The following is a 54,553-nucleotide window of genomic DNA, read 5'->3' as shown; positions in this document are numbered from 1 at the left end:
GGAATCACCGAACACGGGCCCGTCACGCACGGTTACCACAAGCAGAAGGACGAGCACCTCAAGCGGCTCCGCCGGATCGAGGGCCAGATCCGCGGGCTGCAGCGGATGGTCGAGGAGGACGTCTACTGCATCGACATACTCACCCAGGTGTCCGCCTCCACGAAGGCCCTCCAGTCCTTCGCCCTGCAACTGCTGGAGGAGCACCTGCGGCACTGCGTCGCCGACGCGGCCCTCAAGGGCGGGTCGGAGATCGACGCGAAGGTGGAGGAGGCCACGAAGGCGATCGGGCGGCTGCTGCGCACCTGAGGCTCACCGGTCCGGCGGGCTGCGGGGGTGCGAGGCTCACCGGTCCGGGCGGCTGCCGGTGTACGTGAGGCTCACCTGCCCGGAGGCTGCCGCCGGGCCCCCGGCGTTCTCCGGCACGTGCCGGCCTCGGGCTCCTCGGCCACCCGCAGCACCTCGTCGATGCTCTCCAGGCTGAGCCGCTCCTCGGCGGCCGAGGCCGCGATGATCAGCTCGCCGCACAGCTCTATCTCGGCGAGGGCCACGTGGTCCTGGACTGCCCTACCGCTGAGCGGAGCCACGCGCGTCACCTCTTCTCTGCCGTCTGCCGCTGCCGACTTCCTAGGGTAGGGAGCGGCCTACGCGCGGCGCATGGCACCAAAGGGCTAGTTCGCCGGTCATTTCTCGGCCCATTCGGGTCCGTCCCGGCTCACTGCTCGGCGATCCGCCCGGTGTAGATGTCCTGCGGCCGCGGCAGCGCCACGGTCACCGGCGTCCCGAAGGCGTACAGCAGCGTGGTGGAGAAGACGGCGACGGTGCGTCCCAGCTGCCCGTTGACGAAGGCGAAGCTCTGCCGGAGCTTGCGGATGCGGCCGTGGTCGTCGAGGTAGACGTCGAACGGGACCGCGCTCGTGGCGAACCCTTTCGCCGCCGCATTCAGCGCCGCCTCGTGGGCCGCCGTGGCGCTCTTCGCCGCCAGGGCGAGATCGGCGGTGCCCCGGTAGTGGCGGACCGGGACCCCCGCGACCTCGGTCCTCTCCACGTACGTGGCCGTGCGCGTGCCGCGCAGCACCTCGGCGGCGGCGAACGGGTCGGTGGCGCCGCCGGTGACCAGGTTGCCGTCGACGAGCGTGGCCGTGTCCACCCGCACCCACTTGTCGGCCGGCACGCCCGCTCCCCGGTTCTTCATGAACAGGGCACCCGGTGCGAGGAGCTCCGTGATCGGCACGTGCTCGGCGGCCCCCGACGGGTCCTGCGGCAGCACCAGCGTCAGCCGCCCGCGCTGCCCGCGGAAGTCGTAGCCGCCCTCGCCGCGGATCGTCACACGGGTCCCGCCGGTGGCCATCTCCATCGACGTACGGGTCTGCGCGCTGCCCGCCTCCAGCAGCACGTCCGGCGCCTGGCGCAGCGTCTGCACCGGATCGGTCGCGGCGCGCGCGTCGTCGGCGGCCACGCCGCCGGAGCATCCGGTGGCGCACGCGGCGGCCAGGACGGCCGCCGCGAGTACCGCGCCGCCCGTTCCTGCCCGCGCGCCCGGCCTCACCCGAGCACGAGCAGGAGGGACACCCAGCCGCCGCCGCACCGCCATCGCCCTGCCTACCCCCAGCTGCTACGTCCGTCACGGGCCCCTGTCGTCCGGTCAACGACGAGTGGGTGGCCCCCGTCACGCACGCACCCGATCCACAGGACCCCGTAACGCCCCGTTCACCTGGCGTGGGTACGTTTGTCAGCGTGGTGCAGCATGAGGGCCTGAGCCCCGTCCAGGAGGACCGCAGGAGCCGGGACGTCGTGGGACACCGTGCGACGACCGTCGAACAAGGCCGTTTCTGCCTGGCCCGCTGCACCTGTGGCTGGCGCGGTCCGGCACGGCGGGCCCGCAGCCTGGCCCGCACGGACGCGCTGGGACACGAGGGCGGCGCCTGACCGCACCGGCGCGCTCAGCCGGGCCGCAGCGCCGCCGGCAGTTCGTCCGCCAGTGCGCGGTCGCGGAACTGGGTCAGCCGGTTCCGGGCCTCGGCCGGGGACAGCCACAGGACGCGGTCCACCTCCTTGTTGGGGGTGAAGCGTCCCGCGACGGCCTCGGCGGCCCAGTAGCGGACCTGTTTGGGTCGGCCGCCCGCCATGTAGGCCACGGTGCTCAGTTCGACGCCGGGCACGGCGACGTAGCCCGTCTCCTCCGCCACCTCGCGCACGGCGCCCGCCAGCGGGTCCTCACCGCGCTTGAGCTTGCCCTTGGGGTGGGACCAGTCGTCGTACTTCGGCCGGTGGACCAGGCACACCTGGAGCGTGCCGTCCAGCGGCGAGCGGCGCCACAGCACGCAGCCGGCCGCCAGGACGGGCGTGTCGTTCAGGCCGAGGTCGGTCACCGCTGCTCACCCGTCCTGTCAGCCGGCGCCGACGGCCTGCTTCAGCCACGACTGCTGGAAGGCGAACCTGGCCGCCTCCACCTCGTGCCGCTGGTCCGCGTGCAGCACGCCGAGCGCGTACGCCGTCGCCGGGGCGATGCGCGGGGTGCGGGCCGCCGAGGCCGCGGCGGCCGCCGCCTCCGAGGCGTCGCGGTGCCGGTCGAGGGCCTGGCCGGCCGCCAGCAGCCGCGCGATCACGGGCGAGTCGGCTCCGTCGAGGACCTCGCGGGCGTACCGGTGCAGGCGCAGCAGCAGGCGGACCTGGTGCCAGGGGGCGTCCTGCGGGTGCGGGGACGGGTCCGGGGACAGGCCGTGGACCAGGGCCTCCGCGTTGTAGGGGCTGCCGGCGGTGACGAGCGGGAGGGCGGCGACGGCGTCCGTCAGGCGCTCCCGGGCGGCGGCGGCCAGGGGAGTCAGGTCCGCGGTGGCGGCGGCCGGGGTGAGGGGGACGTCGCTGGCGAGTACGGCCACCTTGTCCGCGACGGCGTGGAAGCGCGCGGAGCCCAGCGCCTGGAGGGCGGTCGAGTGCGCCCGGGTCCGGGCCAGGGTGAGCTGGCGCTCCAGCAGGGCGCCCGCTTTCGCCGCGCCCACGGTGAGGTTGCCGCGGTCCACGGCGCGGCCGCTCGGGACCTCCTCGGTGGGCTGGGCCGGGAGGACCGCTGTTCCGGAGAGCCGGTGCAGGGCCAGCAGCAGCCGTTCCAGGCAGGCCTGGCAGGCGTGCTCCCGGGCCAGGGTGCCGGACAGCCAGGCCAGTTCCGGGCACAGCTCCGCCGACCAGGCCTCCTCGAGCAGGGGGCGGAAGGTGTGCACGCTGCCGCTGATGCGGCGGGCCGAGCGGCGCAGGGCGCGCGCGGCGTCGACGGACTCCTCCGTGCCGTGCCCCGAGCCGCCGGTCTCGCGGTGCAGGCGCAGCGCGCGGAGGAACTCCGTGGCCTGGGCCCGCAGATAGCACGCGAGAGCATCGGCGGTGGGGGCACCGCCCTGCTCCAGCGCGGTCGGCAACTCGGGGGGACTCCCGGCCGTGGAGTCCGTCGGGTCAAGGTGTTGCTGTGCCACGCCGGCGCCTCCGGGCGTCTATGAGCATCTCCTGGATGTTGCGCAGGGGCTGGCCGTCCGAGTCGGTCGCGTGCCGGGTCCACTCGCCGTCCGCGCCGAGGTGCCATGACGAGGTGGTGTCGGACATGCCGGTCTCCAGCAGCCGGTTGAGGGCCGCCCGGTGGGCCGGGTCGGTGACCCGGACCAGGGCCTCGATACGGCGGTCGAGGTTGCGGTGCATCATGTCGGCGCTGCCGATCCACACCTCGGGCTCGCCGCCGTTGCCGAAGACGAAGACCCGGGAGTGTTCGAGGAAGCGGCCGAGGATCGAGCGCACGCGGATATTCTCCGACAGGCCGGGCACGCCGGGGCGCAGGGCGCAGATGCCGCGCACCCACACGTCGACCGGTACGCCGGCCTGGGAGGCACGGTAGAGCGCGTCGACGACCGCCTCGTCGACCATCGAGTTCACCTTGATGCGGATGGCGGCGGGGCGTCCGGCGCGGTGGTGCTGGATCTCCTTGTTGATCCGGGAGATCAGCCCGTCGCGCAGGGACTTGGGGGCCACCAGCAGTCGGCGGTAGGTCTCGCGGCGGGAGTAGCCGGAGAGGCGGTTGAACAGGTCGGAGAGGTCCGCGCCGACCTGCGGGTCGGCGGTGAGCAGGCCGAGGTCCTCGTAGAGGCGGGCCGTCTTCGGGTGGTAGTTGCCGGTGCCGACGTGGCTGTAGCGCCGCAGGGTGTCGTCGCCCTCCTGGCGCACCACCAGGGACAGCTTGCAGTGGGTCTTCAGGCCGACCAGTCCGTAGACGACGTGGCAGCCGGCCTCCTCCAGCTTGCGCGCCCACTTGATGTTGGCCTGCTCGTCGAAGCGGGCCTTGATCTCGACCAGGACGAGGACCTGCTTGCCCGACTCGGCGGCGTCGATGAGCGCGTCGACTATGGGGGAGTCGCCCGAGGTCGTCCGGTACAGGGTCTGCTTGATCGCGAGCACGTCGGGGTCGGCGGCGGCCTGCTCCAGGAAGGCCTGGACGGAGGTCGAGAAGGAGTCGTAGGGGTGGTGCAGGAGCACGTCCCGGCTGCGCAGTGCCGCGAAGATGTCGGGGGCCGAGGCGGACTCCACCTCCGCCAGTTCCCGGTTGATGCCGGCGACGAACTTGGGGTACTTCAGCTCGGGCCGGTCGAGGCCGTGGATGCGGAAGAGCCCGGTGAGGTCCAGGGGGCCGGGCAGCGGGTACACCTCGGCCTCGCTGATCTTCAGCTCGCGCACCAGCAGGTCGAGCACCTCGCGGTCGATGGACTCCTCGACCTCCAGGCGTACCGGCGGCCCGAAGCGGCGCCGCATGAGCTCCTTCTCCAGGGCCTGGAGCAGGTTCTCGGCGTCGTCCTCCTCGACCTCCAGGTCCTCGTTGCGGGTGAGCCGGAAGGTGTGGTGTTCCAGGATCTCCATGCCTGGGAACAGCTCCTCCAGGTGGGCCGCGATGACGTCCTCGAGGGGGACGTAGCGGCCCGGGGAGCTCTCCAGGAAGCGGGACAGCAGCGGCGGCACCTTGACGCGGGCGAAGTGGCGGTGACCGGTGACGGGGTTGCGTACGACGACGGCCAGGTTCAGGGACAGGCCGGAGATGTACGGGAAGGGGTGCGCGGGGTCGACCGCCAGCGGGGTCAGCACGGGGAAGATGCGGTGCCGGAAGAGCGTGAACAGGCGGGCCTGCTCCTTCTCCGTGAGCTCGCTCCAGCGGACCAGGTGGATGCCCTCCTCCGCGAGTGCGGGGGCGACGTCCTCGTGGTAGCAGGCGGCGTGCCGGGCCATGAGCTCGCGCGAGCGGGCCCAGATCATCTCCAGCACCTCGCGCGGCTGCAGCCCGGAGGCGGACTGGGTGGCGACGCCGGTGGCGATACGGCGTTTCAGGCCGGCGACCCGGACCATGAAGAACTCGTCCAGGTTGCTGGCGAAGATCGCGAGGAAGTTCGCGCGCTCCAGCAGGGGTGTGTTGGGGTCCTCGGCGAGTTCGAGGACGCGCTCGTTGAAGGCGAGCCAGCTGCGCTCCCGGTCAAGGAAACGGCCCTGCGGCAGCTGCTCCCCCTCTGCCGGTGCCTCCACGTACCCGTCGAGGTCGGCGTCGATGTCCGGTTCCAGGTCGGAGACCGTGGCCGCCACGGTGTGCGGGCGGTGCGCGGCGATGGAGCCCACGGAGGGCTGCGGGTTCTGCGCGGTGGCGGGGCCCGCGGGGCCTCCCACGAGGGTGGTGGGAGCCTGCGAGGTCTGCGCTGCCTGGGTGTCTGGCTGGCTCATGAACCTATTCTTCCGCGCGTGCGGCGGGACAGGCGCGTCGAAATGCACGCGCGGGAGCGCGGCGGCGGTCCCCACGCGGGGAGGCTCGGGCTCTGGCGCGGCGGGCTTCACCGCCTGAGCGTCGCAAGACCGTCTGAACCAACGGTTACGGACACATGACGTGCGGGACACTGTGGAGCGGCCCACCGGGAACGATGTAGGCCGGGGGACTCCGGAAACCGGCTCGGGGAAGGCGGGTAACTGCGAGCAGGCGCACGGGTGGTGCGCCAGCGCACGGTTCCTCGGCGACGGTGCACGGGTGTGCGTGGCGCGTCATGGGGGAGGTGGGTGGCCGGCCGGTGGGAAGCGGGTGGCGGGTCACGGGCCGGGAGGACGGATACGGCGGGTGGCCCGTCGGTGGGTGGCTGGGTGGCGGGCGCGCGGGTGGCGGTCGGTCCGCGGGTGGTTCGGGCCCGTGGCCGGCGGTGGCGTCCAGGCGGGACCTGGGCGGACGGCTGGTGGGTGGCGGGCCGCCCACGGGCCGGGAGGACGGGCAGGGTGGGTGGCGGCGCGCGGTCGCTTGGTGGCGGGCGCATGGGCGGGCGGGGCCGCCTCGGCGGTGGGACGACGGGCGTGGTGCGCAGTGGGCCCGCAGGTGGTGGCGGCCCACCGGCCGGTGGATGCGGGCGCGTCAGCGGTCGGCGGTCGGTCCGTGAACGGTGGATGGCAGCGTGTGCCGGGCCGTCCGCAGATCGGGAGGACTCACCCGGCGGGTGTGGGGGCGCGCGGGTGGTGGTCGGCCGGTCCGTGGGCGGCGGCGCGCGGTTGCTCCGCGGCGGGTGCGTGGGCGGCGGGCCGCCCACGGGCGGAGGACGGACATGGTGGGCGGCGGGCCCATGGGTGGCGGGCCGGCCGTGGGGCGGGAGCCGCGGGGCCCGGGGCGGTCAGGTCTCCGTGCGGTACATGAGGTCGGTCTCGTATGTGGTGAAGCCGAGGCGTTCGTAGACGGAGACCGCCGCCTTGTTGTCGGCGTCGACGTACAGCATCGCCGTCGGGAGGCCCTGCGCGGCCAGGTGGCGCAGGCCGATCAGGGTGAGGGCCTTGCCGAGGCCGCCGCCCTGGGCGCCGGGGCGGACGCCGAGGACGTACACCTCGCCGAGGTGTTCCTCCCGGTGCACCTTGGTCCAGTGGAAGCCGACCAGCCGGCCCTCGCGCTCGGCGAGGAAGAACCCCTGCGGGTCGAACCACGGCTGGGCCTCGCGGTCGTCGAGGTCGCGCTGGGTGAGGGAGCCCTGCTCGGGGTGGTGGGCGAACGCCTCCGCGTTCACGGCGAGCCATGCGGCGTCGTCCCGACCGGGCACGAAGGTCCGTACCGTCACGCCCTCCGGCAGCGCCGGCTCGGGCAGGTCGAGGTCCGTCAACGACCGCCGCATCTGCCGCAGTTCGCGGAACAGGGTGAGCCCGAGGACCTGTGCCAGATGCCGCGCGGCGGACTGCCCCCCGTGCGCCCACACCCGCAGCCGCTTGCCGGACGTGGCCAGCAGCGCGGCCCCGAGCGCCCGCCCGTGCCCGTGCCCGCGGTGCTCCGGATGGACGACCAGCTCGGCGGCGGGCGCCTCCACCGGATCGGTGTCCTCCAGCTGCGCGTAGCCGACGAGTTCGCCGTCGACGGCCAGCAGCAGATGGGACACCCCCTGGCGGGCCCCGCCCCGCAACTGGAGCCGGCCCTGCTCGGACACCGCCTGCCGTCCGTCGGCGCGGGCGGCCGCCTCCAGCAGCCCGAGCACGGCTTCGGCCCGGTCCGGGGTGAGCTCGGCGAGGGTCTCCAGGGAGCGGGCGGTCGGTGCGGTGTCGTCGCTGGTCATGGATATGAGGGTACGGGGTTCCCTCGCGGGGCGGCCGGGCCTTCCCGCACCGCGCCTCAGCCGACGCCAGGCATCTCCGGCGGCGGAACCGGTGCCCCCGGCAGCCGTACCGTCGCCACCGTGCCGCCGGCCTCGGCCGGTGTCAGGGTGACCTCGCCGCCCGCCCGTTGGACGGTGCGGGCGACGATGGACAGGCCGAGTCCCGAGCCGGGCAGGGCACGGGCGCTCGGGGAGCGCCAGAAGCGGTCGAAGACGTGGGGGAGTTCGTCGGTGGGGATGCCGGGTCCGTGGTCGCGGACGGTGAGGACGCCCTGGTCCAGGACGACGTCGATCGTGCCGTCCTTGGGGCTGAACTTCACCGCGTTGTCGAGGATGTTGACGATCGCCCGCTCCAGCGCGGACGGCTCCGCCCGTACGTACCAGGGGTCCAGGGCCGCCTTTATGGTCAGCTCCGGGCCGCGCAGCCGGGCGCGGCGCAGCGCCGCCTCCACGGTGTCCTGGAAGGCGATCACCTGGACGCGTTCGCCCCGCTGCCCGTCCGAGCGTGACAGCTCCTGCAAGTCGCCGATCAGCGAGGCCAGTTCGGTCATCTGTGCCTTGACCGAGGCGAGCAGTGCCTTGCGGTCGGCCTCGGGGAGTGGGCGGCCCGTCTCCTCGCTGCGGGTGAGGAGTTCGATGTTCGTACGCAGTGAGGTCAGCGGGGTGCGCAGTTCGTGGCCGGCGTCCGCGATCAGCTGCTGCTGAAGGTCCCGGGAGCTGGCCAGGGCCGAGGTCATGGAGTTGAAGGAGTGGGACAGGCGGGCGATCTCGTCCTCGCTGTCGTCCTCCACGGGGATGCGGATCGTGAGGTCCTCGGTGCGCGCCACGTGCTCCACCGCCTCCGTGAGCTTGTCCACGGGGCGCAGCCCGGCGCGGGCGACGGCGAGGCCGGCGGCTCCGGCGCCGAAGACTCCCACGCCGGAGACGAAGAGGAGCAGTAGGGCCAGGTCGCTGAGGGTGTTCTCGGTGTCCTTCAGGGAGAGCCCGAGCATGAAGGCGATGCCCGGGTACGCCTCGGAGTTGGGGCCGGGTCCCGTGGGGACGGCGACGGTCATCACGCGGATGTTGTTGCCCTGGGTGTCGGTGGTGGTGTGGAAGGTGCGCTCGCGCACATCGGGGTTGGCGGCCACCCCCTTGTCCAGGGCCGTGACCTTGATGACGCCCGGGGACCGGGTGTCCACGCAGAACTTGCCCTGGGCCGTCACCAACTGCACGTAGAGGTACGAGCGCTGCATGTCGCCCGACGAGTCGTCCGTCGTCTGCGTGCAGTTGGCGGCCATCGCCGAAGCCGTGGTGGCGGTCACCCTGCCGTAGCTCGCGAGCCGGCTGTCGACCTCGTCGTACAGCTTCCCCTGGACGATGAACCAGCAGGTGAGGGAGACCGCCGCCACCGCGAACGCCACCGCCGCCGCCACCAGCAGCGCCAGGCGGGAGCGGATCGGCAGCGCACGGAAACGGCGCAGCGCCCTCTTCACTCCGCGCCACCCTGCCGCAGTACGTAACCCACCCCGCGCACCGTGTGCACGAGGCGGGGCTCGCCGTCGGCCTCGGTCTTGCGCCGCAGGTACATGACGTAGACGTCGAGGGAGTTCGAGGAGGGTTCGAAGTCGAAGCCCCAGACCGCCTTGAGGATCTGCTCCCGGGTGAGCACCTGGCGCGGATGGGCCATGAACATCTCCAGCAGGGTGAACTCCGTCCGGGTCAGTTCCACCTGCCGGCTGCCGCGCGTGACCTCGCGGGTGGCGAGGTCCATGCGCAGGTCGGCGAAGGTGAGGGCCTCGTCCTCCTGGGCCGCGCCCGCCACGGCCGCGTAGGTGCTGCGGCGCAGCAGTGCCCGGATGCGGGCGAACAGCTCGTCCAGCTCGAAGGGCTTGACCAGGTAGTCGTCCGCCCCGGCGTCCAGGCCGGTGACCCGGTCGCCGACCGTGTCGCGGGCGGTCAGCATCAGGATGGGGGTGGTGTCGCCGGTGCCCCGGATGCGGCGGGCGGCGGTCAGGCCGTCCATCCGCGGCATCTGGATGTCGAGGACGACCAGGTCCGGCTGGTACGAGGCCGCCTTGCCCAGCGCGTCCGCGCCGTCCACGGCGACCTCGGTCTCGTACCCCTCGAAGGCGAGGCTGCGCTGGAGTGCTTCGCGTACCGCCGGCTCGTCGTCGACGATCAGGATGCGCTGGGGATCACGGTCGCCATCGGCGGGACTCATCGGTCGTCTTTCCTCGGGTCGCTGGGGCCGCGCGGACCGGTCGGTCCTGGGCTGAACGCTCTCAGCCTCGCATGTTTCGGTACGGCGGGGTGCGGCGCGCGGGTGGCGCGCCGCAGCTCAGGCCGCGATCGCGGCGATCCGGCGCAGCGGCACCTTGTGCCGGTGCGGGCGCTCGGCGGAGGTGCGCAGGCCCATCAGCTGGGGGACCACGGCGGCCTCGGGCACGCGGTTCGCCGGGCTGTGCGGTTCCTTCGTGGCGGTGCGGGCCAGGGTGAGGCCGGCGGGGGCGGTCAGGTCGATGGTGGCCGTCGTCTCGTGCACAACGTGCTGGATCATGTCGTACTCCTTGTCGAACGGTGCCGGACGCTGTCCGGGTGCCTGCCGGTGCCGCGCCTCAGCTCTGGGAGCCGGAGCGCAGGGTGGCCAGGTCGGACTTGACGATGTTGATCGGGATGGCGAAGCCGAGGCCGACGCTGCCGGCGCTGGACGAGTCCGACGCCTGCGTGGCCGAGTACATCGCCGAGTTGATGCCGACGACGTTGCCGCTCGCGTCGATCAGTGCGCCGCCGGAGTTGCCGGGGTTGAGGGACGCGTCGGTCTGTATCGCCTGGTAGGTGGTGGTGGAGGAGCCGGTGTCGCCGTTGAACTGGCGGCCGCCGAACTGGAAGGGCCAGCCGCCGCCCTGCCCCTGGTTCTCGTTGGTGGAGACCGACACGTCGCGGTGCAGGGCGGAGACGATACCGCTGGTGACGGTGCCGGTCAGGCCCTCCGGGGAGCCGATCGCGACGACCTGGTCGCCGACCGCCAGTCCGTCCGAGTTGCCGAGGGCCGCCGTCCTGAGGCCGGAGGCGTTGCGCAGCTTGATCAGGGCGAGGTCCTTGGAGCTGTCGGTGCCCACGACCTGCGCGGCGTAGGAGGTGCCGTCGCTGGTGCGCACCTTGATCGAGGAGGCGCCCGCGATGACGTGGTTGTTGGTGACGACCTCGCCGTTGCTGCTGACGATCACGCCGGAGCCGGTGGAGGTGCCGTTGTCGAGGGTGGCGTTGATCTCGACGACGCTCGGGGTGACCGCCTTGGCGATCGCGGCGATGCTGCCGCGCTGGCTGGAGGCCACCACATTGGTGGTGGTGCTGCTGGAGGTGACCGTGTCCGTGCCGGTCAGCTCCTGGAAGGCGAACGCGGTGCCGCCGCCCACCACGGCCGAGGCGATCGCCACCGCGGCGAGCAGGGCGAGCGGTCCCCTGGCGCGCTTGCGCGGCCCGGAGGCGTGCGCGGGTCCCGCCGGGACGGCCGGGAAGACGGCGGTGCCGCCGTCGTCCGCGCCGCCCTGACCGCCGTGGGCGCCCGGCCCGGCCGCGAACGGCTGCGCGGGGACGTACGGCGGCGGGGGCGGCCACTCCGGATTCACCGGGGCGGAGACCCGCCGCTGGTCCGCCGACTGCACGGAGTCGGCAGCCGGGGCCTGCCCGTCACCCTGAGGGTGTTCGTACTCGCCGGTGCGGCGGATGCTCTCGCTCATGACATTGAGAGTGTCCCGGGATCATGAGAGCTTCCTGAGTCCCCGCTGAGAAGCCCGACAGAACCTCGTATGCCCGATATAAGCAAGCCCCTCGGAGGGGTCTCCCGCGGCGAGAGGAGTCAAGGAGTAAGGGGGCTAGACGCAGCCGCAGGACGTGCGGACCACGAGGCGCGACGGGAAGAGCTTCAGCCGCTCCCGGCGCGAGCCGGCGACCCGCAGCCCGTCGTCCAGCACCAGGTCCACGGCCGCCCGGGCCATCGCCGACCGGTCCGAGGCGACCGTCGTCAGCGGCGGGTCCGTCAGCGCCGCCTCCTTGATGTCGTCGAAACCGGCCACGGCCAGCTCGCCGGGGACGTCGATGCGCAGCTCGCGCGCGGCCCGCAGCAGGCCGATCGCCTGGTCGTCGGTGGAGCAGAAGATCGCCGGCGGGCGGTTCGGGCCCGAGAGGATCTCCAGACCGATCCGGTAGGCGTCGTAGCGGTTGTACGGCGCCTCGAACAAGCGTCCCTCCGTCGGGAGGCCGGCCTCCGCCATGGCGCGCCGCCAGCCCTCGACGTGGTCGGACACGGGGTCGCCCACGGCGGGCGTCTCGGCGGTGCCGCCCACACAGGCCACGTAGTCGTAGCCGTGCTCCAGCAGGTGCCGTACGGCGAGCTGGGCGCCGCCGAGGTCGTCGGTGACCACGGCCACGTCGTCGATGGCCTCGGGCCGCTCGTGCAGCAGCACCACCCGGGCGTCCCAGGCATCGATCTCGGCGGCGGCGAGGTCGTTCAGCGCGTGGCTGACCAGGATCAGACCGGAGACGCGCATGCCGAGGAACGCCCGCAGATAGTGGACCTCGCGCTCGGCGACGTAGTCGGAGTTGCCGACGAGGACCATCTTCCCGCGCTCGGCGGCGGCCCACTCCACCGCGTGCGCCATCTCCCCGAAGAAGGGCTGGCGGGCGTCCGGGACGATCAGGCCTATGAGGTCGGTGCGCCGCGAGGCCATGGCCTGGGCGACCCGGTCGGGTCGGTACCCCAGCTCCTTGATCGCGGCGAGGACTCGCTCGCGGGTGGCCGGGGCGACCGGCCGGGGTCCGTTGTTGATCACATAGCTGACTACGGCAGTCGATGTCCCCGCCAGCCGCGCCACGTCATCCCGAGTCACCTTCGCCACGGCGCGGAGTCTACGCGGATGGACCCGCTCCCGGGCAGGGCGTACCGGAGCGTGGACGGGTATGCGACAGGCCCGTGGGGGCGCGCTTCACCTCTCCGCGCGGGCCCGCCTCGCCGCGGTGTCCCGATTCTCCGCCTTTGGTCGGGCGGCCCCGGCCTTCTTCTCGTCCGCGGCGTCCCCGGCACGGTCGGTCTTCTCGGGAGTAACGAATCGGTAACCGACATTGCGGACCGTCCCGATCAGCGATTCGTGCTCGGGGCCGAACTTGGCCCGCAGCCGCCGTACGTGGACGTCGACGGTCCGGGTGCCGCCGAAGTAGTCGTAGCCCCAGACCTCCTGGAGCAGCTGGGCGCGGGTGAACACGCGGCCCGGGTGCTGCGCGAGGTACTTCAGCAGCTCGAACTCCTTGAAGGTGAGGTCCAGCATCCGGCCCTTGAGCCTGGCGCTGTAGGTCGCCTCGTCCACGGACAGGTCGCCGCTGCGGATCTCCATGGGGGAGTCGTCGTTGGCGATCTGCCGACGGCCCATGGCCAGCCGGAGGCGGGCCTCCACCTCGGCGGGACCCGCGGTGTCCAGGAGCACGTCGTCGATGCCCCAGTCGGCGGTGACGGCCGCGAGGCCGCCCTCGGTCACCACGAGGATCAGCGGGCAGCCGAGACCGGTGGAGCGCAGCAGCCGGCACAGGCCGCGCACCTGCGGCAGGTCGCGCCGCCCGTCGACCAGGACGACGTCGGCGCTCGGGGTGTCCACGAGTGCGGGCCCCTCCGCCGGGGCCACCCGCACGTTGTGCAGCAGCAGGCCGAGGGCGGGGAGCACCTCGGCCGATGGTTGGAGGGCGTTGGTCAGCAGCAGCAGGGAACTCATCGCGCGCCTCCCGCAAGCTCTCGGCCGCGCTCGAGCAGGGGGGACCCCCATACCCGGGCTGTCGTATGTGCGTGCACCGTTCGCTCGTCCATGGCGTCTGGTTCCTCCTCGGTCCCTGCCCACTGCGCGATCAACGGGCCGTACACCTGCGGTTTCCCGCGCCGTATACAACGCTTCCGAAAGCACGAAAGGACCCGGGGGCTGCGCTGCCCGAGTCCTCTTCGCAGCAGAATAGCCGATATGAGGTCGGGATCGGCAGGTCGAGTGGTGCGTTCGACGGACGTTCCGGAGGGCGGGACACCACCGGGCACGGGCGCCGGGGGCGTGGTCAGGACGTTCCTGCGTACGGCGGACGGGGTGGCGCTCGACGCCGTGTACGAGCCGGGCGCGGCCGCGCGGGACGGCTCCGGCGGCGGTCACGGCGACGGCCGCGGCGACCTCGTGTTCGTGATCGCACACGGCTTCACCGGCGACCTGGACCGGCCGCACGTGCGCCGGGTGGCGCGGGTCCTGGCCCGCTACGGCGCCGTGGTCACCTTCTCCTTCCGCGGCCACGGGGCCTCCGGCGGGCGCTCGACCGTCGGCGACCGCGAGGTACTGGACCTGGCGGCGGGGGTGGCCTGGGCGCGCGGGTTCGGGCACGCGCGCGTGGCGACCGTCGGCTTCTCCATGGGCGGCTCGGTGGTGCTGCGGCACGCGGCCCTGCACGGCGGTCCGGAGGACGCCGCACCGGGCGAGGGGCACGCGGACACGCGTACGGACGCCGTGGTCTCCGTCAGCGCGCCCGCGCGCTGGTACTACCGGGGCACGGCCCCCATGCGCCGGCTGCACTGGCTGGTCACACGCCCCGAGGGCCGGCTGCTCGGCCGCTACGGGCTGCGCACCCGGATCCACCACCGCGACTGGGACCCCGTCCCGCTGCCGCCGTTCCAGGCGGCCTCGCGCATCGCACCCGTCCCCCTGCTGATCGTGCACGGCGACCGGGACGGCTACTTCCCGCTCGACCACCCCCGGATGCTGGCCGCGGCCGCCGGTGACCACGGGGAACTGTGGCTGGAGCCCGGCATGGGCCACGCCGAGAACGCCGCCGCCGACGAACTCCTGCACCGCATCGCGCGCTGGACCCTCGCACAGGCGGGCTAGCCTGACCCTGTTCATAGACGAGTGATCGAGGGACGGGATGGCAAAGGTCACGGTGCGCTACTGGGCGGCGGCGAAGGCCGCGGCCGGGGTCGCCGAGGAGCCGTACGAGGCGGAGACGCTCGCCGAGGCGCTCGACGCGGTGCGCGGGCGGCACCCCGGTGAGCTGGACCGGGTTCTGCGGCGGTGCTCGTTCCTCATCGACGGTGACCCGGTGGGGACGCGCGCACATGAGACGGTACGGCTGATTGAGGGCGGCACGGTTGAGGTGCTCCCCCCGTTCGCAGGAGGGTGAGCGATGACCGACCAGCCGTATGAGGGGTCTCCCGGGTCTCCCTACGACAACCCCTACAGCGGGTACGACCCGTACGCGGGGCAGTACCCCCAGCAGCCCGCCGCGCAGCAGCCGTACCCGCCGGCCCAGCCGCAGCAGCCCGCCGCGCAGCAGCCGTACCCGCCGGCCCAGCCGCAGCAGCCCGCCGCGCAGCAGCCGTACCCGCCCGCCCAGCCGCAGGCGCCCGCCGACCAGCAGCCGTATCCGCCCGCCCAGCCGCAGGCGTGGCCCGCGCAGCAGCAGGCGTACGGGGACCCGCAGGCCGACCATTACACGCAGCACTGGCAGGGGCAGACCTGGGACACCCAGACGCACGCCCGGCCGCCGGCCGCCGCCGCGGAGACGGCGTACCTGCCTCCGGTGGTGCACCAGGGGCCGGTCGCGGCTCACGGGGTCCAGGGAGGCGGGGGCAACGGCGCGCAGGCGCCTTCCTACGCGCCGCAGCCGCAGCCGCAGCCGCAGCCGCAGGCTCCGGCCTCGGCCGCCGCCACGGAGACGGCCTACCTGCCCCCGGTGGGGCATCACGCGCCGCAGCCGCAGGCCGCCGCTCCGGCCGCCGCGGCGACGGCTGCCGATCCCGAGGGGGACGGGCCCGCCTACGGTCCCGCGACCGTCGCCGGAAACACCCGGGTCACCGACGCGCAGCGGGCCCGCGCCGAGGGACGCTCGCCGATCATCGAGCCCGGGATGCAGCCGGCCGCGCTCACCGCGTTGCTGGGGCTGCTGCTGGCGGGCACGGCGGAGCTCGGCGTCTACGGGCTGCTCGTGCCGCTGGTCGTGCTCCAGGGCGTGACGGCCGCGGGCTGGTTCCGGCTGAACGGCATGTGGCCCGCCCGGCAGGGCATCGCCCTCGGCTTCGCGGGCGCGCTCGCCGCGGACGTGGCGGTGCTCGCCGCGGGCCGCGAGCACGCGCCCGCGGCGATCCTGGGCACGCTCGGGGTGTGGGTGCTGCTCTCCCTCGTCCTCCAGCTGCGCTCCCACGCCGACCCGGACGAGCGGATGTACGGCCTGATGGCGAGCGTCGCCGCGGCGGCGCTGGCGATCGTGGCCACCGGCTACCTCGCCGCCCCGCCGGACGCGGTCGCGGTCGGCGCGGCGGCGGTCGCGGTGGCCGTCCTGGCGCGGGCGCTGCCGCTGCCCGCGGCGGCCTCGGTGGTCGTCGCGCTGCTCGCGGCGGCAGGCGCGGGCATCGCGGTCGGAAGCATGACGGACCTGGGCGCCAAGGGCGCGCTGCTCGGCGCGGGCGCCGCGGTGTGCGCGCTGATCGGGCACCGCGCGGCCAGCTACGACTATCCCTCGCGCTTCGTGCACTTCACGGCCGGTGTCGCCCTGCCACTGTCGGCCGCGGCACCGGTGGTGTGGATGCTGGGACGGGCGCTGGGATGACCGCACCCCGGACCGGGCCCGCTGTCACAGCTGCTCAACAAACCCCTGGCCCGGTCCCCGAGGAGGTTTACGCTCGCGCGTGACGGCCATCCGTTCGTGGAGGACCGCAGAGGGGGCACCGGTTGCGAGCGCTGAGAGTACTCCTGATCGTCGTCGTGGTCCTGGGCGTGCTGTTCGCGGTGGTCGACCGGGTCGCGGTGCACCTCGCGGAGGGCCAGGCCGCCGACCGGCTGAAGGCGACCGAGAACCTGGCGAGCACCCCCGACGTGTCCATCAAGGGCTTCCCCTTCCTGACCCAGCTGGCGAGCGGCGAGCTGGACGACGTCGAGGTCGGCATCAAGGACTACGAGGCGGCCACCGGCAACGGCGACCAGAAGATCCGTATCGACGACATCACGGCGGACATGAAGGGCGTGCGGTTCTCCGGCGACTACAGCTCCGCCACCGCCGCCACCGCCTCCGGCACCGCGACCATCGCCTACGACCAGCTGCTCAAGGCCGCGAAGTCCGAGTCCGCCCAGGTCGCCCCCGGCGTCACCGCCCATGTGGTCGGCCTCTCCGACGGCGGCGACGGCAAGATCAAGGTCGACGTCGAGATCCAGGCCGCGATACTCGGCATCAAGCAGCGCAAGACGCTCTCCCTGCTCAGCTCGGCCACCGTGCGGGGCGACAAGGTGGAGGTGCGTGCCGACGACCTGCCCATGGTCGGTGGTGTGCGGCTCCCCGAGGGCCGGGTCAGGTCGGTCACGGACTTCCAGCAGGCGATCGACCGGCTCCCCGCCGGGGTCGGGCTGGACTCGGTCCGGGCGGCCGCGGACGGCGTCGAGATCACCCTGAAGGGTTCGGACGTCAAGCTGGCCGGGTAGACATGCGGTGAACAAAAGGTTGTCCGACTGGCGAGACATCCTCGTCCGCACCGCAGATGCCTGCGCGACCGAGAACGGACACGAGCGCCCGAAGGTCGTACGGCGACGGTTCGGGCGCTCTTTCATTCCCACATCCCGGACGATCATGTCTCAGTATCCGACATGCCGGTGACACGCCCGCCCGTCCCTCCCTACGATCGACCCCATGCAGCGACAGGCGGATCTCACGAAGCGGCGGGCAGTGGACCTGTGCCGTGTTGCCGCCATGCTCTGTCGCACTTCCTGAACGGGAGCTCTCTCCCGTATCCCCGCCCCGCGACGACCCGGGGCCCACCCGCACGCCGTACGCCGGCACCGAACGCGTACCCGCGCGCCCCCTCGCACTCGCACGCCCCGCCGTACCTGCCCCGGAGGAGATTGAGCATGAGCCGCAGCGACGTCCTGGTCGACGCCGACTGGGTCCAGGAACACCTGGACGACCCGAGCATCGCCATCGTCGAGGTGGACGAGGACACGTCCGCGTACGACAAGAACCACATCAAGAACGCCGTCCGGATCGACTGGACCCAGGACCTCCAGGACCCGGTGCGCCGTGACTTCATCGACCAGGCCGGCTTCGAGAAGCTCCTGTCGGAGAAGGGCATCGCCAACGACCACACGGTGATCCTCTACGGCGGCAACAACAACTGGTTCGCCTCGTACGCCTACTGGTACTTCAAGCTGTACGGCCACGAGAACGTCAAGCTCCTCGACGGCGGCCGCAAGAAGTGGGAGCTGGACGCCCGCGAACTGGTCGACGGCACCGACGTGCCGGAGCGTCCGAAGACCGCGTACCAGGCCAAGCCGCAGGACACCTCCATCCGCGCCTTCCGCGACGAGGTCGTGGAGGCGATCGGCAAGCTGAACATCGTCGACGTCCGCTCCCCCGACGAGTTCTCCGGCAAGCTGCTCGCCCCGGCCCACCTGCCGCAGGAGCAGTCGCAGCGCCCCGGCCACGTGCCGACCTCCCGGAACATCCCGTGGTCGAAGAACGCCAACGACGACGGCACCTTCAAGTCGGACGACGAGCTCAAGGCCCTCTACGAGGACGAGCGTGTCGACCTGTCGAAGGACACCATCGCCCTGTGCCGCATCGGTGAGCGCTCCGCGCTGACCTGGTTCGTGCTGCACGAGCTGCTCGGCGTGCAGAACGTCAAGAACTACGACGGCTCCTGGACCGAGTACGGCTCCCTGGTGGGCGTGCCGATCGAGCTCGGCGCCGGCAAGTAAGCAAGACGGTTCAGACCGTTTCGACCTCATCGAACCTCTGGAGAAGCACATGTGTGGAGCGAAGGCCGGCGGCCCGGACGCCTCGACGATCAAGCCCGGTGAGACGACGATCCAGGGTCAGGTGACCCGCGACGGCGAGCCGGTGACGGGCTACGTCCGTCTGCTGGACTCGACCGGCGAGTTCACCGCGGAGGTCCCCACCTCCGCCACGGGCCAGTTCCGGTTCTACGCGGCCGAGGGCACCTGGACCGTCCGCGCCCTCGTCCCCGGCGCCAGCGCCGACCGCACGGTCGTCGCTCAGCAGGGCGGCCTCGCGGAGGTCGCGATCGCGGTCTGAGCGGTCGAGCGGCCGGGACTGCCGACGCCGTCGGAGCAGGCTGAGCACGGTACGGCCGAAGGGCCGCACCCCACGGGTTGGACACCCGGGGTGCGGCCCTTCCGGCGTTCCCGCCCCGGCACGTCAGGCCCCCGCGGACCTACCCTGGAAGCATGTACGCACGACGTCGGCATGTGTACTTCGCCATGATGGGGATCTGCATCGGACTGTTCGTCCTGGCGTGGGGTGTCGTGCGCATCTGGTCGGTTCCCGCGGCCGTCGGCATGTGCCTGGTCGCCATGGTGATCCCGCCGGTCGCCGCGATGGTCGCCAACCGGCGCGGGCCCGAGGACCGCTGGTGGGACGACCCGTCCGGCGACCCCAAGTCCGACGAGTGGTGGGACGAGCTGGACGGAAAGAAGCGTCGGTAGCTCCTGGGGGCGCCCCTCGGTCCGTTCAGTAGACGAGCGCCTGCGTCCCGTCCCCCAGGGCCTCCTGGACGAAGACCTGCGCGCCCGCGATCCGCACGCCCTCGATGACGTCCTTCTCCGTGATGTTCCGGCGGGCCGCGCACTGGGTGCACAGGGTGAGCCGGCCGGCCGCGAGGATCGACTCGATCAGATCGGGCAGCGCAGCGGCGTGCGGCAGTTCGAACTCGGCGGCCCGGCCCGGCAGCGCGAACCAGGAGGACTCCCCGGTCAGCCACAGTGAGACGTCCACCCCGCTGGCCGCGGCCACCGCCGCCACCGTGAACGCCTGAGAACACCGCTCGGGAGCGTCCGCCCCCGCGGTCACCTTGATCACCAGCTTCTTCGCCATGCCCGAATCGTAATCAAGTCGCCTGCGACGCGGAGCGGACCGCTCGTCCGAGACCGGGGGCGCACCTCGCCAAGAGGGCCGGCTCCGGGACGACTAAGCTGGGGGCCGGCCCTGCGTATGTACCGCACCTGCTCAACCGAGGAGCACCCCGTGGAGATCTTCTTCGAAACCCTGCTGGTCCTGGTCTGCGTCGGCGTTCTCGCCTTCGCCTACCTGACCGTGAAGAAGCTGTACCAGGGCCAGCGCTGACGACGACATCCAGGAACAGTTGCTCATGATCGAGATTCCGTCCGACCTCCACAAGGACCTGGTCCCCCTCGCCTTCCTGCTCGGCGACTGGGCCGGAGCCGGCGTGCACGACTTCCCGGGCGCCGAGAAGTGCAACTTCGGCCAGGAGGTCAGCTTCACCCACGACGGCCGGGACTTCCTCGAGTACCACTCCCGTACCTGGGTGCTGGACAACGACGGCAACAAGGTGAAGCCGCTGGAGACCGAGTCCGGCTTCTGGCGGATCGACGCCGACCGCAAGGTCGAGGTCACGATGACCCGCGACGACGGCGTCATCGAGATCTGGTACGGCGAGCTGGCCCACAAGAAGCCGCAGATCGAGCTGGCCACCGACGCGGTCGCCCGCACCGCCGCCTCCCGCCCCTACACCGGCGGCAAGCGGTTGTACGGCTACGTCAAGAGCGACCTGATGTGGGTCGGCGAGAAGCAGACCCCCGAGGTCGAGCTGCGCCCCTACATGTCCGCCCACCTGAAGAAGGTCGTCACCCCCGAGCAGGTCGAGCGCTGGGCCAAGGCCCTCCCGGACGACCTCCCGGACGACGGCATCGCCTTCTTCAAGTGAGCCCAGCCGGGTCACAGCCCTAGGCCTCTCGTTTGGATCATGCCGGACTCGCGGGCCTTGGCACCGCGCTCCCTGGTCCGGTCTGATCCAAGCGAAAGACCCTAGACTTGGGGTGTGGTGAGCACCGACTGGAAGAGTGATCTGCGACAGCGTGGCTACCGGCTGACCCCGCAGCGGCAACTCGTGCTCGAAGCCGTCGACAGCCTGGAGCACGCGACACCCGACGCCATCCTCGGCGAGGTGCGGAAGACCGCGTCGGGGGTGAACATCTCCACGGTGTACCGGACCCTGGAGCTCCTGGAGGAGCTCGGGCTGGTCAGCCACGCCCATCTGGGGCACGGTGCGCCGACGTACCACCTGGCGGACCGGCACCACCACATCCACCTGGTCTGCCGGGACTGCACCAATGTCATCGAGGCGGACCTGTCGGTGGCGGCCGAGTTCACCGCGAAGCTGCGGGAGCAGTTCGGCTTCGACACGGACATGAAGCACTTCGCGATCTTCGGTCGGTGCGCGGACTGCGCGCGCAAGGCCGCGACGGCTTCGGGTGCCTCGGCCGGCAGGAGTCCAAGTACCGAGTCGTAGGCTTGTGTTCATGAAGAGCCCCCTGCTGTCCCTGCCCGGCGCCGTTCAGGCCGAGGGCGTGGACGAAGGCGTAGCCGCCCACTACGGCGACCTGTTCCGCGAGCAGCGCGCCCTCGCGGACGGTGCCGGATTCGTCGACCTCTCGCACCGCGGTGTCGTCACCGTCTCCGGCGAGGACCGGCTGAGCTGGCTGCACCTGCTGCTCACCCAGCACGTCAGCGAGCTGCCGGCCGGCCAGGCCACCGAGGCGCTGATCCTGTCCGCGCACGGCCACATCGAGCACGCGCTCTACCTGGTCGACGACGGCGAGACGGTCTGGGCCCACGTGGAGCCCGGCACCCAGGAGGCGCTGATCGCCTACCTGGAGTCGATGAAGTTCTTCTACCGGGTCGAGGTCGCCGATCGGACCGCCGACTTCGCCGTCGTGCACCTGCCGGCCGGTTCGATCGCCGACGCGCCCGAAGGGGCCGTCGTGCGGGAGACCGCCTACGGCCGCGACCTCTTCCTGCCCCGCGAGGACCTGGAGTCCTACGCGGGCCAGGCCGGCCCGCCGGCCGGGATCCTCGCCTACGAGGCCCTGCGCGTCGAGCAGCACCGGCCCCGGCTCGGCTTCGAGACCGACCACCGCACCATCCCGCACGAGCTGGGCTGGATCGGCACGGCGGTGCACCTCCAGAAGGGCTGCTACCGCGGTCAGGAGACCGTGGCCCGGGTGCAGAACCTGGGCAAGCCGCCGCGCCGCCTGGTCTTTCTGCACCTCGACGGCAGCGAGGTCCACCTGCCGGCGCACGGCACCGGGATCCACCTCGCCGACGAGGGCCCGGACGGCCGCAAGATCGGCTTCATCACCACGTCCGTACGGCACTACGAGCTCGGACCGGTCGCGCTCGCCCTGGTCAAGCGGAACGTGCCGGTGGACGCACGGCTGATGGCGGGCGAGACGGCGGCGGCGCAGGAAGTGGTCGTGGAGCCGTAGCCCCCGCGAGGCTCACAGCTCCCGGCTCACACCTCCAGCAGGACGGTGAACGGGCCGTCGTTCGTCAGCGACACCCGCATCGACGCGCCGAACCGGCCCGTCGCGACCGTCGCGCCCAGGGAGCGCAGCTGCGCGACCACCTCGTCCACCAGGGGTTCGGCGACCTCGCCGGGCGCGGCCGCGTTCCAGGTGGGGCGGCGGCCCTTGCGGGCGTCGCCGTACAGCGTGAACTGGCTGATGACGAGCAGCGGGGCGCCGGTGTCGCTGCACGACCTCTCGTCGTGCAGCATGCGGATCGACCAGAGCTTGCGGGCCAGCTGTGCCGCCTTCTCCTTGGTGTCCTCGTGGGTGACCCCGACGAGGACGCACAGCCCCTCACCCTCGATGGCCCCCACCGTCTCGCCGTCCACGACGACGCTCGCGTCGTCCACCCTCTGCACCACTGCACGCATGCCGACCATGATGCCTCTCGGCCGTCCGGGTGCCGCGAGGGGTCCATGTCGTGCTTCTTTCAGCTCCGTAACCCTCCATCCGGGGCTGATCGGGGGCACTCGGTCACATACTGGCCACTCAGGGTGGCACGATGCTGTCGTACGCGCCGGTCGAGGGGACGGTTGAGGCGCCATGAGCACATCGAGTACCGAGCGGCAGCCCGTGGCGGCCTCGCCCATCCTCGCGGATGTCACCGAGGCCCACCGGCCGCCCGTGCAGCGCACCGACAGCCCCGGGCCGGCCGCTGTGGACCCCGAGCCCAGCTCGTCGAACACGGGGTACGCCCGGCATCCCGACCTGACCGTGCTGAGCCTGCCGGAGCTGCGCGCCCTGCGCCGGCAGGCGCAGCGGGACGAGGCCGACCTGAGCTACGTGCGGCGGCTGCTTCAGGGGCGGATCGACATCCTGCGCGCGGAGCAGGCCCGGCGCGGGCCGGAGTCCGTCCTGGGCGCCGGGCAGGTGCCCGCGCCCGAGCAGGGGTCCGTCGTCGAGCGCCTCGCGGAGATCCTCAAGGACGCGCCCGCCCGGCAGCGCTCCTCCGCCCGGCATGTGACGCTCGGCACACCGCACGGGGAGGAGTACCGGAAGCTGGCCGCCCAGATGCTCGCCGAGGTCGAACTGTCGGACCTCGGGGCGCGTACGGACCGGGAGTTGGGCGCGGCGATGGGGCGGCTCGTGCGGTACGAGCAGCAGGTGTCCGGGCGGCGGCAGCAGTTGCAGCGCACGGCCGACGGATGCGGCACGGAGATCGCCCGCAGGTACCGTGAAGGGGAAGCGCAAGTCGACGACCTGCTCATCTGACGCGACGGCCGCGGAGACCCCGGGACCGGCGTGGGGAGCGGGTTTCTCCTGTTCTCGCCCCGTTCCGCCTGTTTCCGCTTGTTTTCCGCCTGTCGCCCGGAAGGCCACCGCCGATGTCCGCGTCCACAGCCACCTCCTCCGCCCCGTCCTCCGCCCCGGCGTCCGCGCCCGGCGCGTCGGACGCGGTGCCGCCCGTGCTCGCCGAGGTGGTCCGCTCGGGGTTCGTGGAGGGGCGGCACCGGGGCAGCCTGGTGGTGCTGGCCGCGGACGGTTCGGTGGAGTGCGCGCTGGGGGACGTGAGCGCGCCGGTCTTCCCGCGCTCGTCGAACAAGCCGATGCAGGCGGCGGGGGTCTTGCGCGCCGGGCTCGACCTGGCCGGTGAGCGCCTGGCGCTCGCGGCGGCCAGCCACTCCGGGGAGGTCTTCCACCGCGACCTGGTCCACAAGATGCTCGGCGAGCACGGGCTGAGCCCGGCCCAGTTGCAGTGCCCGCCGGACCTGCCTCTGGACTCGGAGGAGAAGGAGACCTACCTGGCCGCCGGGTCGGTGCGCGACCGGGTGGTGATGAACTGCTCCGGCAAGCACACCGCGATGCTGGCGGCGTGCGCGCTGCGCGACTGGCCGCTGGAGTCGTACCTCGACCCCGAGCACCCGCTCCAGCGGATCGTCCACACCGTTGTGGAGGAGGCGGCGGGCGAGCCGGTGGCGGCGGTCGGCACGGACGGCTGCGGCGCGCCGCTGGCGGCGATCAGCCTGACGGGCCTGGCCCGCGCCTACCGCGCCTTCGTCCTCGCCGCGCCCGGCACCCCCGAGCGCCGTGTCGCGAACGCCATGCGCGCCCATCCCGAGTACGTCGCCGGCACCCGCCGCCCCGACACCTGGCTGATGCGCGAGGTCCCCGGTGCCCTGTCCAAGATGGGCGCGGAGGCCGTCCAGGCCGTCGCCCTCCCGGACGGCCGCGCCCTGGCCTTCAAGATCGACGACGGCGGCACGAGGACCCTCGGCCCGGTGCTGGCCCGCGCCCTGACCCTGATGGGCCTGGACGCCCCGGTGCTCGAACGCATCGGGCACGCCCCGCTGCTGGGCGGCGGCCGACAGGTGGGGGAGATCCGGGCGGCCTTCTGACTCCGGCGGGGCAGCTCCTGCGGGACGGCACGGAGTCGGGACGAGGCCGGGGCGGCGGGGCGAGGAAAACATCGCGACACCCCGCTCCCGGCCCCCCTACTGTCACCCCATGACTGCCGCCAGCCCCGATATCGACGTACGCCCCATCACCGACGCCGAGCTCCCCGACTGGGTCCGCGCCCTGAACACGGGCTTCCTGCGTCCTCCCGTAGTCTCCGACGCCGAGATCGCCGACCGGCGCCCGCACATCGAGCCGTCCCGCACCCTCGGTGCCTTCGACGCGGGCCGGTGCGTGGCGACGTTCCGGTCCTTCCCGCAGGAGCTCACGGCCGTGGGCGGCGCGACCGTTCCCGCCGACGCCATATCCAATGTGACCGTCACCTCCACCCACCGCCGCCGCGGCCTGCTGACCCGGATGATGGCTCAGGACCTGGCGGCCGCGAAGGAGCGCGGTGACGTCGTGGCGACCCTGGTCGCCGCCGAGTACCCGATCTACGGCCGCTACGGCTTCGGGCCGGCCACCTGGACGACCGAGTGGACGATCGACGTGCCCCGGGCCGGCCTCGACCCGCGCCGGGCGGGTCCGGAGGACGGCGGCCGGGTCGACCTCGTGGACGTCGACGACGTACGCAAGCTCGGCCCGGAGCTGCACGAGCGGCTGCGCCGTGCCCAGCCCGGCGCGATCGACCGCTCCGAGCGTTGGTGGCAGGTCACCACCGGCGCGGCGCGTCCGGACGGCCGCCCCTGGACCGAGCCCTTCCACGCCGTCTACCGTGCGGCGGACGGCACGGTCGAGGGGCTGGCGGTGTACCACTGCGACGAGACCTGGTCGGACGCCAAGCAGCCGCTGAACACGGCCACGGTGAAGAACCTGATCGCGGTGACCCCGGCCGCCGAGCGTGCACTCTGGCTCCACCTGTGCTCGATCGACTGGATCACGAAGGTCAGGAGCGGCTGGCGGGCCTCCGACGACCTGCTCCCGCACTTCCTGCCGGACCCGCGCGCCGCCACCGCCACCACGCACGCGGACTGGCTGTGGGTGCGGATCCTCGACGTCGTACGGGCCCTCGAGGCGCGGACGTACGAGGGCACGGGAACGCTGGTGCTGGAGGTTCTGGACCGGGCCGGAATGGCCGGCGGGCGCTGGCGGCTGGAGGCGTCGCCCGCCGGAGGGATCTGCACGCCGACGACCGAGAGCGCCGATCTGACGCTGGACGTGGCTCAGTTGGCGACCCTGTGGCTCGGCGACGAGTCGGCGGTGCGGCTCGCCGCGCTGGGCAGGGTCCGGGAAGAACGAGCGGGCGCCGCCCGAGGGGCGGACGCCCTGCTGCGTACGTCCAGGCGGCCTTGGTGCCCGGACATGTTCTGAGCGCTCCTTCCTGCCGGTGGCGGGTGACAGGTATGACGCATCCGTAGCTTGCTGTTCGGTTGTGGCTGTACGAGACGGTCTTCAGTTGTGGCTGTGCGGCATGTTCGGTTGTGGCTGTGCCGGCTGTGCGGCGGCTGTTCAGTTGTGGCTGTGCCCGTGCGGCGCCGGATTCCGGCTGCCGCTCCCCGTTGGCGTGCCGACCGACCGAGCTCCCGGCTCCCCTCCGGAAGGGAGCACGGTCGTACGTCCTCCAACCGTCACCCTGGTGGCCAACACTTGGAAAGTTTGGCCATGTCGCTCAAGTTGGCTACCAACTCCACTGCTGTTATCTCCGCTTGGAAGCGGCTCATAACCACCTTTCAGCGAACTGCCGGAAGATGGCGGGAAGTTGTACTGTTTGGCCGTGGACCCGGAACACGCCTCCGCCAATGGGCGGAAGAGGTCACAGCGGCCACAGAGGTCACACCGCGAGGTGGCCGACGAACTGCGGCACCGGATCAGGACCGGAGTGCTGCGGCCGGGCCAGCGCATGCCCACCCAGGCCAGGCTGGCCGACGAGTTCGGTGTCGAGCGCGGAGCCGTGCGCCAGGCCCTGCGCATCCTCCAGTCGGAGCACCTGCTCACCAACGTGTCCAAGGGGAGCCCGGCGACCGTCGCAGCCGGCCCGGCGGGTGCCCTGGCCGGCCTCGCCGCCCCGCCGCTGCCCACCACGGCCGCCCTCGCGCCCCGTATCGCGGCCGCCTTCGGCGCCTCCCACGTCGAGATCGACGCCCTGTGCCTGACCGCGATCTCGCTCACCCTGGCGATCGGCGAGCCGCTGCGGCAGATCCATGCCGGGCGACTAAAACCGGCCAAGATCGACTTCCGTGTGCTGCTGCCCAGCCGGGACATCGACCTCGCCTTCCCCGCGCCGGTGGACGCCTCCGACGCCGGCCGGCTGCGCCGCCGCTGGCTGGCCCAGCGCAACGCCCAGGGCCAGGTGCTCAAGCACAACCTGCTGGCCCTGCGTGCCACCCACGGCATCGACGTGCGAGTCAGCTTCCGCGCGCTGCCCTTCACCCCGCCGGTCAAGCTGTACCTGCTCAACGACAGGGAGGCGCTCTTCGCGTACTACACGCTGCGGCGGCGTGAGCAGGAGATCGACCACGAACACCTGGAGCTGTACGACGCGGAGGGCACCCGGTCGATCCTCTTCGCCTTCGAGCAGGGCGCCGACCCGCGCGACACGACCTTCGTCGAGCAGTCCCATGTGTGGTTCAACGCACTGTGGGAGACGATCAGTTCGGAGCTGCTGCTCACGAGCTGACGCCTCCCACTGGGAGTGGCCCGGACGCTGGGGATCCGTGTGTCACAGGGCGGGCCCCGCGAGCAGCACCGCCAGCACCACGGCCCCCACGGAGCTGAGGGTCGGGTTCCTGGCCTTGATGCCGACGGTGAGCAGCAGCAGGCCGATGATGCCCATCGCGCCGTACTTCCACTGCACGAGTTCCTCGAAGCCGACGACGAAGATGGCTGACACAAGAGCGAGAGCAGGCATGGCGATTCCCCCTTCGGACGGTTGCGGGCCGGGACGGGCGTGGGGGGTGTCGGGGAGAGGGCGAAAACTTCCACCAACTCCATCAAGTTGGTCACCAACTCTGCTTTAGTTGTCCCCACTTGGCATCCATCTATAAACAAGTTTCAAACAACTGCCTTTAGATAGAGCAAAGTTGTACCGTTTGGTTGTGACCCAGGAGAGCGTGACCGTGAACGGCAGCAGGAGAAGCTCGCCCCAGGAGATCGCCGAGGCCCTGCGGGAACGGATCCGCACCGGCGAGCTCCGGCCGGGCGACCGCCTGCCCACCCAGGCCGAACTCGCCGAGGAGTTCGGGGTGGAGCGCGGCGCCGTGCGCCAGGCCCTGCGAGTGCTCCAGGGGGACGGCCTGCTCAGCAACGTGACCAAGGGCAGTCCGCCGCGCGTCGCCGCGCCCGTCGCAGCGCGCGTGGAGCCGCAGCCGACGATGGTCGGCCTCGCGCCCCGGCTCGTGGAGGCCTTCACCGCCCGGCAGGTCAGGATCGACGCGGCCTGCCTCACGGCCGAGACCCTGATGGTCGCCGTCGGCGAGCCCCTGCGCCTCATCCACGAGGGCCGGCTGCGCCCCGAGTCGATCGACGTGCGCATTCTGCTGCCGTCCCGCAACATCGACCTGGCCTTCCCGATCTCGGTGGACCGGCCGAGCGAGGACGACCCGGTCCACCAGCGCTGGCTGGCCCAGCGCAACGCCCAGGGCCACGTCCTGAGCCACAACCTCAAGGCCCTGCGCGCCACCCACGGCATCGACGTCCGCGTCACCTTCCGCGCGCTGCCCTTCACCCCGCCGGTCAAGCTGTACCTGCTCAACGGCGCGGAGGCGCTGATCGCGTACTACATGATCACCCGTCGCGAGGAGCGGGCGGACGACGGGACGCTGGACATGTACGACGTCCTCGGCACGGAGTCCCTGCTGTTCTCCTTCGAGAAGGCGACCGGGCAGCGCGACGCCGCGTTCGTGACGGAATCGCAGAAGTGGTTCGACGCCCTCTGGGAAACCATCACGTCGGATCTGACACTCTCCTAGTGACTTCTGATACGACGCAGACCGAAGCGGTGACAGCTGAGACCGGAAACGAGACCGAGGAACTGCGGAACCTGATCGCGAGTGCCCGTGTCGTGCTCTGGGACTTCGACGGGCCGATCTGCCGGCTGTTCGCCGGGCACTCGGCGGAGCGGGTGGCGACCGAACTGGTGCGGTGGCTCGAGGGCCGGGGCCTGCACGGCCTGCTGACCGGCTCCGAACGGCAGTCGCTCGACCCGCAAGTCGTCCTGCGCGCCGTGGACCGCCGGCACCCCGGCAGCGACCTCGTCGCGGAGCTGGAGGCACGGCTGACCCGCGAGGAACTGCGGGCCGCCGCCTCCGCGATGCCCACCCCGTACGCCGACCCGCTGATACGGACCTGGAAGGCCCTGGGCTCGCGGCTGGCCATCACCACCAACAACTCGCCTCTCGTGGTGCACGAGTACCTCGCGGGCCGCGACCTCGACCCCTGCTTCGCTCCCCATGTCTACGGGCGCACCCAGGACCTGGCACACCTCAAGCCCGACCCGCACTGCCTGAACCGCGCCCTGACCGCCACCGGCGCCTCCCCCGCGCAGGCCCTGATGATCGGCGACACCCCTACGGACCACGAGGCCTCCCTGCGAGCCGGGGTGCCCTTCCTCGGCTACGCCCGCAACGCCCGCAAGGAGAAGCTGCTCAGGGAGGCGGGCGCCACGGTGGTCGTGGAGTCCCTGGAGCCGATCCTGCGGATCCTCCGGATGATCAGGGCTGAGTCATCAGGAGCGTGAAGACGATGGCGGCGCCGACCGCGAGCCCGGTACTGCGGGGATCTGGCCAACTAGTAGGCCAATTGGGCTGGTTGCCTTGAAATGGATGTCGGCGGCCGGTCTGATCGATTAATGCGGCAGGCCAAAATGATTCCTGGAGGAGGTGAAAAGCCGGTTTGCTGGTGGGCTGCCGGCGGTACCGTCAGGTTGTGGGCGAGGAGCGGGCGGGCGACGGCGGCGGCCGGGAGTTCCGTCGGGTGTCGGCGGAACTGCGGGCCCGGATGGCGGACGGCGCCTATCCGGTGCGCTCCTTCCTGCCCTCGCAGCGCGATCTCGCGGAGGAGTTCGGGGTCTCCCGGGACACCGTGCAGCGGGTGCTGCGGGAGCTGGCCAACGAGGGCTGGACCGAGTCCCGGCAGGGCAGCGGCACCCGTGTCATCAAGAACCAGCGGATACAGTCCTCGACGGCCAGGGCCACCCGGTCGCCCCGTGGCGTCACACTGGGCCCGGTCATCGGCGAGGCGTTCGAACAGCCCGAAGTGCGGCTGGACGTCTACACGCTGACGTCCGAGTCGCTGGACGCGCACATCCGGCTCCAGGCGGAACGCATCAGGGGCGGCTTCATTCAGCCCCGGAGCATCGTTCTGCGCATGCTCCTGCCGGCCACGTCGCTGCCGCTGCCCTACCCGCGGGCCATGGACGACGAGAACGCCCCCCGCCTGCGCGACCGCCTGCTCGCCATCACGGAGCGGCACACGGACTCGCTGCGCAGTGTGCTGCGCGACCTGCGGACGGAACAACTGGTGCCGGCGGTCGACGTACAGATCCGGCATGCACCGTTGACCCCGGCCTTCAAGCTTTACGTCCTCAACGGCACGGAGGTCCTCTTCGGGTCGTACGAGGTGATCGAACGCCCCGTGGTGCTCGAGACCGGCGACGAGATCAGGGCGCTCGACGTCCTGGGGCTCGGGTCGACCCTCACCCACCACGTGCGCGACGCGAACGACGATTCGCCGGGGTCGGTCTTCGTGACCTCGATGCAGTCGTGGTTCGAGTCCGTGTGGGCGCTGTTGTCGGAATGACGCGGGCGGCACAGCCGCCACATGGCTGTGCTGTAGCATGCGCGCACCGCATGAGCAACAGCTCCGCTTCGCATGTATGGCACGCAAGAGGTGGCGTGCAAGGCGACCTCGAAGGTGCGACGCAGGCCGGAGGCCACAGGCAGGGGCACACCACCCGTTGTGCCGACGTCGGGTGCGCTCCGATCGTGTCCTTTATGGGGCGTGGCGTACCTTTTTTCACACCATCATTTCCTTCTGAGCACTTGAGCAACTGGAGCGGCCGTGGGTGCACCTCCTCCTGCCCGTCCCTTTCTCGGGGAACGCGCCCTCCGTGACGTTCGAGCATTCGTACGGCTCGCCGCCGAGCTGGGCGAGTACAGCAGCGGCCACCACAACCAGAACCATGTGCTCCCCCTGACGGAGCACGTGGCGCGGCTGCTGCGCATGAAGGCCGGCACGTCCGTGACCGTTCGGATCCGCCGCGCCCAGGCGCTGCCCGTGGTGATCAGAACCTGGGAGAACGAGGCCGAGATCCTCGACGCCGTCAGAGGGGTCCTGCCCAACGTTCCGGAGTGCCTGGTCAAGCAGGACTCCTTCGCGATCCACAGATACGTCGAGGGCGTACCCCTGTCCAGCGTCTGCGGCAACGGCAAGCCGCTCGACAGTCTGCTGGTCAAGGCACTGGCGGATCTGCTCGCCCGGATGGCCCAGGTCCGCAGGGAGGCGCTGCCGTCGCTTCCCTCGCAGTGGCCGCGCAACGACAAGGACAGCCAGGCGTTCCTGCAGACGCTGGCGCGGCTTGCCGACCGGCAGATCAGGCAGCCCAATTGGCATGCCTTCGGTGGCCTGTTCGCCGCTTTGGGCATCCCCGAGGATGCCTTGATCCAGCTGGCCGAGCGAGTGCCCGCCATGGCCCGCCGGCCGTACGGCCTGCTCCACGCGGACCTGCACCGCGACAACCTGATCATGTCGTACGACGGTGATCCGGCCCTCATCTGCGTCGACTGGGAGCTGGCCACCTACGGCGACCCGCTGCACGATCTCGCCACGCATCTGGTCCGTATGCGCTACCCCGGCCACCAGTGGGGCGAAGTGGTCGACGCCTGGGCCGAGGCCACGGCCCGGATCCGTCCCATGGCCGTCAACGGCCTGGCCAAGGATCTACGGCACTACGTCGCCTTCGAGCGGGCGCAGTCCGTCTACCCGGATGTGATGCGGGCCGCGCAGGGCCTGGACGACGCCCCCGACCAGAAGAGCCTGGATGAGGCGACGGCCTGCGTGCGCCGGGCGCTTGAGCTGGGCGCCGAACCGCTCGGGCTCAGAAACGTTCCGGACACCGCGGAGATCGAACGCGTCCTCTTCCGCTGGCGGGCTTCCCGGGCGGCGATGAGGAACGGTGGCGCGGGCCGGGCACAGGCGGCGATCTCGTGGTCGTGGGACCCGCGCTCCCCGCGGCGGAGCGACTTCACCGACTCCGCCGTCGAACACGCCCTGCTCGCCGAGGGGGTGGCGCCGGCCGGCCGGGTGTTCAAGGGCACCGCGCACCTCAACTCGGTGGTGAGGGTGCCCGGGTTCGCCTCCCCGGTCGTGGTGCGCCGCAAGGTGGCGAACGTCTGCCGCCGCGAGCCCAGCTTCCTCAGCGAGCACGCCGTGCTGCGGGCCATCGAGGACTCGGGCGTCGCGGTGTTGGCGCCGAAGGTCCTCGCCCTGGGCCACAGCCACCAGGGGGAGCTGTGCGCCATCCACACATATGTCGGTCCCGAGGACGACGACCGTCCCCCGAGTCATCCGGAGCTCGGCCTGCGGCCGTACGAGGCGGACGCGCTCGTCGACCAACTGTGCGCGCTGACGGGCGTGGACTACGCGGCGCTCGACCCGGTCGGGGGCAAGGAGTCCTTCTTCACCTGGCTGTGCGACCAGCTGGTGATCCTGGTGGGCAAACTGCCCAAGGAGTCACGGCAGTTGGCCCGGCTTCTCGGCCTGCCCGACGCCCCTCGGCTCAAGCAGATCCTCTCCCGGTACTGGATCAGCCCCCGCCGACCGGCGCTCCTGCACGGTGACCTGAACCCCTGGAACCTCGTACGCCGCGAAGACGATCGCGCCCTCACCATCATCGACTGGGAGATGGCCCTGATCGGTGATCCGTTGTACGACCTGGTCCGGCACATGCACCTCACGCCGACCCGCCCGGAGATCCGCGCGCGCATGTTCAGTCGCTGGGAGCGCCTCCTGCCCGCGCACCAGACCACCGGCTGGCGGCAGGACTGGCGCGTGTACCACCGGCTGGAGACCGTCCGCTCCGCCTATGTGGACCTGGACCGCCTGGTGACCGGCGCGAGCCTGGACGCCCCCAACGTCCGCCGAGCCGTCGACTCCTACGCGATGACCCTCGCGGCGGCCACCGGGTCACTCGGCCTGACCGTCCGGGCCACGGCGAACCCCTATCTTGCCCGCGCTCTGGCCTGAGGAGACCATGACAGGACCGGGAACCGGTCTGTCCGCGGTCATGCGACGGCCGGTCGGGCCGGTCGTCGCAGGACGGGGGAGGGTTGCGCATGGCCGCAGGGACCAGAGCACCGGACGAAGGGGGCGCCGGACGGCTGCGCCGACTGCAGGAGCGCTATGAACCGCTGATCACGCGCGTCCTGCTGCTCGGCATCTTCACCACCGGCCTGATCGCCCAGTTCGCCAAGCCGGTCGGAGACGCCCTGGAGGGCGAGGCCTACCTGGGCGGCGCACTGCTCAGCCTCGTCGGCTACGTGCTCTACGACCAGGTCAGGGAGTTGAGCACGGCGGTCAGGTTACCCGCTCGCGCACTGGTGAACTCCAGTGAACTGGGGACCTTCGTCAGCGAGGCCTTCCAGACCCGCAAGGTCGAGATCAGCTTCCTCGGCTACACGGGCGAGACGCTCTACAACGAGCTGTACCACCGCCTGGAGGACCTCTTCGACAATCCCGGACCCACCCGGCGCGTCTCCATCCGGATGCTGGTGCCCGACTTCGGCCTGCCGATGACGGTGCCGTCCCGTGTGGGTGCCGACGACGCCCCGGAGGACGACGCCGACTTCCGCAAGCGCATGGAGGAACGCTGCCGCGAATACGACGGCATCCTGTCCGAGCTGTCCGAACGGCTCACCGCGACCAGCAGAGTGCTCGTCGAGTGCGAGTACCGCCTCTATCCGGGCATTCCGCGCGACAAGATCTGCATCTTCAACCGGCAGCGCGTCCTGCACGGCCTGTACGACCTCTCCGCGCGGATGCGTCTTCGGCACATGGGCCCTGAGTTCTACGACCCCAAGGGCTTCAAGACCGACCTCAACGTCTGGTCGCGCGAGGGCACGGCCGCGGCGGAGGTGGCCGTCTCCAGCTGAAACAAGCACTTCGACGACCTGTGGACCCTCGCCAAGGTCCCACCCTGGAGCGGGCGCCCGCCTCGCTGAGCCCCGTGCCCCGTCTCAGATGTGGAGTTCGGGCGGGAAGCCGGTCCAGCGCAGTTCAGCGGGCAGGTGCCGCATGTCGTTGTGGACGAGCACGGAGGACGGCCTGCCGGGGGCGTAGCGGATGACCGTCAGTGCCGCGTTGCCGTGGTCGAGGCCCATCCAGCGCCACTCGGGCGCCTCGAGGGCGGCTCGGACCAGCCAGCCGATGAGGAAGTTGTGCGTGACGACGAGCTCATGGCGGGGGCGATCGCCGTCGACCGGACCTGTGAATTCCGCGAGTGCTTCCCGGGCCAGCGCCGGACCGCGGTCGCGCTCCTCCTCCGGGACCCGGGCGAGGAAGCCGAGCATGGCGTCGGCCGCGTCCTGCGGCAGTTCCTCCTTCGCCGGCAGGTGGGGGACGTAGTCGCCGGCCGGCTCCGACGGGTGCAGCGGGACGTCGTCGAGCTGTGCGCTGATCAGCTGGGCCGTCAGCCGCGCCCGGGGCAGCGGCCCGTGGTGGATCGCCGACAGCGGGGTGCTCCGGAGCCGTTCACCGAGCAGGCAGGCTTGGCGCCGGCCGCTCTCCGTCAGGGTCGTCTCGTCCGCCGACGCTTCACCGTGCCGGGCGAGGTAGAGGTATCGAGTGGCAGTGCCTGTCATGTCCTGGGTCTCCGTCGGCATCCGTGATCTTGTGTCACGGAGGGACGCCAGGCCCTTCGCACATGGTTCCGCCGCACCCGGCGACCTCGTTCCCGACCGCCGGGACACACTCTTGCAAGCAGGTTGCTTGCAATTGTTAGCAGGGGTGGTGCAAGGTGGAGGCATGGCAACGCTCAACGTCGGAAATCTCGGTGAGTACCTGCGCGAGCAGCGGCGCAACGCGCAGTTGTCGTTGCGGCAGCTCGCCGACGCCGCCGGGGTGTCCAATCCGTACCTGAGCCAGATCGAGCGCGGGCTGCGCAAGCCGAGCGCGGAGGTGCTCCAGCAGGTCGCCAAGGCGCTGCGGATCTCCGCCGAGACGCTGTACGTGCGGGCCGGGATCCTCGACGCCGAGCGGGACCGGGACGACGTGGAGACGCGCGCCGTCATCCTGTCCGACCCGTCGCTGAACGAGCGGCAGAAGCAGGTGCTGCTCCAGATCTACGAGTCCTTCCGCAAGGAGAACGGGTTCGGGACCGCCGAGACGGACGGTTCCGGTGAGCGGGCGGCCCAGGACGGTGGCACCGGCGGCACCACCGCCCACGGCACCCGCGCGGCGGACGACGGCACCGGCGCCGACGGCGGCTCCATACCCGTCCGCCCCGCCGCCGAGGCGGACGGCGGCCGGCCCGCCCCCGCGGGGCGGCGCCGTACCCGTACGTCCGGCGGCAGTGACGCCGATCCGCTGGAGGCGGCCGAGTGATCCCAGCGATCCCACGGTCACGGCTCGTACGGGCCGGGCGCCCGGCCCGACCACCGCGGAAACCCAAAACCCTCAGCCACATGCGATCCGGGAGAAGCATCACCATGGCCATCACCGACGACCTGCGCAAGACCCTCAGCGACCCCACGCCGCTCTACTTCGCCGCGGGCACCGCGGACCTGGCCCTCCAGCAGGCCAAGAAGGTGCCCGCCCTGGTGGACCAGCTGCGCGCCGAGGCCCCGGCCCGTATCGACGCGGTGCGCCACACCGACCCGAAGGCCGTCCAGGAGCGGGCCACCGCCCGCGCCAAGGAGGCCGGTGTCCGTGTCAAGGAGACGCAGGAGAACCTCCAGACCAAGGTCACCGACTTCCTGCACTACCTCGACACCGACCTGAAGAAGCTCGGCACCAACCTCGACGCCGATCTGAAGAAGTTCGGCGAGAGCGCCCAGGACCTCGCCCTGCGCGGCGTCGGCGTCGCCGCCGAGTACGCCGTCAAGGCCCGTGAGACCTACGAGAAGGTCGCCGAGCACGGCGAGCAGGCCGTGAAGACCTGGCGCGGTCAGGCCGCCGAGGGCATCGAGGACATCGCCGGGGGTGTCGAGGAGCTCGCCGTCGCCGTCGAGCCCCAGCCCGAGCCGAAGGCGGAGCCGGTCGTGGTCAAGGAGGAGTCCGCCGAGACCGGGGCCACGCCGATCACGGCCAAGAAGAACCAGGCGAAGAAGGGTCCGGCCGAGCGCAAGACCCCGCCCACGGCGAAGAAGACCACCCCGCCCGCCAAGTAGGCGGCGATCCGGCCCGTCAAGCAGGCGGTGCCGGGCAGGCGGCGACACACCGGATCGCCTCACCCGTATGGGCGAGGGGCACCCGGGCCGGGCACCCTTGGGGTGTCCGGCCCGTTCTACGGGTACGGTTGCCGCGTAGGAATCGGGAGAGAACGGGCGGTGGGCAACATGCTGATGCTGGGCTTCCAGGGGCTCCTGGGGATTTTGAAGATCGTCCTGATGGCCTTGGCCGCGTTCGGGCTGTTCGACGCCGCGTTCCGGCGCGAGGACGCCTTCCGCGCGGCCGACAAGCAGAACAAGATGTTCTGGCTGATCATCCTGGGTATCGCGCTCGCCGTGAGCTACCTGTTCTCGATCTTCTCGTTCCTGCCGATCATCGGCGTCATCGCGAGCATCGTCTACATCGTCGACGTACGGCCCGCGCTCAAGCAGGTCTCCGGCGGGAACGGGTGGGGGCGCCGCCGCGGCAGCAGCAGCGACGGCCCGTACGGGCCCTACAACGGCGGTCGCTGAACCGCCGGCCGGCCCCGGCCCCGGTTGCCTACGGCTCCCGGTCCAGCAGAACCACCGCCACGTCGTCGGTGAGCTCGCCGCCGTTGAGTCCGCGCACCTCGTTCACCGTCGCCCGCAGCAGCCCCTCCCCGCGCAGACCCTGGTCGAGCTGGCGGCGGACCACCTCGACCATGCCGTCCTGGCCCAGCCGCTCACCTTCATCCCCGACCCGGCCCTCGATCAGGCCGTCGGTGTAGAGCATCAGGCTCCACTCGGCGCCCAGCTCCACCTGCATCCGGGGCCAGCGGGCACCGGGCAGCAGACCGAGGGCGGGGCCGTTGTTCTCGTACGGCAGCAGCCGGGCGGGCTTGCCGGGGGTGATCATCAGCGGTGACGGGTGACCGGCCAGGCACAGTCCCGCACGGCGCCCGTCGGGCGCTATGTCCACCGCGCACAGGGTCGCGAAGATCTCGTCGTCGGAGCGCTCGTGCTCCAGCACCTGCTGGAGCGTGCCCAGCAGCTGGTCCCCGCACAGTCCCGCCAGAGTCAGTGCCCGCCAGGCGATACGCAGCTCCACGCCCAGCGCCGCTTCGTCGGGGCCGTGCCCGGAGACGTCGCCGATCATGGCGTGCACGGTGCCGTCGGGGGTGCGGACGGCGTCGTAGAAGTCGCCGCCGAGCAGCGCGCGCGAGCGGCCGGGGCGGTAGCGGGAGGCGAAGCGCAGCGTGGACCCGTCCAGCAGGGGGGTCGGCAGCAGGCCCCGCTCCAGACGCCGGTTCTCCTGCGCGCGCAGCCTGCCCTCGGCGAGCCTGCGCTCGGCCGTGTCGGAGCGCTTGCGCTCCACCGCGTACCGGATCGCACGGCTCAGCAGCCGCCCGTCCAGCTCGTCGCGGAACAGGTAGTCCTGGGCGCCGACCCGCACCGCCTGGGCGGCGCGCTCGGCGTCACCGGAGGAGGTGAGCGCGAGGACGGCGTGCCGGGGCGCGAGCTCGAGCACGTGCCTGAGCACGGCCAGCTCGTCGTCGTCGCCCGCGGACCGGCCGGGTGCGGGCAGGGCGAGGTCCAGCAGGATGCAGTGGACGTCGTCGGTGAGCAGCCGCTCGGCCTCGGTCAGGTTGCGGGCCCTGCGCACGCGGATCGGCTTGCCGGACGCGTCGAGCAGTTCGGGCACCATCGGCGAGCCGACCGGGTCGTCCTCGATCAGCAGCAGCGTGAGCTGGGTGCCGTTGGCCTGGGTGCTGGCGCGGTTGTCCTTCTCGACCGTTGCTTCCTTACGCGGGGCCTGTGCTGCGGAGGTGCCGTCGCCGTGGGACGCGGTCTGCGTCTGGTCGCACTCCGCGGCCGGGACTGTCCTCTGCCGCGGTACGGGCACGGGCATTGTCCTGGGTTCCTTCCCTCCCCCCGAGGGCATGGCGGGTACGAGGGACCTCGCGCCGCCGACGGGGACATTAGCGGTAGTCGGCGCCGCGGGGGAATGGTGTGAGGCGCGTCGCTCCGGCTTTCGCCGCTGTCATATGCCGCGATCCCTACCGGAGTTGGACACGACGCCGCCGGGGGCGGAATGACGAAGGTCACGTCTCCCGCGGGTTTGGCGGCGGCCGGGGGTGCGATCGGTCACGTGTCCGGGGTCACCGGGGGCCGGCCCGGGGCCTGGAGACTCAGTCCGTGTCGGGCCGTACGACGCCCAGGATCGGCATCGTGCCCGCCCCGGCGAGCGTCACCGTGCGTCCCGGTCGCGGGGCGTGGACGATCGTGCCGTCGCCGACGTACATCCCGACATGGCTGGCATCGCCGAAGTAGATGATCAGGTCGCCGGGCCGCATGTCCTTGATGTCCACGCGCTTCAGCTGCTTCCACTGCTGCTGCGAGGTGCGCGGGACGGGGTGCCCGGCCGCCGACCAGGCCTGGGAGGTGAGCCCCGAGCAGTCGTACGTCCGGGGGCCCTCGGCGCCCCACTCGTACGGCTTGCCGAGCTGGGCCGTGGCGAACTCGACCGCCTTTCTGCCCGCCGCGGACGCCTTGCCGTTGAGCTCGTCGAGGATTCCGGTGCCCAGCCAGGCCGACTGCGCCTGATCGGCGGCCTGCCGCTCCAGCTCGGCGAGGCGCTCGCGCTGCCGCTTCTCCAGCGTGGCCTCGAGCTGCTCGGCCTCCTTGATCCGCTGCTTGATCCGCTTCTTCGCCGCGGCCTTGGCCTTGCGCCCCGCCTCCAGCTTCTGCCAGCGGTTGGCGGCGTCGTCCGCGTACAGCTTCAAGTCCTGCTGGGCTCGGGCGGTTTCCTCGATCAGGCCCTTGGTCGCCCGCTGGCCCTGGAGCACCCGGCCGGCGCCGTCGAAGAAGATCTGCGGGTCGCTGCTCAGCATCAGCTGGACCTCGGGCGGCAGACCGCCCGTGCGGTACTGGGCGCGGGCCGCGGCGCCGGCGCGCTCCTTCAGGCCGTCCATTTTCCGCTGCCCGTCCGCGATCTTCCGGGTGAGGTCGGTGATCTCGGCGGACTGCTTCTCCGCCTGCTCCTTGGCCAGGTTGTAGGCGTCGGTGGCGACGGCCGCGTCGTGGTACAGCTTGTCCAGCTTGGCGCGGACGGCCTGGAGGTCCTTGTCCGGCGCGAGCGTGACGGAGGGGGAGGGCGAGGGAGCGGGGGAGGCGGACGGGGCCGGGTCCGGCAGTGCGCGCGCGAACGCGGTGCCCGGCGCTCCCAGCAGCGTGACCGCGCAGACCACGGTCACGGCCGCCGCGAGCACGGTGTGCCTGCGCCGTCCCATATTCAGCCCCCCAGCTTATTAACCGTCAGTAACATGCGCACGCTCGGGTGATCGTGCCACGACTCGGCGCAAAGCGACAGAGGTGTGGCGATCTCCCCGTCTGTGTGACGAACGACCCGCAAAGATCGTTCCCTGCAGGTCACAGCGGATGTGCGGGCCGCCGCCGGTCGATCGCACATGCCGCAGCGTGGCGGCCGGTCAGTTGCGCGGCGCCAACGCCCGCCAGTCGATGGTCACTTCGCCCTGCCGCCAGCGCGACGGGCCGTCCGTCACCGGCCAGTCGGCCGCCAAGTCGCGCACCGCGCGGATCCAGCGCTGGCGCGCGCCGTAGGAGGCGTACGGTGCGGCGCTCGCCCAGGCGCGGTCGAAGTCGCGCAGGAAGGCGTGCACCGGCTCGCCGCGGACGTTGCGGTGGATAAGCGCCTTCGGGAGGCGTTCGGCCAGGTCGGACGGGTGGTCCAGGGAGCCGAGGCGGGTGGCGAAGGTCACCGTGCGGGGGCCCTCCGGGCCGAGCGCGACCCACACGTGCCGGCGGCCGATCTCGTCGCAGGTGCCCTCGACCAGCAGGCCTCCGCGTGAGTGCCCGTCCGCCGGGGCGAGCCGCGTGCACAGCCGCTCCCAGACGGCGGCGACCTCTTCCTCGTCGTACTGCCGCAGCACGTTCGCCGCGCGGATGAGGTGCGGGCGCTGCGGGACGGGGACCTCGAAGCCGCCGTGCCGGAAGACGAGCCCGTCGCGCTCGTAGGGTTTCGCGGCCGCGACCCTGGCCGGTTCGATCTCGACGCCCACTACGCGCGCGCGTGGGGCTGCGGTGCGCAGCCGGTGCAGCAGTTCGACCGCGGTCCAGGGGGCGGCGCCGTAGCCGAGGTCGACGGCCACCGGATCGGCGGCCCGGCGCAACTCGGCGCCGTGCACGGCCGCGATCCAGCGGTCCATGCGGCGGAGCCGGTTGGGGTTGGTCGTCCCGCGCGTCACCGTTCCCACGATGGGGGTCCCCCCGCTCGGGCGAAGCCGAGAGTGGGGGAGGGTCGCTGCGCGGGATGTCATGCATACGAGGGTATGGCGCCCGCGGGCCCCCACCGCACGGACGTACCACGCACCCCGCAGGAGCCCCGCGTGGCGGGAACTCCGCTGATGGCGGGGGCCGCGTTACGTGTGGCGCTGCCGCGAGGGGGGCGGGGCGTGCCACGCGGCGGCTTCGTCAGGTTGCGTGTGTGCGTAACGCCCTGCCCCCGCGGTACCCGCGGTGCGTTCGCGGCGCTGGTTGCGCGTAGGTGTTCACGCCGTGCTCGGGCGCTCGGCGCGCATGCATTACGCGCCCCGGGGTCGAACGGTTGAGCGAGGGCCGGTAATGATTGGGCAAAGGAACCGGTAGCGGAAATGGAGTCAGGTGCTCCGGTGTTGGGTCTTGGAGGGCGCTCGGCGCCCCCGTACGGCATGCCCGCAACGAGGAGGAACGCCACGTGAGCCAGTACGTCAGCAGGCTCGGGCGTCGTTCCCCGACGGCACCCGCGCGGCTGCGGCTGCACCGCCGGCCCCGGCGCGTCGCCATGCTCTCCGTGCACACCTCACCGCTCCACCAGCCCGGCACGGGCGACGCCGGCGGCATGAACGTCTACATCGTGGAGCTCGCCCAGCGTCTGGCCGCCCAGGGCGTCGAGGTCGAGGTCTTCACCCGGGCCACCGCGGGAGACCTGCCGCCCGCCGTCGAACTCGCCCCGGGCGTCCTCGTCCGGCACGTCGACGCCGGCCCTTACGAGGGCCTGGCCAAGGAGGACCTGCCCGCCCAGCTGTGCGCCTTCACGCACGGCGTGATGCAGGCCTGGGCCGGCCACCGGCCCGGCTACTACGACCTCGTCCACTCCCACTACTGGCTCTCCGGCCATGTCGGCTGGCTCGCCGCCCAGCGTTGGGGCGTCCCCCTGGTGCACGCCATGCACACCATGGCCAAGGTCAAGAACGCCAGCCTGGCCGAGGGCGACACCCCCGAGCCCGCCGCCCGCGTCATCGGCGAGACCCAGATCGTCGCCGCCGCCGACCGGCTGATCGCCAACACCGACGAGGAGGCCGGCGAACTCGTACGGCACTACAGCGCCGACCCCGCCAAGGTCGCCGTCGTACACCCCGGCGTGAACCTCACCCGCTTCCGCCCCGGCGACGGCCGCGCCGCCGCCCGCGCCCGCCTCGGCCTGCCGCAGGACGCCCTGATCCCGCTGTTCGCCGGCCGTATACAGCCACTCAAGGCCCCCGACGTGCTGCTGAGGGCCGTGGGCGTCCTCCTCGACCGGCGGCCCGAGCTGCGCTCCCGCATCGTCGTACCCGTCGTCGGCGGTCCGAGCGGCAGCGGCCTCGCCAAGCCGGAGGGCCTCCAGAAGCTGGCCGCCCGGCTCGGCATCGCCGACGTCGTACGGTTCTGCCCGCCGGTCGGGCAGGACCGGCTCGCCGACTGGTTCCGGGCCGCGTCCGTCCTGGTCATGCCCTCCTACAGCGAGTCCTTCGGCCTGGTCGCGATAGAGGCGCAGGCGACCGGCACTCCGGTCCTCGCCGCCTCGGTCGGCGGGCTGCCGGTGGCCGTGCGGGAGGGCGAGACCGGATTCCTGGTCCAGGGCCACGACCCGGCCGACTACGCGCACCTGCTGCACCGCTTCGCGGACAACCCGCACCTCGCCGACCGGATGGGCGCAGCCGCCGCCCGGCACGCGCGGTCCTTCGGCTGGGACGCGTCGGCGGCGGCCACGGCCGACGTGTACACGGCCGCGTTGCAGGCCCACCGGCGTCGCGTACGCTCGCCCCATGGGTAGCGCCACGGGTGCCACGGGTGAGGCGGAGCAGCAGCGCGCGACGCGGGTCGTCGAGGACGTCCTCAAGGGCGCCGAACTGGAGTGGGAGAGCCCGCGGTCCGGCAGCTACGTCGTGAAGCTACCCGGCACCCGCAAGCTGTCGACCACCCTGTCGATGATCGTCGGCCGGCACTCGCTCTCCCTCAATGCCTTCGTCATCCGCCACCCCGACGAGAACGAGTCCGCCGTCCACCGCTGGATGCTGGAGCGCAACCTCAAGCTGTACGGCGTGAGTTACGCCGTCGACCAGCTCGGTGACGTCTACCTCACCGGCCGGCTGCCGCTGGCCGCCGTGACCGCCGACGAGGTCGACCGGCTGCTCGGCCAGGTCCTGGAGGCGGCCGACGGCAGCTTCAACACCCTGCTGGAACTCGGCTTCGCCTCGGCGATCCGCCGCGAGTACGCCTGGCGCGTCTCGCGCGGCGAATCGACCCGCAACCTCGAGGCGTTCGCGCACCTGACGCAGCGTCCGGCCGACTGACCCCCTCCTCGCCGCGGTCGCGGGATCACGTCACTTCCCGTTCTTGCCGTGCGAGGTCCCGCGGCCGTACCGCCCCGGAGTCACCCCCACGAGTTTCCTGAAGTGCCGGGTGAGATGGGCCTGGTCGTAGAAGCCGGTCTCGGCGGCCACTTCGGCCGGTTTCTGCCCCGCCAGCAGCAGCCTGCGGGCGCGGTCGACACGGCGGGACATCAGGTACTGGTGCGGAGCGATGCCGTACGCGCCGCTGAACGCCCTTACCAGGTGGGTGGGATGGGCCCGCACGAGGGCCGAGGCCTCGTCGAGCGTGACGCCCTGCGGCACCCGCTCGTCGAGCAGTTCGCGCAGCCGGCGGGCGAGGGCGGGGTCGCGGCGCGGGGCCCCGACGGCGAGCCGCGGCCGCAGATGGCCGCGCAGCCGCTCGCCGATGAGCGCCAGCCGGCTCTCCGCCTCCAGCTCGTCACCGGGCAGGGCGAGCGCGGTGTGCACCTGCCCGACCCGCCGGCGCAGCACCGGATCGCGCAGGTCCGGCCCGTCCACGGCCGCCCCGATGAGCTCGTCGCCGAGGTGGGTGGCGTCCAGGTACAGCACCCGCTTGCGGAAGCCGCCCGGGTCGACGGGCGAGCCGTTGTGCGGGACGTGTGGCGGCAGCAGGGACACGGTGTCGTGCGGGGTGCCGTGCTCGTGCCGGTCCAGGTCGTACCGTACGGCGCCGTCGTCCACGATCAGCAGCGTCCACGCCTCGTGCACGTGCATGGGATAGGCGTACTCCGTGAAGTGCGCGTGGAACACCTCCACGACGCCCGGGACACGCGGGCGCCAGGCGGAGACGTTCCGCTGCGGGGCCATGCAAAGAACGTACAAGACGGCGCGGTACGGCGTTCGGGAGTCTCGTCCCATGAACGACGAGCAGCCCATCCGCTTCGACACCAAGATCGCCGTCCTGCTGCGCGAGGACCTGGAGCCCTGGCAGCGCCTGAACGTCACCGCGTTCCTGGTCAGCGGCCTCGGCACGACGGTCCCGGAGGTCATCGGGGAACCGTACGAGGACGCCGACGAGGTGCCGTACCTGCCGATGTTCGGCCAGCCGGTGCTGGTCTTCCAGGGCACCAAGGAGACGCTGACCGTGGCGCACGGGCGGGCCCTGTCCCGGTCCCTGCCGCGCGCCGTCTTCACCTCCGACCTGTTCACCACGGGCAACGACCGCGACAACCGGGCCGCGGTCCGGGCCGTGCCGACCGGCGAGCTGAACCTCGTGGGGCTCGCGGTCCACGGCCCGCGCAACGCGGTGGACAAGGTGCTGAAGGGCGCGCGGATGCACCCGTAGGCACCTGGCACGGCGGCCTGCCTCACGCGGTGCCGACCTCGGTACGAGGCTCGGTGCGGGACTCCACGGTAGTCGGCTCGGTCTTCGGCAGGCGGCGCATCAGGGCCCAGTAGCCGAGGGCGGCGGCCGTGCCGACGGCCGCGCACATGCCCCACAGCCACTCGGCGCCGAGCCGGTCGATGACGGCACCGGACATCAGGGGCGCGACCAGCGCGGCCACCGACCAGGACAGGGTGTAGACGCCCTGGTAGCGCCCGCGCCCGTGCACCGGGGAGAGCCGGACGACCAGCCCGGTCTGGGTGGGCGCGTTGATCATCTCGCCGAGGGTCCACACGCACACCGTGAGCGCGAACACGCCGGCCGATCCGGCGAACGCCGTGAGCCCGAAGCCGTACCCCGCGAGCAGGGAGGAGACGATCAGCAGCCGCCCGGGATCCCGGTGCTCGATGAAACGGGTGACCGGGATCTGCAGGGCGACGATCAGGACCCCGTTGACGGCGATGGCCATGCCGTAGTCGGCGGGCGTGAACCCGGCCCGGCCCATGGCGACCGGCAGCCCGACCGCCCCCTGCTGGAAGACGACGGCGATCAGGAAGGACGCCCCGACGACGCCCATGAACCGCCCGTCCCGCAGGACGGTCCACAGCCGGACGGCGTCGCCGCCGCCCTCGTGGCTCACGTGCGCGTCCGGGTCCGGCCGGGACTCGGGCACCTTCAGGAAGACGACGATCGCGCAGGCCATCGTCATCGCGGCCTCGATCAGGAAGCCGGCGAGGTAGCTGTACTCGGCGATGAAGCCGGCCGCCATGGAGGAGACGGCGAAGCCGAGGTTGATCGCCCAGTAGTTGAGGGAGAAGGCGCGGACCCGGTCCTCGGGCCGCACGATGTCGGCCATCATCGCCTGCACGGCGGGCCGGGAGGCGTTGCTGGTCATGCCGACCAGGAAGGCGACGGCGGCGATGGCGATGGGATCCTGGACGAACCCGAGCGCCGCGACGGACACGGCGGTGGAGGCCTGGGCGACGAGCAGGGTCGGCCGCCGGCCGAGCCGGTCGGCCATCACGCCCCCGGCGAGCGAGGAGACGACCCCGCCGAGCCCGTGCAGCGCGGCAACCAGACCGGCGTACGAGGCGGAGTAGCCGCGGCCGAGGGTCAGGTACAGCGCCATGAACGTGGCGACGAAGGCGCCCAGCCGGTTGACGAGGGTGCTGGTCCACAGCCACCAGAACTCACGGGGGAGCCCGGAGACGGTCTCGCGGGCGGCGCGTCTGAGACTGGTGACGGACATGGACGACCCCCCGGGGATGTAAGCGGCTTAAGTAGCGAGCACAACTTACGAGGGGAGGGTCGCGCGGGACCACTGAATTAGCAGAAGCCGTCAACTGTCGGCCACCGTCGCGGGGTGGCCGTCCGCCCGCCGTCCGCCTGCTGGGCGCCGGGGCAGGGGGCCGAATGCGTGGATTACGCTCTGAGGCATGGCCGACGCACCGTACAAGCTGATCCTGCTCCGCCACGGCGAGAGCGAGTGGAACGCGAAGAACCTGTTCACCGGCTGGGTGGACGTCAACCTCAACGAGAAGGGCGAGAAGGAGGCCGTCCGCGGTGGTGAGCTGCTGAAGGACGCCGGCCTGCTGCCCGACGTGGTCCACACCTCCGTCCAGAAGCGCGCGATCCGCACGGCCCAGCTCGCGCTGGAGGCCGCCGACCGCCACTGGATCCCGGTCCACCGCTCCTGGCGCCTGAACGAGCGCCACTACGGTGCTCTCCAGGGCAAGGACAAGGCCCAGACCCTTCAGGAGTTCGGCGAGGAGCAGTTCATGCTGTGGCGCCGCTCCTACGACACCCCGCCGCCGCCGCTGGACCGCGACGCCGAGTACTCCCAGTTCTCCGACCCGCGCTACGCGGCCCTCCCGCCGGAGCTGCGCCCGCAGACGGAGTGCCTGAAGGACGTCGTCGTCCGCATGCTCCCGTACTGGTTCGACTCGGTCGTCCCCGACCTCCTGTCCGGCCGCACGGTCCTGGTCGCCGCCCACGGCAACAGCCTGCGCGCCCTGGTCAAGCACCTCGACCAGATCTCGGACGACGACATCGCGGGCCTCAACATCCCCACCGGCATCCCCCTCTCCTACGAACTCGACGCCGACTTCCGCCCCGTCACCCCGGGCGGCAAGTACCTCGACCCGGACGCGGCGGCAGCCGCCATCGAGGCGGTCAAGAACCAGGGCAAGAAGAAGTAGCCTTTGTGATCAGGCCCCTGAGCTGCGCTTTCGGTGCGGATCAGGGGCATTTTCATGGTCTGGGAACTCCCTGGAACCTCAGCCCGCTAGCGTGTCCGACGGGTCGGCACAGTCCCTGCGGCTCTCCCGGCTACGCTCGCGCGGGAGCGCCCCGCGGCGCGTGGCTGCGGGGCGCCTTGTGGGGTTTAGTCGACCGGCTGCCCGTCGTACTTACCGCCCTTGCAGGGGTTGCCCGGCAAGTCGATCCGGGGCGTTCCGCCGCCCTCCTCGCACTGAGAAGGGGTGACGTAGGATGGGGCACCCTGTGCGGTGGCGGCGGTGGCGGTGGCGGCGCCTGTGAGGCCGAGTCCGGCGAGGGCTGCCGTGGCGCTGACGGCGGCGAGGATTCGTCGAATGCGCATTTGGTTCCCCTTTCACGGATTACCTCGGTTGGTGCACTAGTCAGCTTGATCCTCACCCATGTGGGTGGCACGTCATGCTGCGCCATTCGGGTGACAGCGCTGGCGGGTGCGGGGTCGGTGACGCGACCCTTCGGGCAGGCCCTGGAACGAAGAGAGCACCCCGGCCGGATGGGTGGTCTCGGCAGCCGTCGCCCGCTCCACCGGCGCCCGCCTGCTTTGTCGCTTGTCGCCCGCAGGACAAGGACGTTTCCGTGCCTGCCGTGGGAACGAAAACCGCGTCTGACCTGCGAGCCGACAAGCGACAAGACAAGACAAGCGACAAGCCGGACGGCAAGCGACGCGACAAGCCACTAGCGGCTCAGGGCGCAAACCCCGGGACCTCTCTGGGACCTCCGAGGACGACCAACAACGGCAGACGACGACCACCAACGACCGCCCGATCGCAGTTCAGTTGGGGTATGACATGCGGGATGACGCCGACCTTCGCGAGGGCGGGCTTCCAGTGGTCCTCGTTCAGCGACGTACGCCAGACGTGCCCACCGTTGGGCCCACTGAAGATCAGGCACTTGGTCACGGGTTGGCCGTTCGCCCACATCCACGGCAGCGTGACTTCGACGGGTGGGAAGCGCTCGATGTGCTCCTTCAGCGCCTCGGCCACGGGCTCGGGCAGAGGCACGTCACGGAGCTTGCCGCCCTTTGGGGTCGCGAACACGGCCTTGTTCAGGCTCACTTGAGCTGCTGCACCGCGTGCAGGGTGTTGGTGTCGAAGTCCAGCTCATCGACGCACTGGCCAAGGATCTCGCCCTGTCGCAGGCCGCAGCCGGCACCCATGTCGACCATGGTGCGGAAGCGTTCGACCCTGGCCGCCCGCACAGCGAAGACCCGTTCAGGCTGCCACGGGACGACACGGCGCATGCCCATCTAGGGGAGCGTCACCGTGCGCGAGTTGCAGGGGTTCCGGCGTAGGTATCCGTCCTCCACGGCCGCCGAGAGAACGGCCCGGACGTTCGAGAAGATCACACGGGCGTACGCGCCGGACATGCCCGATGCTTCGAGCTGCGTCACGAACTCGCGAATGTGGCTCGGCTGGAACGACCCAGGGGACGCGGCCGATGCGCGGAAAGGCGTGCAACCTGAGCTGAGACACCATTGACGCCCGGGTGTTCGGGTCGCCGCTCTGGCTCGCGAGCCACTTCTCAGCGAACTCCTGGAACGTCACACGGGACGCGTTGGGGTCGATGAAGTCGCCACGGGCGACATCCGCCGTGACCCAGCCATCGGGCGTAGGCCATCGTGGACTTGATGTCGACGCCGTCACGGACGCCGTTGACGGACCGCATGGTGCCCCGGTGGATCCAGTGCTCTCCGCGCGTGGTGGCCACGGTCTGAGTGGCCGGCAGGGTCCGACTCGTCCAGGTGATGGCGTCCGGGTTGTCGAGGTCCACGACGGTGAGGCCGTGGCGGCCATGATGGTCAGCACGCCGACCAGCAGCGGGCCGAAGTAGACCCCGGCCGCGACCGCGACCGCGCCCGCCCCGACGCCGGAGCCGAGCGCGATGCGCTGCACGGTGCGGTCCGGCGGCGCCTGGTGCACGTGCTGGTGGATGACCTGCGGGCCGCTGTACTGCTGCGGCGGGGCGGGCAGGTGATCGGTGCAGGCGTAGGTGCCGTCCGGGAGTTGCACGACTTTGGGCGCGTCAGGCAGCGATTCCATGCGAGGTTCCTTCGGGGTACGCGCACGGCACGCACATGCCGAGCGAGACGGGGATCACGTAGCCGGCGTCCCGGCGGCAGTCCAGCGGAAACGGGACGACCCCCTGACATCAACGCCTGGCCGCGTTCGCGATGGAGTCACGCGCGTGGTTGGGGTCGTTGCCGGACGTCGAGGGCCTGTTGATCACTGCGGGCGACGAGGTGCGCTGCACCCGGGGGCTGGAGGCTGAGGACGCCATTTTTTCCTCGCGAGCCATCCGAATCCGACCCTGAGACGTATCTGTAGTGAAGAGAGTTCCTCATTGAGGTTCAGGAGGATCGATGGCTATCTTCAGCAAACTCATGCCCGCAAAACGTGACGGCTACCGCTCGTCGAGGCACCACTCCGACGAGGGCTCCGAGCACCGCTCCGAGCATGGCTCCGAGCACGGCTCCGAGCACGAAACGGATTAGCGAGCGACCACTGACCGAACAAGTGCTGAGCGGACCGGACACTGGATGCCCCGGTCCGCTCCGCAGACCCCCGAGGTGCGCATCTCATGGTGCATGTCCTGCGGCGTCTGCTGTCGGTAGAGGCTTCCGACGCCGTCGTCACGGCCGCGCCCGCCATGGCGCCGCGTGAGGTGTTCCGGCGGTTCTGGCCCTACACGCGCGGCGGCCGGCGATGGCTTCTCCCCGTTCTTCTCTTCAGCCTGATCGGCCCGGCCGTGAACGCCTCGGAGATCTGGCTCTTCAAAACCGTCGTGGACGCTGTGCTCGTCCCCCGCGATCTGCGGCCGTTGCTCTGGATCGCACCGGTCTACCTGGGCCTCATCGTCTGCTCCGGGGTGCTGCATTTCGCCGACAACGTGACGTCCACCTGGGTCGGCGAGCGCTTCCTGCTCTCTCTTCGCGCCCATGTGTTCCGGCACGTCCAGGGGTTGTCGCTGGACTTCTTCGAACGCCGACGGCTCGGGGACGTGCTGTCCCGCATCACGGGCGACGTCGACGCGGTCGAGACGTTCCTGCTCTCCGGGGTGGCGGACGCCCTCTACTACGTGGTCTGCCTGGGTGTCTACCTCGGCATGCTGCTCTACCTGCGGTGGGACCTGACCCTACTCGCCCTCGTCATCGTGCCGCTGTTCTGGGCCGCCGCCCGCCACTTCTCGCGGCTGATCAAGGCCGCGTCACGGGAGCGCAGGCGCTGCAGTGGCTCGCTCAGCGCGGTCGCCGAAGAGGCGCTCGGCAACGTCGCGCTGGTGCAGGCGTACAACCGGCAGGGGTGGGAGGAGCACCGGTTCCAGCAGGAGAACGTCGGCAAGTTCCGAGCGGCGATGGCCTCGACGCGGATCCGGGCCGTCTACTCGCCCGTCGTCGAGGTCATCGAGGTGTCCGGCGGCCTCGCGGTGATGGGCCTCGGCACCTGGAAGCTGGCCCAGGGACAGCTCACCCTGGGTGGACTGCTGGTCTTCCTCGCGCTGATCGGCAAGCTCTACAGCCCGGTCCGCGGCCTGTCCCGCCTCGGCAACACCTTCTACGCGGCCTCCGCCTCGGCCGAGCGGATCATCGAGTTGCTGGACCAGCGGCCACAGGTCGTCGAGGTTCCAGGCGCCCGGCGGATCGGCCGCGCGCGCGGGGACGTGAAGTTCGACGGCGTCTGGTTCCGCTATCCCGAGGCCTCCTCGTGGGCGCTGTCGGACGTGTCCTTCCACGTGGCCCCGGGCGAAACGCTGGCGTTGGTCGGAGCGAGCGGGGCCGGCAAATCGACGGTCGCCAAGCTCCAGTTGCGCTTCTACGACCCCGACCGGGGCGCGGTTCTCCTCGACGGCACCGACCTGCGGGACCTGAGCCTGTCCGCGGTCCGGGAGAACGTCGCGGTGGTGCTCCAGGAAACGCTTGTCTTCCACGGCACCGTGCGGGAGAACATCGCCTACGGCCTGCCGGAGGCGACGGACGCCGACGTCGTCGCGGCGGCGCGCGCCGCGGACGCGCACGAGTTCATCGAGCGGCTCTCGGAGGGCTATGACACGCTGGTCGGCCAGCGCGGCCGGACACTGTCCGGCGGACAGTGCCAGCGCCTGGCGATCGCCCGGGCGATGATCAGGGACGCGCCCGTGCTGCTGCTGGACGAACCGACCACCGGGCTCGACGTCCGGTCGGGCCGACGGATCATGGACCCGCTGCGCCGGCTCATGGCCGGGCGGACCACCGTCGTCATCTCCCACAACCTGCTGACCGTCCGGGATGCCACCCGCATCGCGGTGCTCGACCACGGCCGGATCGCCGAGCACGGCGCCCACGACGACCTGCTGGGCCGCGACGGCACGTACGCCCGGCTACACCGACTCAGCGCGGGCGCGGTGCTGTCATGAGCGCCCCCGCCCCCTGGGCCCCGGGCACGAAACCGGCGCCGGGCTACGTGATCCTGGAGCACCTGGCGCGCACCGGCTGGCTCGACGTCTACGACGCCTGGAGCCAGGAACGCGACTGCCGGTGCGTGATCAAGGTGGTGCGACCGGACCACCGCGGCGAGCAGCGGCTGGGCGAGCGGCTGCTGCGCGAGGGGCGTTGGCTGCGGGACTTCGCCCATCCACACCTGGTCCGTGGCTACGAAACGTTCACATCGCCCGAGCCGCTCGCCGTCCTGGAGACGCTGACCGGTGAGACCCTGTCCCACCTCGTGCACCGGTTGCGGCGGCGGCCGGCCGCCGCCGATGTGGCGCTGCTCGGGGTGCAGATGTGTTCGGCGGTCCACTACCTCCATGGTCGGGGTCTGCTCCATCTGGATCTCAAGCCTGCCAACGTAGTGGTGGACCGCGGCCACGCCAAGGTACTGGACCTGAGTGTCGCCCGGCCTTCGGGCCCCGCGCCCGCGGGGCTGGGCACGTGCTGCTATCTCGCTCCGGAGCAGGCCCGGGGCGGGCTGCTCACGGCCGCCGCCGACGTGTGGGGCATCGGCATCACGCTGTTCGAAGCGGCCTGCGGGGAGAAGCCGTTCGCCTGCCGGGCGGGCAAGGCCACGGCAGACGGCCACGACACCGATGACCGGTATTGGCAACTCGAGGAGGCCGCCCCGCCGATCGGATCCCGGCGGCGCCTGCCGCTCGCCCTCGCCGCCGCCGTCGACACCTGCCTGCGGGCCGATCCGCCGTCCCGGCCCACGGTCGCCGCACTGGCCTCCGTCCTCAAGGCGGCGCTGCCCGAGTGACGCTGCCCGGCCGGGGGCCCAAGGCCCGCCAGGCCCTGGGCAGGAAGAAGTAAGCGCCCACGAACAAGCCCCCTGCCTGCGGGTTCTCCGCAAGTAGGGGGCTTGTTGCGGCACTCGGGCCGTCTCTGGGCCGTCAGGTGCCGGACGAGCACTCGACGCGGACGCCTCGGACGAGGCATGGGCACGGCGCCACGACGGCTGCAGCTTGCGCAAGCGAGCATCGGCCCGCTGTCCCAGCTCTGAGGGTGCTTGTATGGGCGCGGGTGGGTGGCGAGAGAGCCGGCTTCTGCCGATCGTGGCCGGGCTGGCAGTGTTGGCGACCAACCCGGTCCTGTTGGCCACGTTCAAGGCCACCAACCAGTGGCCGGTTCGCTTCGCCTCCCGCTCCGCCCTCCCAGGACAGCCATACAAAGCACCAGCGTCTGTCGGCCGGCCTGCAAGAGTGCTCAAACGACCGGCTTGAGCATGTGGGTGAAGCCATCCTCGACAGTGAGCCGCTTCCCGCTCGGGAACGCAATCAACTCCAGGACCTGCTGTGGAGCCGATGCCATGGACCGTGGCTCGGCGCCACAGACCGTACCGGCGGTGCGGCGCTCAGATGGTCAGCGGGCCTGGTCGCCGTGCCCGGGGCCTGCGCGGGTCCGGTGGCCCACAGCTGGTCGACACGCGAGCGCTCGGTGACGTTCGGGTAGCGGTTGGTGCAGGACGGGCCGGCGTAGCCGCCCGACATCAGCTCACTGCACGGCCCGCTGTAGTCGTCCGGCAGGCCCAGCACGTGCCCGGTCTCGTGGGTGACGACGCGGACCGAGTCGTACTGCTGGTTCTGGGCGTAGTCGAGGAAGACGTAGCCACTTCCGTGGCCGTTGGTGGAGGCGTAGGACCCGCGCGGGTCGTTGCCCTCGTAGTAGGAGAAGTCGGCACCGCTCGACGCCTCCTGGAGCCTGACGTTGGACTCGGAGCTGTTCCAGATCGAGGCCGCGCTCGATATCTGCGAACGGAAGCTCGGTGCCCGGGAGGCGTTGTAGTAGACAGTCACCGCCCGCGCGTTCGGCTGGACGGCGCGCTTCTCGGCGACGGACTTGAGCACGGCCTCGAAGAACGCCTTGTTGTTCGCGGCCTCCTCAACGGACCCGGCGTACCGTGCCACGGAGGTATCGGCGGCAGCGGACGGGGTGGCGGCCGTCTGGGCGCTCGCCGGCACCGCCGCGCCCAGCGTGCTGGAGGCCAGACCCAGGCCGAGAGCGAGGGCGAGGAGTCTCGCGGACGTTCGGGACGACTTCATGTGGGGGGCTCCTACTCACTCGGTGACGCCGAGCGCCCGGTGCGCGGTCGACTCTGCGTGAACACCGGTTCCGAACTGCGGCGACGTCCTGTGGGTCGTCATTCTTAGAACGGCTCGACAGGGAGCGCAAAGGGTCCCGCCACTACGTCGCCTCGTAGGTCCCGGGGACCTCGCCAGGGCAGTGCACGGGTCTCCGGTCCGCACATGGCGGCAGAAGGGGAAGCTGTCGCGGCGTCAGAAGCCTTACTCCACGGGGCAACGGGCGTGCGGGCCGACCGGGCGGAATCCCGGGACGCGCGGCGGGAACCACATCCGGGCCAAGACGGACAAATCCTCAAATGCCCGCCACGTCACATCTACTAAGTGTGCCGGTTGATTGGTGGAGTGCTGTGACCGACGTCATAGAAGATGAGCTTCCGTTTCTTTCGCGCTCCACCGGACCCGGGGCCCCAGGGAGTCACCCTCGGCGCTGGGCGGCATCCCTCACCGCTGAGCCGCCGCCGCTCAGTCCTGATCAGGATGGAGGCCGGGCCCGCCGTGCCGGAGGCACCGCACCTCGCACCAGGTCCCCGCTGCCAGGTGCGTGATTCTGCGAGATGAGAGGGGAATGCAGTTTTGGGGAGCCGAGCCAGGGGAGGGGCTGGCGAGTGGCGCAGCGCAGGGGCTCCGGGGCACGCGAATCTAGCGAAGCGCGGGAAAATGGCCGCGGGCTGGTGGGGCCGGCCGGATCTTTTTGTCCAGGAGCAGCCGGCCCCGATCTCCGTCCTACGCCGCCACTGCGACTCATCCCGCCACGAGGCTGGCGCCCTGCGGTACGGGACCTCACGGAGGTAGTCCAGCGCCTTGCCGGGCTCCGACTGGCCCGGGTTCCTGCCGGACGCCTTGTCCACGAAGGCCCGGGAGCAACCGGCTCGGCACACCAGTGGCCCGGCGGCGCGCGACGGCTCCTGGGAGCCACTGAGTTCGGCCAGTTCGTCGGTGTGCGTGACCAGATCGGGCCGGGCGGCCAGGAGCGATTATTTTCGGCCACAACCTGTCTTGAAAAAGATAAAAAGCATGGCAAATCACCAAGGGGTATACGTCATACGAGGCAAAACGGTTGGCTTGAATCATGCTGTCATGCACCTCATGGAGCCCTTTGTATTCCCCTCATGAGAAACACATTGAAGCGCCTTTCCGTCACGAGCGTCGCGGCGGTGGCAATATTCGCAACGACCACAGTGACCAATGCCAGCGCGGCGAGTGGCGGAGCCGCGTGCTCGGTGACCGGCGCATCGGGGAGTCTGACGTTCACCAACTGGACCGCCACACGTGTGGACATCAGCGGTTGGGTCAAGGACACCGTTGCCGATGGTTACCCTGTGGCCATTCGATTCGTTTCCATAGACGGGGGCACTGGATGGGTACATGAGTGGCCCTGGCATACCAATTCCGGCGGAAACGGATCGACGCTTAACTTCACCACTTACGCGGCGCCCTCCGGCGATCGTCTCAGCTACATCGGCGCGCAGGTGGCGGTCATGAATGGGGGTAAGATAGTCCGTTCTTGCGCGAACTATGCCTGAGCCCCCGTATAGCAACCCGGTGTAACTACGATTCAGATAGGTGCCATCGGGGCACGGAATCGAGTAGTTGGAACCAAAGCGGGAACTTCCTCGGCGCGAACGACGAAGGTGGCAATCGCGCGTCAGGCCCCCTGCCCGCGGGTTCTCCGCGGGCAGGGGGCCTGTTGCTGTGCTGGGGCTGTTCTGCGCCCCGGGGTGCAGCGCGTCAGGCGGCGTTCTCGGCCGCACCCGGGGGGACGGAAGGCAAGAGCCCCGGCGCAGCGTTCAGTACTGCTCGGTCTCCACGAAACCCGTGTTCCCGTTGTCGTCCGCGTCGAAGGCGGCAGCGGTCGGGTCGAATCCGGGCGGGCTGTCCTTGAGGGCCAGGCCCAGGCCGGCCAGCTTCGCCTTGACCTCGTCGATGGACTTCGCACCGAAGTTGCGGATGTCCAGCAGGTCGGCCTCGGAGCGCGCCAGGAGCTCACCCACTGAGTGGACGCCCTCGCGCTTGAGGCAGTTGTAGGAGCGGACCGTGAGCTCCAGCTCCTCGATCGGCAGCGCCAGGTCGGCGGCCAGGGCGGCGTCCGTCGGGG

Annotated in this window: 57 protein-coding genes and 4 pseudogenes (1 of these 61 cut by a window edge); 33 read left to right on the top strand and 28 right to left on the bottom strand. The window is 71.3% G+C overall.

What is annotated here, in order from left to right; genetic code table 11:
* Positions 1-306, top strand: partial view of a metal-sensitive transcriptional regulator gene (locus tag ACWEK3_RS29770; protein WP_450546927.1) — the 3' portion only. The gene continues 48 nt to the left of window position 1, outside the view; the window shows 306 of its 354 coding nt (coding positions 49-354); its start codon lies beyond the left edge, outside the window; it ends in the stop codon at positions 304-306.
* Between the two features lie 71 nt (positions 307-377).
* On the opposite strand, the gene ACWEK3_RS29765 is transcribed toward ACWEK3_RS29770, so the two are convergent.
* Together ACWEK3_RS29765 and ACWEK3_RS29760 are read right to left on the bottom strand one after the other, a co-directional pair.
* On the bottom strand, positions 378-593 hold the full coding sequence (locus ACWEK3_RS29765) for a hypothetical protein (RefSeq protein ID WP_450546926.1): 216 nt from the start codon (positions 591-593) through the stop codon (positions 378-380).
* A 119-nt stretch (positions 594-712) separates the two neighbouring features.
* Positions 713-1,546 (bottom strand): hypothetical protein, encoded by an 834-nt coding sequence (locus tag ACWEK3_RS29760; RefSeq protein WP_453251005.1) that lies wholly within the window; start codon positions 1,544-1,546, stop codon positions 713-715.
* A gap of 188 nt (positions 1,547-1,734) precedes the next feature.
* On the opposite strand from ACWEK3_RS29760, the gene ACWEK3_RS29755 reads away from it, so the two are divergent.
* Positions 1,735-1,926 (top strand): hypothetical protein, encoded by a 192-nt coding sequence (locus tag ACWEK3_RS29755; protein WP_376407525.1) that lies wholly within the window; start codon positions 1,735-1,737, stop codon positions 1,924-1,926.
* A 14-nt stretch (positions 1,927-1,940) separates the two neighbouring features.
* Here the strand turns inward: ACWEK3_RS29755 and ACWEK3_RS29750 are convergent, their stop codons facing one another.
* The 10 genes from ACWEK3_RS29750 to ACWEK3_RS29705 form a co-directional block, all read right to left on the bottom strand.
* Positions 1,941-2,369, bottom strand: a complete 429-nt coding sequence (locus ACWEK3_RS29750) for an NUDIX hydrolase (protein ID WP_450546924.1) — start codon at positions 2,367-2,369, stop codon at positions 1,941-1,943.
* 18 nt (positions 2,370-2,387) lie between these two features.
* Complete coding sequence (locus tag ACWEK3_RS29745) at positions 2,388-3,464, bottom strand: CHAD domain-containing protein (protein WP_450546923.1); 1,077 nt, start codon at positions 3,462-3,464, stop codon at positions 2,388-2,390.
* Positions 3,445-5,847, bottom strand: a complete 2,403-nt coding sequence (locus ACWEK3_RS29740) for an RNA degradosome polyphosphate kinase (protein ID WP_450546922.1) — start codon at positions 5,845-5,847, stop codon at positions 3,445-3,447. The genes ACWEK3_RS29745 and ACWEK3_RS29740 overlap by 20 nt, the downstream gene beginning before the upstream one ends.
* Positions 5,848-6,659: 812 nt before the next feature.
* Positions 6,660-7,580 (bottom strand): mycothiol synthase, encoded by a 921-nt coding sequence (gene mshD / locus ACWEK3_RS29735; RefSeq protein WP_450546921.1) that lies wholly within the window; start codon positions 7,578-7,580, stop codon positions 6,660-6,662.
* A gap of 56 nt (positions 7,581-7,636) precedes the next feature.
* Complete coding sequence (locus ACWEK3_RS29730) at positions 7,637-9,094, bottom strand: HAMP domain-containing sensor histidine kinase (RefSeq protein WP_390727963.1); 1,458 nt, start codon at positions 9,092-9,094, stop codon at positions 7,637-7,639.
* The gene (locus ACWEK3_RS29725) at positions 9,091-9,822 is read right to left on the bottom strand and encodes a response regulator transcription factor (protein WP_361420392.1); all 732 of its coding nucleotides are present in this window, start codon (positions 9,820-9,822) and stop codon (positions 9,091-9,093) included. The genes ACWEK3_RS29730 and ACWEK3_RS29725 overlap by 4 nt, the downstream gene beginning before the upstream one ends.
* Positions 9,823-9,939: 117 nt before the next feature.
* Complete coding sequence (locus ACWEK3_RS29720; RefSeq protein ID WP_453251004.1) at positions 9,940-10,158, bottom strand: hypothetical protein; 219 nt, start codon at positions 10,156-10,158, stop codon at positions 9,940-9,942.
* A gap of 58 nt (positions 10,159-10,216) precedes the next feature.
* Complete coding sequence (locus tag ACWEK3_RS29715; protein ID WP_450546919.1) at positions 10,217-11,341, bottom strand: S1C family serine protease; 1,125 nt, start codon at positions 11,339-11,341, stop codon at positions 10,217-10,219.
* A 135-nt stretch (positions 11,342-11,476) separates the two neighbouring features.
* Entirely contained in the window at positions 11,477-12,499 is a 1,023-nt protein-coding gene (locus tag ACWEK3_RS29710; RefSeq protein WP_390727959.1) for a LacI family DNA-binding transcriptional regulator, read from the bottom strand.
* A gap of 87 nt (positions 12,500-12,586) precedes the next feature.
* Positions 12,587-13,363: a winged helix-turn-helix transcriptional regulator gene (locus ACWEK3_RS29705; RefSeq protein WP_453251003.1), complete on the bottom strand. Its 777-nt coding sequence runs from the start codon at positions 13,361-13,363 to the stop codon at positions 12,587-12,589.
* A 240-nt stretch (positions 13,364-13,603) separates the two neighbouring features.
* Here ACWEK3_RS29705 and ACWEK3_RS29700 point away from each other — a divergent pair, with 240 nt between their 5' ends.
* The 8 genes from ACWEK3_RS29700 (at position 13,604) to ACWEK3_RS29665 (ending at position 19,105) form a co-directional block, all read left to right on the top strand.
* The gene (locus ACWEK3_RS29700) at positions 13,604-14,506 is read left to right on the top strand and encodes an alpha/beta hydrolase (protein WP_450546917.1); all 903 of its coding nucleotides are present in this window, start codon (positions 13,604-13,606) and stop codon (positions 14,504-14,506) included.
* Positions 14,507-14,543: 37 nt separating this feature from the next.
* Complete coding sequence (locus ACWEK3_RS29695) at positions 14,544-14,798, top strand: MoaD/ThiS family protein (protein ID WP_361420374.1); 255 nt, start codon at positions 14,544-14,546, stop codon at positions 14,796-14,798.
* A gap of 3 nt (positions 14,799-14,801) precedes the next feature.
* Positions 14,802-16,223, top strand: coding sequence for a hypothetical protein (locus tag ACWEK3_RS29690; protein WP_453251002.1), 1,422 nt, complete (start codon positions 14,802-14,804; stop codon positions 16,221-16,223).
* A 122-nt stretch (positions 16,224-16,345) separates the two neighbouring features.
* Positions 16,346-17,089 (top strand): LmeA family phospholipid-binding protein, encoded by a 744-nt coding sequence (locus tag ACWEK3_RS29685; protein WP_450545370.1) that lies wholly within the window; start codon positions 16,346-16,348, stop codon positions 17,087-17,089.
* A 205-nt stretch (positions 17,090-17,294) separates the two neighbouring features.
* Positions 17,295-17,375 carry a putative leader peptide gene (locus ACWEK3_RS29680; RefSeq protein WP_355139345.1) on the top strand — a complete coding sequence of 27 codons (81 nt, stop codon included), beginning with the start codon at positions 17,295-17,297 and terminating at the stop codon, positions 17,373-17,375.
* Between the two features lie 137 nt (positions 17,376-17,512).
* A complete protein-coding gene (locus tag ACWEK3_RS29675) occupies positions 17,513-18,358 on the top strand; it encodes a sulfurtransferase (RefSeq protein WP_361420365.1) in 846 nt (281 codons plus the stop codon).
* 49 nt (positions 18,359-18,407) lie between these two features.
* Positions 18,408-18,695: a DUF1416 domain-containing protein gene (locus ACWEK3_RS29670; protein ID WP_100569102.1), complete on the top strand. Its 288-nt coding sequence runs from the start codon at positions 18,408-18,410 to the stop codon at positions 18,693-18,695.
* 152 nt (positions 18,696-18,847) lie between these two features.
* Positions 18,848-19,105, top strand: a complete 258-nt coding sequence (locus ACWEK3_RS29665) for a DUF3099 domain-containing protein (RefSeq protein ID WP_365419099.1) — start codon at positions 18,848-18,850, stop codon at positions 19,103-19,105.
* Positions 19,106-19,130: 25 nt separating this feature from the next.
* On the opposite strand, the gene ACWEK3_RS29660 is transcribed toward ACWEK3_RS29665, so the two are convergent.
* A complete protein-coding gene (locus ACWEK3_RS29660) occupies positions 19,131-19,493 on the bottom strand; it encodes a DsrE family protein (RefSeq protein ID WP_365419096.1) in 363 nt (120 codons plus the stop codon).
* 274 nt (positions 19,494-19,767) lie between these two features.
* Between ACWEK3_RS29660 and ACWEK3_RS29655 the strand changes: the two genes are divergently transcribed.
* From ACWEK3_RS29655 to ygfZ, 3 genes are all read left to right on the top strand, one after another.
* Positions 19,768-20,343 carry an FABP family protein gene (locus ACWEK3_RS29655; protein ID WP_361420355.1) on the top strand — a complete coding sequence of 192 codons (576 nt, stop codon included), beginning with the start codon at positions 19,768-19,770 and terminating at the stop codon, positions 20,341-20,343.
* 114 nt (positions 20,344-20,457) lie between these two features.
* Positions 20,458-20,928: a Fur family transcriptional regulator gene (locus tag ACWEK3_RS29650; RefSeq protein ID WP_384435718.1), complete on the top strand. Its 471-nt coding sequence runs from the start codon at positions 20,458-20,460 to the stop codon at positions 20,926-20,928.
* Positions 20,929-20,938: 10 nt separating this feature from the next.
* Positions 20,939-21,904, top strand: a complete 966-nt coding sequence (ygfZ, locus tag ACWEK3_RS29645; RefSeq protein WP_390727951.1) for a CAF17-like 4Fe-4S cluster assembly/insertion protein YgfZ — start codon at positions 20,939-20,941, stop codon at positions 21,902-21,904.
* Positions 21,905-21,930: 26 nt separating this feature from the next.
* Here ygfZ and dtd read toward each other — a convergent pair whose 3' ends face one another.
* The gene (gene dtd, locus ACWEK3_RS29640; RefSeq protein ID WP_453251001.1) at positions 21,931-22,356 is read right to left on the bottom strand and encodes a D-aminoacyl-tRNA deacylase; all 426 of its coding nucleotides are present in this window, start codon (positions 22,354-22,356) and stop codon (positions 21,931-21,933) included.
* A 172-nt stretch (positions 22,357-22,528) separates the two neighbouring features.
* Here dtd and ACWEK3_RS29635 point away from each other — a divergent pair, with 172 nt between their 5' ends.
* From ACWEK3_RS29635 to ACWEK3_RS29620, 4 genes are all read left to right on the top strand, one after another.
* The gene (locus tag ACWEK3_RS29635; RefSeq protein ID WP_450545378.1) at positions 22,529-23,197 is read left to right on the top strand and encodes an RsiG family protein; all 669 of its coding nucleotides are present in this window, start codon (positions 22,529-22,531) and stop codon (positions 23,195-23,197) included.
* A 113-nt stretch (positions 23,198-23,310) separates the two neighbouring features.
* Positions 23,311-24,321 (top strand): asparaginase, encoded by a 1,011-nt coding sequence (locus tag ACWEK3_RS29630; protein WP_453251000.1) that lies wholly within the window; start codon positions 23,311-23,313, stop codon positions 24,319-24,321.
* 109 nt (positions 24,322-24,430) lie between these two features.
* Positions 24,431-25,690, top strand: a complete 1,260-nt coding sequence (locus tag ACWEK3_RS29625) for a GNAT family N-acetyltransferase (RefSeq protein WP_453250999.1) — start codon at positions 24,431-24,433, stop codon at positions 25,688-25,690.
* Between the two features lie 397 nt (positions 25,691-26,087).
* Positions 26,088-26,996, top strand: a complete 909-nt coding sequence (locus ACWEK3_RS29620) for a winged helix-turn-helix domain-containing protein (protein ID WP_453250998.1) — start codon at positions 26,088-26,090, stop codon at positions 26,994-26,996.
* A 42-nt stretch (positions 26,997-27,038) separates the two neighbouring features.
* Here the strand turns inward: ACWEK3_RS29620 and ACWEK3_RS29615 are convergent, their stop codons facing one another.
* Positions 27,039-27,227: a hypothetical protein gene (locus ACWEK3_RS29615; protein WP_361420331.1), complete on the bottom strand. Its 189-nt coding sequence runs from the start codon at positions 27,225-27,227 to the stop codon at positions 27,039-27,041.
* A 181-nt stretch (positions 27,228-27,408) separates the two neighbouring features.
* Here ACWEK3_RS29615 and ACWEK3_RS29610 point away from each other — a divergent pair, with 181 nt between their 5' ends.
* The 5 genes from ACWEK3_RS29610 to ACWEK3_RS29590 all read left to right on the top strand — a co-directional run bounded on the left by ACWEK3_RS29610 (position 27,409) and on the right by ACWEK3_RS29590 (position 33,465).
* On the top strand, positions 27,409-28,287 hold the full coding sequence (locus ACWEK3_RS29610; protein WP_453250997.1) for a FadR/GntR family transcriptional regulator: 879 nt from the start codon (positions 27,409-27,411) through the stop codon (positions 28,285-28,287).
* A 29-nt stretch (positions 28,288-28,316) separates the two neighbouring features.
* On the top strand, positions 28,317-29,054 hold the full coding sequence (locus ACWEK3_RS29605; protein ID WP_450545386.1) for an HAD family hydrolase: 738 nt from the start codon (positions 28,317-28,319) through the stop codon (positions 29,052-29,054).
* A 188-nt stretch (positions 29,055-29,242) separates the two neighbouring features.
* The gene (locus ACWEK3_RS29600) at positions 29,243-30,115 is read left to right on the top strand and encodes a winged helix-turn-helix domain-containing protein (protein ID WP_450545388.1); all 873 of its coding nucleotides are present in this window, start codon (positions 29,243-29,245) and stop codon (positions 30,113-30,115) included.
* Between the two features lie 261 nt (positions 30,116-30,376).
* Complete coding sequence (locus ACWEK3_RS29595) at positions 30,377-32,560, top strand: phosphotransferase family protein (protein WP_453250996.1); 2,184 nt, start codon at positions 30,377-30,379, stop codon at positions 32,558-32,560.
* Positions 32,561-32,649: 89 nt separating this feature from the next.
* Positions 32,650-33,465 carry a hypothetical protein gene (locus tag ACWEK3_RS29590; protein WP_453250995.1) on the top strand — a complete coding sequence of 272 codons (816 nt, stop codon included), beginning with the start codon at positions 32,650-32,652 and terminating at the stop codon, positions 33,463-33,465.
* Between the two features lie 84 nt (positions 33,466-33,549).
* Here ACWEK3_RS29590 and ACWEK3_RS29585 read toward each other — a convergent pair whose 3' ends face one another.
* Positions 33,550-34,173 carry a histidine phosphatase family protein gene (locus tag ACWEK3_RS29585; protein WP_453250994.1) on the bottom strand — a complete coding sequence of 208 codons (624 nt, stop codon included), beginning with the start codon at positions 34,171-34,173 and terminating at the stop codon, positions 33,550-33,552.
* Between the two features lie 163 nt (positions 34,174-34,336).
* Here ACWEK3_RS29585 and ACWEK3_RS29580 point away from each other — a divergent pair, with 163 nt between their 5' ends.
* The 3 genes from ACWEK3_RS29580 (at position 34,337) to ACWEK3_RS29570 (ending at position 36,213) form a co-directional block, all read left to right on the top strand.
* The gene (locus tag ACWEK3_RS29580; protein WP_453250993.1) at positions 34,337-34,915 is read left to right on the top strand and encodes a helix-turn-helix domain-containing protein; all 579 of its coding nucleotides are present in this window, start codon (positions 34,337-34,339) and stop codon (positions 34,913-34,915) included.
* Positions 34,916-35,019: 104 nt separating this feature from the next.
* Positions 35,020-35,700 (top strand): hypothetical protein, encoded by a 681-nt coding sequence (locus ACWEK3_RS29575; protein WP_450545413.1) that lies wholly within the window; start codon positions 35,020-35,022, stop codon positions 35,698-35,700.
* 168 nt (positions 35,701-35,868) lie between these two features.
* On the top strand, positions 35,869-36,213 hold the full coding sequence (locus ACWEK3_RS29570) for a DUF2516 family protein (RefSeq protein WP_361420471.1): 345 nt from the start codon (positions 35,869-35,871) through the stop codon (positions 36,211-36,213).
* 28 nt (positions 36,214-36,241) lie between these two features.
* Here the strand turns inward: ACWEK3_RS29570 and ACWEK3_RS29565 are convergent, their stop codons facing one another.
* From ACWEK3_RS29565 to ACWEK3_RS29555, 3 genes are all read right to left on the bottom strand, one after another.
* Entirely contained in the window at positions 36,242-37,570 is a 1,329-nt protein-coding gene (locus tag ACWEK3_RS29565) for a PP2C family protein-serine/threonine phosphatase (RefSeq protein WP_450545397.1), read from the bottom strand.
* Between the two features lie 280 nt (positions 37,571-37,850).
* Entirely contained in the window at positions 37,851-38,951 is a 1,101-nt protein-coding gene (locus tag ACWEK3_RS29560; protein ID WP_453250992.1) for a C40 family peptidase, read from the bottom strand.
* Positions 38,952-39,149: 198 nt separating this feature from the next.
* Positions 39,150-39,935 (bottom strand): class I SAM-dependent methyltransferase, encoded by a 786-nt coding sequence (locus tag ACWEK3_RS29555; RefSeq protein WP_450545401.1) that lies wholly within the window; start codon positions 39,933-39,935, stop codon positions 39,150-39,152.
* A gap of 479 nt (positions 39,936-40,414) precedes the next feature.
* Here ACWEK3_RS29555 and mshA point away from each other — a divergent pair, with 479 nt between their 5' ends.
* Together mshA and ACWEK3_RS29545 are read left to right on the top strand one after the other, a co-directional pair.
* Positions 40,415-41,752, top strand: a complete 1,338-nt coding sequence (gene mshA, locus ACWEK3_RS29550) for a D-inositol-3-phosphate glycosyltransferase (RefSeq protein ID WP_376548206.1) — start codon at positions 40,415-40,417, stop codon at positions 41,750-41,752.
* Complete coding sequence (locus ACWEK3_RS29545; RefSeq protein ID WP_450545403.1) at positions 41,745-42,272, top strand: YbjN domain-containing protein; 528 nt, start codon at positions 41,745-41,747, stop codon at positions 42,270-42,272. The genes mshA and ACWEK3_RS29545 overlap by 8 nt, the downstream gene beginning before the upstream one ends.
* A gap of 30 nt (positions 42,273-42,302) precedes the next feature.
* On the opposite strand, the gene ACWEK3_RS29540 is transcribed toward ACWEK3_RS29545, so the two are convergent.
* Positions 42,303-43,118 (bottom strand): helix-turn-helix domain-containing protein, encoded by an 816-nt coding sequence (locus ACWEK3_RS29540; protein WP_390877133.1) that lies wholly within the window; start codon positions 43,116-43,118, stop codon positions 42,303-42,305.
* Positions 43,119-43,167: 49 nt separating this feature from the next.
* On the opposite strand from ACWEK3_RS29540, the gene ACWEK3_RS29535 reads away from it, so the two are divergent.
* Positions 43,168-43,596, top strand: coding sequence for a DUF2000 family protein (locus ACWEK3_RS29535; protein ID WP_453250991.1), 429 nt, complete (start codon positions 43,168-43,170; stop codon positions 43,594-43,596).
* A 22-nt stretch (positions 43,597-43,618) separates the two neighbouring features.
* Here the strand turns inward: ACWEK3_RS29535 and ACWEK3_RS29530 are convergent, their stop codons facing one another.
* Positions 43,619-44,884, bottom strand: coding sequence for an MDR family MFS transporter (locus ACWEK3_RS29530; protein WP_453250990.1), 1,266 nt, complete (start codon positions 44,882-44,884; stop codon positions 43,619-43,621).
* A gap of 187 nt (positions 44,885-45,071) precedes the next feature.
* Between ACWEK3_RS29530 and ACWEK3_RS29525 the strand changes: the two genes are divergently transcribed.
* Complete coding sequence (locus ACWEK3_RS29525; RefSeq protein ID WP_365419032.1) at positions 45,072-45,833, top strand: phosphoglyceromutase; 762 nt, start codon at positions 45,072-45,074, stop codon at positions 45,831-45,833.
* Between the two features lie 185 nt (positions 45,834-46,018).
* Here the strand turns inward: ACWEK3_RS29525 and ACWEK3_RS29520 are convergent, their stop codons facing one another.
* The 5 genes and pseudogenes from ACWEK3_RS29520 to ACWEK3_RS29500 form a co-directional block, all read right to left on the bottom strand.
* Positions 46,019-46,234: a hypothetical protein gene (locus ACWEK3_RS29520; RefSeq protein ID WP_390877139.1), complete on the bottom strand. Its 216-nt coding sequence runs from the start codon at positions 46,232-46,234 to the stop codon at positions 46,019-46,021.
* 466 nt (positions 46,235-46,700) lie between these two features.
* A pseudogene (locus tag ACWEK3_RS29515) lies at positions 46,701-47,498 on the bottom strand (tyrosine-type recombinase/integrase); the annotation flags it as partial.
* Positions 47,497-47,712, bottom strand: a pseudogene (locus ACWEK3_RS29510) (DNA primase); the annotation flags it as partial. The pseudogenes ACWEK3_RS29515 and ACWEK3_RS29510, both read right to left, overlap by 2 nt.
* Positions 47,694-47,948, bottom strand: a pseudogene (locus ACWEK3_RS29505) (DUF6251 family protein); the annotation flags it as partial. The pseudogenes ACWEK3_RS29505 and ACWEK3_RS29510, both read right to left, overlap by 19 nt.
* Positions 47,932-48,027, bottom strand: a pseudogene (locus ACWEK3_RS29500) (RRQRL motif-containing zinc-binding protein); the annotation flags it as partial. The pseudogenes ACWEK3_RS29500 and ACWEK3_RS29505, both read right to left, overlap by 17 nt.
* Positions 48,028-48,268: 241 nt before the next feature.
* On the opposite strand from ACWEK3_RS29500, the gene ACWEK3_RS29495 reads away from it, so the two are divergent.
* The 3 genes from ACWEK3_RS29495 to ACWEK3_RS29485 all read left to right on the top strand — a co-directional run bounded on the left by ACWEK3_RS29495 (position 48,269) and on the right by ACWEK3_RS29485 (position 51,134).
* On the top strand, positions 48,269-48,400 hold the full coding sequence (locus ACWEK3_RS29495; RefSeq protein ID WP_450547469.1) for a hypothetical protein: 132 nt from the start codon (positions 48,269-48,271) through the stop codon (positions 48,398-48,400).
* 86 nt (positions 48,401-48,486) lie between these two features.
* Positions 48,487-50,298, top strand: a complete 1,812-nt coding sequence (locus ACWEK3_RS29490; protein WP_450547470.1) for an ABC transporter ATP-binding protein — start codon at positions 48,487-48,489, stop codon at positions 50,296-50,298.
* Positions 50,295-51,134 carry a serine/threonine-protein kinase gene (locus ACWEK3_RS29485; RefSeq protein WP_450547471.1) on the top strand — a complete coding sequence of 280 codons (840 nt, stop codon included), beginning with the start codon at positions 50,295-50,297 and terminating at the stop codon, positions 51,132-51,134. The genes ACWEK3_RS29490 and ACWEK3_RS29485 overlap by 4 nt, the downstream gene beginning before the upstream one ends.
* A gap of 517 nt (positions 51,135-51,651) precedes the next feature.
* Here the strand turns inward: ACWEK3_RS29485 and snpA are convergent.
* A complete protein-coding gene (gene snpA, locus ACWEK3_RS29480; RefSeq protein WP_450547472.1) occupies positions 51,652-52,416 on the bottom strand; it encodes a snapalysin in 765 nt (254 codons plus the stop codon).
* 1,151 nt (positions 52,417-53,567) lie between these two features.
* On the opposite strand from snpA, the gene ACWEK3_RS29475 reads away from it, so the two are divergent.
* The gene (locus tag ACWEK3_RS29475) at positions 53,568-53,981 is read left to right on the top strand and encodes a hypothetical protein (RefSeq protein ID WP_453250989.1); all 414 of its coding nucleotides are present in this window, start codon (positions 53,568-53,570) and stop codon (positions 53,979-53,981) included.
* A 264-nt stretch (positions 53,982-54,245) separates the two neighbouring features.
* Here the strand turns inward: ACWEK3_RS29475 and ACWEK3_RS29470 are convergent.
* On the bottom strand, positions 54,246-54,553 hold a 308-nt coding region (locus ACWEK3_RS29470), incomplete at its 5' end, for a DNA-directed RNA polymerase subunit alpha C-terminal domain-containing protein (RefSeq protein ID WP_358909748.1).

The sequence above is a fragment of the Streptomyces sp. NPDC004721 genome (assembly GCF_053601495.1).
The sequence above is the reverse complement of the archived record's forward strand: the minus strand, read 5'-3'. Positions and strand labels throughout refer to the sequence as shown.

Bases quoted from the DNA above. Each gene is read 5' to 3' on its own strand.
- mshD (WP_450546921.1), bottom strand. From the start codon at position 7,580: ATGACCAGCGACGACACCGCACCGACCGCCCGCTCCCTGGAGACCCTC.
- ACWEK3_RS29725 (WP_361420392.1), bottom strand. From the start codon at position 9,822: ATGAGTCCCGCCGATGGCGACCGTGATCCCCAGCGCATCCTGATCGTC.
- ACWEK3_RS29720 (WP_453251004.1), bottom strand. From the start codon at position 10,158: ATGATCCAGCACGTTGTGCACGAGACGACGGCCACCATCGACCTGACC.
- ACWEK3_RS29715 (WP_450546919.1), bottom strand. From the start codon at position 11,341: ATGAGCGAGAGCATCCGCCGCACCGGCGAGTACGAACACCCTCAGGGT.
- ACWEK3_RS29705 (WP_453251003.1), bottom strand. From the start codon at position 13,363: ATGAGTTCCCTGCTGCTGCTGACCAACGCCCTCCAACCATCGGCCGAG.
- ACWEK3_RS29700 (WP_450546917.1), top strand. From the start codon at position 13,604: ATGAGGTCGGGATCGGCAGGTCGAGTGGTGCGTTCGACGGACGTTCCG.
- ACWEK3_RS29695 (WP_361420374.1), top strand. From the start codon at position 14,544: ATGGCAAAGGTCACGGTGCGCTACTGGGCGGCGGCGAAGGCCGCGGCC.
- ACWEK3_RS29690 (WP_453251002.1), top strand. From the start codon at position 14,802: ATGACCGACCAGCCGTATGAGGGGTCTCCCGGGTCTCCCTACGACAAC.
- ACWEK3_RS29680 (WP_355139345.1), top strand. From the start codon at position 17,295: ATGCAGCGACAGGCGGATCTCACGAAGCGGCGGGCAGTGGACCTGTGC.
- ACWEK3_RS29675 (WP_361420365.1), top strand. From the start codon at position 17,513: ATGAGCCGCAGCGACGTCCTGGTCGACGCCGACTGGGTCCAGGAACAC.
- ACWEK3_RS29670 (WP_100569102.1), top strand. From the start codon at position 18,408: ATGTGTGGAGCGAAGGCCGGCGGCCCGGACGCCTCGACGATCAAGCCC.
- ACWEK3_RS29665 (WP_365419099.1), top strand. From the start codon at position 18,848: ATGTACGCACGACGTCGGCATGTGTACTTCGCCATGATGGGGATCTGC.
- ACWEK3_RS29660 (WP_365419096.1), bottom strand. From the start codon at position 19,493: ATGGCGAAGAAGCTGGTGATCAAGGTGACCGCGGGGGCGGACGCTCCC.
- ACWEK3_RS29655 (WP_361420355.1), top strand. From the start codon at position 19,768: ATGATCGAGATTCCGTCCGACCTCCACAAGGACCTGGTCCCCCTCGCC.
- ygfZ (WP_390727951.1), top strand. From the start codon at position 20,939: ATGAAGAGCCCCCTGCTGTCCCTGCCCGGCGCCGTTCAGGCCGAGGGC.
- dtd (WP_453251001.1), bottom strand. From the start codon at position 22,356: ATGCGTGCAGTGGTGCAGAGGGTGGACGACGCGAGCGTCGTCGTGGAC.
- ACWEK3_RS29635 (WP_450545378.1), top strand. From the start codon at position 22,529: ATGAGCACATCGAGTACCGAGCGGCAGCCCGTGGCGGCCTCGCCCATC.
- ACWEK3_RS29630 (WP_453251000.1), top strand. From the start codon at position 23,311: ATGTCCGCGTCCACAGCCACCTCCTCCGCCCCGTCCTCCGCCCCGGCG.
- ACWEK3_RS29625 (WP_453250999.1), top strand. From the start codon at position 24,431: ATGACTGCCGCCAGCCCCGATATCGACGTACGCCCCATCACCGACGCC.
- ACWEK3_RS29615 (WP_361420331.1), bottom strand. From the start codon at position 27,227: ATGCCTGCTCTCGCTCTTGTGTCAGCCATCTTCGTCGTCGGCTTCGAG.
- ACWEK3_RS29590 (WP_453250995.1), top strand. From the start codon at position 32,650: ATGGCCGCAGGGACCAGAGCACCGGACGAAGGGGGCGCCGGACGGCTG.
- ACWEK3_RS29585 (WP_453250994.1), bottom strand. From the start codon at position 34,173: ATGACAGGCACTGCCACTCGATACCTCTACCTCGCCCGGCACGGTGAA.
- ACWEK3_RS29580 (WP_453250993.1), top strand. From the start codon at position 34,337: ATGGCAACGCTCAACGTCGGAAATCTCGGTGAGTACCTGCGCGAGCAG.
- ACWEK3_RS29575 (WP_450545413.1), top strand. From the start codon at position 35,020: ATGGCCATCACCGACGACCTGCGCAAGACCCTCAGCGACCCCACGCCG.
- ACWEK3_RS29570 (WP_361420471.1), top strand. From the start codon at position 35,869: ATGCTGATGCTGGGCTTCCAGGGGCTCCTGGGGATTTTGAAGATCGTC.
- ACWEK3_RS29565 (WP_450545397.1), bottom strand. From the start codon at position 37,570: ATGCCCGTGCCCGTACCGCGGCAGAGGACAGTCCCGGCCGCGGAGTGC.
- ACWEK3_RS29560 (WP_453250992.1), bottom strand. From the start codon at position 38,951: ATGGGACGGCGCAGGCACACCGTGCTCGCGGCGGCCGTGACCGTGGTC.
- ACWEK3_RS29545 (WP_450545403.1), top strand. From the start codon at position 41,745: ATGGGTAGCGCCACGGGTGCCACGGGTGAGGCGGAGCAGCAGCGCGCG.
- ACWEK3_RS29540 (WP_390877133.1), bottom strand. From the start codon at position 43,118: ATGGCCCCGCAGCGGAACGTCTCCGCCTGGCGCCCGCGTGTCCCGGGC.
- ACWEK3_RS29535 (WP_453250991.1), top strand. From the start codon at position 43,168: ATGAACGACGAGCAGCCCATCCGCTTCGACACCAAGATCGCCGTCCTG.
- ACWEK3_RS29530 (WP_453250990.1), bottom strand. From the start codon at position 44,884: ATGTCCGTCACCAGTCTCAGACGCGCCGCCCGCGAGACCGTCTCCGGG.
- ACWEK3_RS29525 (WP_365419032.1), top strand. From the start codon at position 45,072: ATGGCCGACGCACCGTACAAGCTGATCCTGCTCCGCCACGGCGAGAGC.
- ACWEK3_RS29520 (WP_390877139.1), bottom strand. From the start codon at position 46,234: ATGCGCATTCGACGAATCCTCGCCGCCGTCAGCGCCACGGCAGCCCTC.
- ACWEK3_RS29495 (WP_450547469.1), top strand. From the start codon at position 48,269: ATGGCTATCTTCAGCAAACTCATGCCCGCAAAACGTGACGGCTACCGC.
- ACWEK3_RS29490 (WP_450547470.1), top strand. From the start codon at position 48,487: ATGGTGCATGTCCTGCGGCGTCTGCTGTCGGTAGAGGCTTCCGACGCC.
- ACWEK3_RS29485 (WP_450547471.1), top strand. From the start codon at position 50,295: ATGAGCGCCCCCGCCCCCTGGGCCCCGGGCACGAAACCGGCGCCGGGC.
- snpA (WP_450547472.1), bottom strand. From the start codon at position 52,416: ATGAAGTCGTCCCGAACGTCCGCGAGACTCCTCGCCCTCGCTCTCGGC.
- ACWEK3_RS29475 (WP_453250989.1), top strand. From the start codon at position 53,568: ATGAGAAACACATTGAAGCGCCTTTCCGTCACGAGCGTCGCGGCGGTG.